The following is a 57,671-nucleotide window of genomic DNA, read 5'->3' as shown; positions in this document are numbered from 1 at the left end:
GCCACGCCGGGCATCGCCAGTACGCTGCGCACGTCGCCACGCGCCACCGCTCGGGCCGTGGTGATCATCCCGTCATCATCCACGGCGCAGACGAAGCAGACCTCGTTGCCACCCGCCAGCCGTATGGCCGTGCGCACCGCCGCCGAGGCAGCGCGTGACAACCGCGCCTCGCCCGCGGCGGCGGTGGAGATACTCACGTCTTGCGCGGCTTCTTCTTCGCGGCGGGGAACAGCACGTTGTTGAGGATCAGGCGATATCCCGGCGAGTTGGGGTGCAGCGACAAGTCGGTGGGCGCGCTGCCAATGGCATGCTGCGCATCCTCGGGATCGTGTCCGCCAAGGAAGGTCCACGATCCCTTGCCGTAATCACCGTGAATGTACTTGACCCACGGCGCACCATCTTCGGATGCCAGCACGGTCACCCCCGGCTTGAGCACCGCCTTGTTGAAACTGGTGGTGACGCCATAGAAGTCGGGCACGACGGATCGATGGTCCTGCACCAACATGGTGGCCACCGGATCCAACTTCGCGGAGAAGCCGAACAATGAGAACGCGCCCAGCGGCTGTCGACGTGCCGGGACATTGACCTGATGGCCGTCAATGTCGCTGAGCGCATTGATGTACGGCGACGGCTCGACGTGCGCGCCGGTGAAGGCGAGCGCGCGCGTCCACACCATCTTGGCATCGGCATCGGGGGCGGGCGGTGTCCCATCGGAAAACGGACCGGCGATATCCACCGTGAACGCCGCGATGGCCAGGTCCAGTGACTCGGTGGCACCGCACATCGCAAACAGGAATCCACCACGATCGACAAATCCCCGGATGCCATCCGCGACGGCCTTCTTGAGCGCCGGGACATTGTCATAGCCGAACTTCCGCGCGGTCAGCAAATCCCGCTCACGCTGCGCCACGAACCACGGCGCATCGCGATAGGCGAGATACAGCTTGTTGAACTGGCCCGTGAAGTCTTCGTGATGCAGATGCACCCAGTCGTACTTGGACAGGTCGCCCTTCACCACGTCGTCATCCCAGACCGACGTGAAGTCGATGCCCGCATACTGCAGGGCCAGCGTGACCGCGTCATCCCACGGCGGCTGATTGGCCGGCCGGTAGATCGCAATCTTGGGTGCGCGCTCAAGCACGACGGCGTCCATGTTGCCACCGGCAATCTCGGCGCGCGCGCTCGCCACGGCGCCGTCGGTGAGCAACTCCACGCTGACACCGTCCAGCGCGGCGCGACGACGCAGGTCGGGTGCGTCGGGCAGCAGGAATGCACCGCCACGATAGTTGAGCAGCCACTCCGCTTTCTGTCCCGTCTTCAGCGCGAGAAACGTCACCCCGTATGCCTTGAGATGATTGCGCTGGGCGTCATCCATGGGGATGAGCAGATTCTGCGCCCGTGCCACGGTTGGAATCTGCGCCAGTGCCAACGTCATCACGACGAGTGCGCGATGCCACCGTGAGAATCTGTACGTCTCTGCCGCCGCGCCGATCACAGTCCGCCTCCCTTCAGTTGACCCAACTCGCGTCGCCCCTGCGGCAACAGCGCGCTTTCAGGATAATCGATGAGCAGCGATTCGTAGCGGGTGATCGCGCCGGCCTTGTCGCCCGCGTCGCGCACGGCACGCGCCGACGCCAGGAGCGCCTCGGGCGCTTCGGGGCTTTTCGGATAGACGTTCACAATGCGATCCCACAGGACGAGCGAACGCCTGGTGGTCGGTCTCGCATACTCGAGCCGCGCGGCCAGCGACAAGAGGGCGGGAGCGGCGTCGCCCACCGAATCCGCCAGCGCCGCGAAGCGCTGTGCCGCCGCCAGTGTGTCTCGTTTTGCGAGCAGCAGGAACGCCTGCCCCAGTCCGATGGACCGCTCAATGCGCGTACGCGCCAACAGCCCCAGCGCGTCGACCAGCTCGGGGCGACGCGTTTCCGCACGCACCAACCGCTTGCGCGCGGTCACCAGGTCCCCCTCGTACATCGCCAGCCAGCCCATCGTTTCATCGTCATCCACCAGATCACTGCCCTTCACGGTTTCCCGCGCGCGCTCGACGTCGCCGCTGCGCAACCAGGCCCCCACCAACGACTGCGCGATGGCAGCGCGCGCGGTCGCGTCCAGGAAGCGGCCATTCTCGTCGAGGCGTTTCTGGGCCTCCTGTGGCCGACCCAGTTCACCAAGGGCTGCCAATTCAATCGGCAGGAGTGCGCGCACGCGGGTGGTCGCATCCGATGCCGCTGGTTTGGTCAATGACAGCGGCGTCGAGTTCGGCACCGCGATGGCGCGCGGTTCTCGCCGGGCAATCTCCAGCGCGCCGGCGGCATCGCTGGCCTTGAGGGCCGCCTGCGCCGCACGCGTTTGTGCTTCCAGATCGCCCCGTCGTTCCCACACCGCCAGCCACGCATCACGCGCCACTTGCCATGCCTGCGCCATCTCGGCGCGTTCGCCGAATTCACGCCACGCGGCGGCCGTGGAATCGTCGGCGCGCACCGACGACAACGCGACCCACGCCCGGCGCGGTTCGCCCCAGAAGAGTTCCAGCGAGGCGAGCAATCGGCGCGGCGGCAGCGCCGCCGGCAACGCGTGCAGCACCGCGCGAATGGAGTCGCGCGCTTCCACTGGTGCGCGCGTCAGGGCGAATTGTGCGGCGGTTTCGAGATAGGGTTGATCGACCAGTGCCTCGCGAAACGCGACGGCGGCACTGTTCCATCGACCCAGGGCCACGTGCAGCTGCGCCACCTCACCCGACAAGGCACCACCGGATCCAAGCAGTCGAGCCGCCTCGCCGAGGATCGAATCGGCCGCCTGTGCCCGTCCGGCGGTCAGCAACAGGCGTGCGTACTCGCGAAAGGGCGACCCGTCGTTGCCCACTGCGCGGCGCCACGCACCAAACGCCAGTTTCGCCTCGTCGTCCTTGCCGAGTCCCACCAGCGTGCGCAGTTGCATGCTCCGCGCAACCGGGTCAGTCGGTCGCACCTGCAACACGCGCTGCACGATGGGCAGGACGGAATCGCGCATGCCCGTTTCCGCCCACGTGCGCTCCAATCCCAACAGGGCGATCGCAATACGATCGCCGTCCGCATTCGCCACACTCAACGCGCGTTGCAGCGCCTCGCGATACGCGACGGCCGCGCGCTTCGAGTCGCCCTTGTCTTCGGCATCCATGGCGCGGGAGAGCGGGTCGGCGGTATCGGCAGCGGTGGCCGTTACTGTCGCCGGCGGTGTTCGAACCTGTGCGTGCAGCGGACCCGCCGCGGCACACCACAGCATCGCGGCGGCAGCGATGCACGCTGGCCCCCGGTTACGGAGTCGAACCATTGAGTCGGCGGAAGTACTCGATCACCAGCCGGCGCTCTTCAGGGCCGAGGCCACGGAGTTCGTTCCACGTCGGAGGTGTAAATCGGTTGGCCGCCTTGCCGGACTGCGCGCCATCCACCGCACCGCGCGCACCATTGGCCACGCCCGACTTGGCCTCGCGTGGCCCCTGATCATCGCGTTCATCCTGCTCCAGGAATCGACCGGCATCGAGCAACCGTCGATACAGCTGCTGCTGTCGCGCCGCGACGGTGGGATCGAGTCCGGCACGCTCCATCTGCTGCGCCAACGTCTGCGCTTCCTTGGCCAGCGCGTCGGTGCGGCCCGTCTGGTCGGCGTCGGACACGTCGGTGAGCGATTTGGCGACGTCGCGCTGCTGACGCGCCAGCACGCGCGCCTGCTGCTTGGCCGCATCGCCCTGGGCACCGCCCGGCAGCAGGTTGAGTCCCTGCATCTGTCCGTTGAGTGCCCCTTGCTGCTGTGCGAGCTGCTTGAGCTGCTCCATCATTTCGGAGAACCCGGAGGCTGACTGCGCGTTGTTCACCTTTTCCCGGTCACGCACGAGTGAGCTGAGCGCCTGGTTGAGCGCCTCACTGGCATCCTTCATCGCGTTCTGCGCCTGCTCGTTGCCGCCGGGCTGTCCAGCTTGTCCCATCTGCTGAGTCGCTTGCGACACCCGACGCTGCGCATCCGCCATCGCCTTCTGCGATCGCTGCGACAGCAACGAGGAACTGCGACCGGCCTTCTCGAGACGTTCCGCGGCTTGCTGGACGCCTTGCTGCAGCGCGCCCTGCTCGCCTTGCATCGACTGGGCATTCCCACTCTGACGCGCGCGCTGTTCCAGCTCGGACTGCTGCCGCGCCAGTTGCATGGTTTCATTGATGGACTGATCCAGCTGTTCGGACAGCTCGGTCTTCCACGCGTCCACCTGCGATTCGCGGGCTGACGACAGCTGCTTCGCGGCCTTGTCCATGGACTCGCCGGCCTGGCGGGCATTTTCGCTGGCGTTCTGTCCGGCCTGTTGCCCCTGCTGCCGCCCCTGCTGCCCTTGCTGCCCCTGCTGGCCCGGCTGCGGTTGTCCCTGTTGTCCCTGCTGCTGACCACCCGATTGCTGTCCACTTTGCGCGCCTTGCGGCTGCGCGCCCGGTTTGCGCTCACCACTGTTGCCCGATTGTTGCGCAGCACCGGCGGCCGTCTTCTCGTCGGCTTTCCCCTGTTGCGCGTTCTGAGCCGCCCGGTCCTTCTCGTCCTTGAGCGATTGCAGCGCCTTGTCGAGCGGGCTGGGATCGCCCTTTTCACCGGCTTTCTGCGCCTCGCTGGCCGCGCGCTCCATTGCCTCCGCTGCCTGATCCAGCATCGGCTGCGCCGCGCGCGTCTTGCTGGCACCGGGTTTCGCACCGGCCTGCTCGAGACGCTTCGCGAGCTTGTCGACTTCTTCCTGCAGCGCCCGCGACCGATCGGCCAGCGACTTGGTGTACGAGTCGCGATCGGGGCGGCCCTGCGTGTCGCCCTTCTTCAACGCGTCCGACAATTCCTTCTGGGCGTCGGCCAGTTCCTTGGCTTCGTCGCGCAGTGTGGACATCGACCCTTCCAAGGCCGCGCGCTTGAGCATCTCGGCACTCTTCTCCATCTGCTGACGCAGCTGCTGTTGCTGCGCTGCCAACTGCTCCAGGCTCTGCTGGGCTTCGGTGCCACTGAGGCGCTCGGTGCTCTTGTTCAACGCCTCAAGTTGCTTGGTCATCTCGGGCGTCATCGCATCACGCAACATCTTCTGGATGTCGCGCATCCGGTTGGACAGCGCTGTATCCAGCGCGTTGGCGCTCTTGAGTCGGTTCTCGAGTTCCTTCGCGCTTTGACGCAACGAATCGATCTTGGCGCCCATCTGCTGTTGCTGGCGCGCCAACTCCCGCGCCTTTTCGGCCGCCTGAAAACTCATGGAACTCTTGCTGCCGTCGGTCTTGCTGCCGCCCGGCTGTTCTTCACCCCGACCGCCGTTCTTGAGATCGCGACTGCGTGACGCGTCAGCCGTGTTCTGTTGCAGGCGCTTTTCCTGCTGCGCCATCTGCAAGGCGCGCGCGGCCAGCGAATCACCCAGCGAGCGCGCCATGGAGCGCTGCTCGCTGAGGGTCGGCACGCGCAAAATGACTTCGGCGCTCGACGTCTGTTGGCGCCACGGTGAGTCGTCGGTGGCCACCGCCACCAGATGCACGCGATCGCCGGGTTCGAGTCCGCGTCCGTCGAGCGCGACCGTGACACCGCCTTCAAAGAACGGTGACGCCGGATCACCAAGCTCGAGACGCTCCCGCACGGCGGGTTTGTCGACGGTGCCCTTCGTTCCGCGATTCTCGCCCGTTCCCTTGGCCGACTCACGCCACAGCGTCAGCGTCACGTTGCCGACACCGTGATCGTCGCCGGCACGCACGATCACCGGTACCACGCCCGCTGTGCCGATCGCCGTGTCGGTCATGGGCGCGGCAATGATCACTTCAGGCGCTTTGTCGGGCACCACCAGAAACGACATGGCATCCGGCAGTTCCGGTGGGAGTGTCTCGCCAGTGGCCCGCGGCGTAGCCGACGCCGCCCACGTCCACGTTCCGTCATGGTCCAACACGATCTCCGCGGCGGCGGACGTGCCGTCCGCAATGGTGCCACGGGCATCGGACGTGGCCACGACGTGCACGTCAACACTGGTGGTGCCGTCCGCAAGCGTCGCATCCCGCGCGCCGCCACGCAGCACCGCCGTGACCCGCAACCGCGTGCCACGCGGCACGCGAATCGGCGAGACCGGCTCAAGCGCCTCGTTGGTGCGGCCCAAGTAGGCCGGATACTGCGCAAACAGTGCCACTTCTCCAATCCAACCGCGCTCGTCGACGCCAATCGTGGCCTCGGCGGACGGCGCACGACCGTCCTGCACCCGCAGGGTCACCGGCGCCCGCACCGGGCCCAGTGCCAGTCGCGCCAGGCCGGTGGTGGCATCGATGACGAGAGTCGTATCACGCCACGCTTCTCCGGCGGCCCGTTGCGACACGGTCACCACCTGTCGTCCTTCGGCGCGCACTCGCACCGTCAACGGCATCCCGCGCGGCACGCTGCCGGGGAGCTGATCGAACGCCAAAGGCGAGAGCAGCGTCCCGCGCCAGGCGCGCACGGGGTGCACGACGGCGGCGAACCCATCGCGCGTGGTGCGTGCCGACGTGGCCAACAACGCCGCACCGATCACGGCCGCCGCACCGGCCATGCCCAAACCGCGCATGAGACGTTGCGTGAGATGTGGCGCGAGCGTGGTGGGAGCCAGCCGTTGCGCGATGGCACGCGCCGCGTGAGCACCGAGGACGCCCGTGTCGGCCACTTCCAGCGCGCCGCGCAGTGAGCCTGCGCGCAACGACTGTTCACGCTCGATGGCGCCCGCCAGCGACGTGATGGTGAGGACTGATGCATCGCGCGCGCGCAGCCAACGCGCCAGCAGCGTGGCCCCCACCCCGGCGCCCATCCACACCAGCACCGGCATCAGACGCGGCCACGACAGCCATCGACCATCGCTCAGCATCACCGCGCCGGCGGCGGCGACCAGTGCGACGACGGCAATGACCGCCAGGACCGCGGCGGCGGTGGAGCGCAGACGCAGCGACGATTGCTCGGCGCCAAGTCGGGCGGCCAGTGAACTCCCGTCGGACGACGCGGCGCCTCGCGGCAATGCAGGTGCGGTCATGGCGTTACCCGACTGGTGATGGCGTAGGTGAAGAGATTGATGCCCATCTGCAGCGCCTGCTCGTGCAACGCGGGAGGATCGGGATAGGTCCCGACATCTTCCCACCCGTTCCCGAGATCGGCCGAGTAGGTGTAATACACGGCCAATCGATTGCCGATGAATATCCCGAACCCCTGTGCGGGCTTGCCGTCGTGTTCGTGCACCTTGGGCGGCCCTTTCGGGAATTCATACACCAGTCGATAGATGGGGTGCGTGGATGGCACCTCGACCAATGGCCGATCGGGAAAGACGCGCTTGATCTCCCGCCGAAAGCTTTCGTCGAGTCCGTAGTTGTCATCGACATGCAGGAAGCCGCCGCGATTGAGATACACGGGCAGCTGGACCGCCTCGGCATAGCTGAACTTGATCTCGCCGTGCCCCGTGACATGCAGGAACGGAAAATCAAAGAGCGCCGAATCGGTGAGTTTGACATGGCCTTCCGTGCGCTCCACCGGCAGTGCGGTGCGCTCCGCGATGGCCGCGAGCAGGTTGGGGATGCTGGACGGGTTCGCGTACCAATCACCGCCGCCTTCGTACTGCAGGCGGGCGATGGCGAGGCGGCCTGGGCCCGCGACCTCGCGGTGGTGCACCAACGGCGCCGCCGCGAGCGCCGACACGGTGAGCGCAGCGCACATCAGGATGGACCGGGACCGCTGCGACAATGACCGCATCAGGTATCGTGGGCGAGTCGGTAGGCAAGGTTGCGGCTGGCACCGTGTTCTTCCACCAGCCGTTGCACGATCTCGCGCGGCCGGACGCCGTCGGCACGTAACGCCTCGGCGGTCGCACGGAGTCCGTCTTCGGAAGGAACCACAAGCGTCGCGCCCGCCAGCACGATCACGATTTCTCCCCGTGGCGGCGTCTCTTCATAATACGCGGCGACCTCAAGGAGCGTTCCGCGTCGGACTTCCTCGTAATGCTTGGTCAATTCGCGGGCGACCGCAACCTGTCGGGGACCAGCGGCGGCTTGGGCCAGGTCGTGCAGCGTCTCGACGAGACGATTGGCGCTCTCGAAGAGGACCACCGCGTGTGGCAGGCCGATGGCCATTTCGATTTGGGCTCGGCGTTCACTGCCCTTTCGCGCCAGAAATCCCAGAATGGTGCACGGGTGCGGGACGATGCCAGAGGCCACCAGTGCCGCCAGAGTGGCTGAGGCCCCGGGAACCGGAATGACGCGGATTCCCGCGTCCACTGCGGCGGCGACCAGGCGCGCGCCGGGATCCGAGACCAGAGGCGTCCCGGCGTCCGAAATGAGGGCCAGCGCCTCGCCGCTTCGCAAGCGATCGAGCAGCCGGGGCGTGGCCTGCGCCTCGTTGTGTTCGTGCAGGGCCAGCGTCGGTGTGCGAATCCCATAGCGCTGCAGCAGGATGTGGGCGTGCCGGGTGTCCTCACAGCAGATCGCCGCCACCCCCTTCAGCACGGCGAGGGCGCGAACGGTGATGTCGCCCAGATGACCAATGGGCGTGCTGACGACGTGCAGCGCCCCGGGGGCGGCCGCGTCAGGGAGGAGCGTCGCCGCCCGGTCCGCCAGTTCGACCGCGAGGTCGGACGGCGAACCGGGCGCGTCGCTCTCGTGGCTCAGACGTGCTCCTTGAACTTCGCTTCCAGCGCCGGGCGCGGAACCGCCCCGACCACCTGGTCCACCAGCTTGCCGTCCTTGAAGAACAGGATGGTGGGGATCGATCGCACATTGAACCGTGCGGCCGTCTTCTGGTTGTTGTCCACGTCGAGCTTGGCCACCTTCGCCTTGCCGGCGTAATCCACCGCCAGCTGTTCCACGATCGGTCCGATCATGCGGCAGGGCGCGCACCATGTCGCCCAAAAATCGACGACTGCGAGCCCCGTGGATCCTTCGATCTCGGTCGCAAAGTTGTCATCACCCACTTCCATCGCGTTTGCCATCGTGTGCTCCATCGGCGCCAAGGTCACGCAGACTCGTTCGCGCCAGTCGTCAGGATTAGTTTTCGGGTTCGTCTCACGCCCCCACGACATGACCGATCCCATCCGCAACAGCGGACTCCGCCGCGGCACGCGCATCGCCCACATCGGGATCGCGACGCATGCCCTCGACGAATTACTGCCGTTCTACCGTGATATCCTCGGAATGCCCGAGGTCCCGTTGGACGACGCCGATGGCGCCGCGATCGCAGGGGTGGCGGCCGGCGAATCGCTGGTCGAACTGCTCGAAGCCAAGTCGGAAGACTCGCCCATCGGGAAGTTCGTGGCCAAGCGCGGCCCCGGCATCCATCACGTGTGCTTCGCCGTGGACGACCTCGACTTGACGCTTGCGCGTTGCCGAGCGGCCGGACTGCGGCTTATCGACGACACGCCACGGTTGGGCGCCGAAGGCAAACGTATCGCCTTCCTGCATCCCAGTGCGACCGGTGGCGTGCTCGTCGAGCTGTCCGAATACTAGTCCGTCTGTCCAGCCCCGAGTTCCCCCCGGGGTGCGGCGGCTGTTAGCGGCAGAATTCCTTGACGCCGTCGAGTTTGATGTCTTCGATGAACCAGCGACCACCCTGTCCCACCACGGTGGTAAAGGACGTGCGGCCCTTCAGCTGCTTCTGCTGGAGATTGACGATGTACTCCTGGCGCCCCCCGGTGACCAAGCGGGCATTGTCTTCGGCGAATTGCCATTTGTCGTGCGAGAGCATGCATTGCATCACGATCAGCCGCTTCTCGAGCTCATCGCGCTTGACGTGGGCCGCGGTGGGTTCCTTGTCGTTCCCCCAGACCGCCGACATCCCGCGCAGGTCCTGCGCCCGGACCGCCGTCAGGAAGGCCTCCACGGCGCCGCGGGCTGAGGTTGCGCCGGCCGGACCATCCAGGGGGATGGCCAGCTGTGCGGAGGTAGCCGCGCCGGGCGCGGGCGAGATCGTGGTGTCCACGACCTTCTTGGTGCAGGCCACCGCCGACAGCAGGGTGGCGACCAGAATGCCCTTTCGGATTGAGAACCGTACCACGAGTGCCTCCATGCACGTTATCGTACCAACCATCGACTCTTGAGAAGTGTAGCGTTCGCCCACTCCGACTGCTCCCGTCGACCGCACTTGTCTGATCATTCGCCCATGCGTCCCTACCAGCGGCTGTACGTGAACATCGATCACGTCGCCACCGTGCGTCAGGCCCGACACAGTCTCGAACCGGATCCGGTGGCGGCTGCCCTGCTCTGCGAGCAGGCCGGCGCTGACGGCATCACCGCACATCTTCGCGAGGATCGTCGCCACATCCAAGACGACGACGTTCTGCGGCTGGCCGCAACTATCACAACGGTTCTCAATCTGGAGTGCGCGGCCACCGGGGAGATGCTGGCGCTGGCCGAACGCCTCCGCCCGTTTGCGGTGACCCTGGTACCCGAGCGGCGCGCGGAAGTGACCACCGAGGGCGGACTCGACGTGACGCATGGTGCGGCCGGACTCCGCGACGCGCTGGAACGGCTGAAACGTGCCGGGGTCAAGAGCAGTCTGTTCATTGACGCCGACCCCGAGGCCGTGCGTCGATCGGCCGATCTGGGGGCGGATGCGATCGAACTGCACACCGGCCCCTATGCGCACGCTCCGACCAGTCCGCGAACCCTTGCGGCGCTGGCCGACAGCGCGGCGCTGGGTGCGTCACTGGGGCTCAAGGTACACGCCGGGCACGGACTGTCGACGCAGAATGTGGCCTTGGTGGCGGCCATCCCCGAGATCGAAGAGCTGAACATCGGGCATGCGATTGTGGGGCGGGCGCTGTTCGTGGGAATCGGAGACGCGGTCCGGGAGATCCGGCGCGAAATGGACCGTGCGAGGACGGAGAGGCGATGAGCGCACCACAGGCCCTGATCGAGTTCTTTCAGAAGGAAGCGACCGAGTATCTCGATCGCCTCGACCAGTTGCTGTCCAGCGCCGAATCGGCGACGCCGGACGCGGCGACGTTTCTGACGCATGCGCGCGCCCTCCGTGGCAGTGCCACGATGACACGTCTCGAAGGCCTGCCCGACCTGGCATCGACCATCGAGCGGATCGCGACCGGCCTTCGTGACGGTGAGTTGCGTTGGGATCAGCGTCTGCACTTCGCCGTGCACGGCGCCCTCGTGGAATTGCGGGCGCTGGTGCAGCGCGCCCAGTCGTGGGGTGAAGCCGAACAGCGACGCAGTCGGACGCAGTCCGTGACACTGGCCGCTGTGGCGGCCGGCTATCTGGCCACGTCGGCGCCCCCCGCGTCGCCGGCCAGTCAGGTGATTCCGATTTCGCGGTTCTTTCCGGAAGATGGTTTGCCGGCCATTCTGCAGCGCAATCCGGAACCGCCCATTACGCTGGCCCAGCGATTCCGCAACGACATTGCCGCGGCCGCCGACGGGGTCGCCCGCGAAGGCCAGGCGCTGGCCACGAGTGCCGCCGGCCCATCGCAGCTGGCACTGTCTGACGGATTGCGACGCGGGTTGCTGGGACTCAGTGACGTGGCGGACAGCTATGGCGCCGCCAGCATCGCGTCGCTGGCCACCAAGATGGCCCGCGCACCGCTGTCGAACAGCAGCGAACGCGCCGCCATTCAGGGGTTCGCCCATCTGCTGATGGATCGCGAACTCACCGATACCGAGTTGGCGGCCAGGGTCAAGGACGCCAACATCATCTGGGCCGGCGCACCGCCGGTTGAAGCGCCGCAGATCGTACCCATCGAGTCGCTGCTCTTTCGCGGGCACTCGGCCATCACGCGCGCGCGCAAGGTTCGTGACGAACTCAAGGTGCTCTGGAATCGCGGTTCACTGGCCGAACCCTCGGCCCACGCGCTGTTCGAAGAGCTGAGCGACCTACTGGACCTGGCGGTCACCACGTGACGGTTTCGTGAAGCTGGATTGGAAGAGTGCCCTGGGCATCGCGCTGAGCGGCGCGATGCTGTGGTGGACGTTGCGCGGTCAGTCGGTGTCCGCGGTGTGGGATGTGCTGCGGCATTCCAATGTGCTGTTGCTGCTGTTCGCGGTGGCGGTGGGCACCAGCATCTTCCCGATTCGCGCGCGTCGCTGGCGCACCATTCTCGAACCGGTGGCGGGGTTCATTCCGTTTGGCCCGCTGTGGCGAAGCACCGCCATCGGCATGATGATGAACAACGTCTTTCCGTTTCGCGCCGGTGAGTTTGCGCGTGCCTATGCGCTCACGCGCGAAGTGCCGCGGGTGCGAATTACCACCGCACTGGGTTCGCTGGCCGTCGATCGAATATTTGACGCCATAGTGTTGCTGGCGCTGATGTTCGGTGCCATGCTCGATCCGGCGTTTCCGCCTGGTGTGAAGATCCTGGGCAGCACCGTGCCGCAATTGGCGGCCGGCGGGATCACGCTGGTGGTGGGGTTGCTGACGGTCTGCTATTTCATGGTGCTGCAGCATCAGCGCGTGATGCAGTTTGTGGGATGGGTCGCGCGCCGCGTGCTGCCCCGGCACGAAGCGGTGCTGGTGAAGTTCGTGGAGCACGGGGTGGGCGGATTGGCGGTGCTCAAGGATTCCCGTCGGTTTCTCGCCGTGTTCTTCTGGGCGGCGCTGCACTGGCTGGTGCATGCGCTCGGCCTCTATCTCGCATTCATCGCCGTTGGTATCGAGGCGCCATTCACCGCCGCGCTCTTCCTGCAGGGCGTGCTGGGGATCGGCGTGTCGATTCCCAGTTCACCGGGTTTCTTTGGCGTGTTTGAATTGCTCTCCACCGTCGGGCTGGCGGTGTACGGCGTGCCCAAGGAACTCGCCGTGAGTTGGGCCATCGGCTATCACATCCTGAGTTTCATTCCGATCACGGTGATGGGCGGCGTGTATTTTGCGCGACTGGGATTGAGTGTGGGGGCGGTTGCGGGGGCGAAAGAGGCCGCGCCAGCGTGAGTGCGTCGTCGAGAACGGAGAACGCGCACGCGAAGATCAATCTTGTGTTGCGCATCTTGGCACGCGAGGCCAACGGCTATCACAGTATCGAGACGCTGTTCCAGCGCATCGCGTTGCATGATGTCGTGACTGTGCGCGTGGGCGATCTCGCACGCGAACTGACCTGCACCGGTCCGGCCGTGCCGGCGCACGGACTCGGCCCGGCCGAGCAGAATCTGGCGTGGCGCGCGGCCGAGTTGTATGCGCGGGAAACGGCGTGGGAGACGGGATGGAGCATCTCCATTCTCAAGCGGATTCCGGTGGGCGGCGGGTTGGGTGGCGGCAGTGCCGACGCCGCGGCGGTGCTGCGCGCAATGGAGGCCATGAGCCCGGCGCCGATGGGCGGCGCGCGACTGTTGGAACTGGCCGGTACGCTTGGCGCGGACGTGCCGTTCCTGTTGACCCAGGCGTCCCGCGCGTGGGCGTGGGGGCGTGGCGACCGACTGCTGGTCCTGCCACCGCTACCGGTGGTCCCTGTGCTGTTGATGCCCTTTGACGAGGGCGTGAATACTGGGGCGGCGTATCAGGCGTTTGCGGGCATGCGCGAGGCATCCGGCGAGTTGGTGGCGGCCCGCGAATACGACGCGCGATTGTTCGAGAGTTGGGCTCAGATCGCAACGATCGCGGAGAATGATTTCGAACGGGTGGTTCCCGCCATGCATACCGGAGTGGCGGAGCTCCTGCCCTTCTTCAAGACGTTGGCGCATTCGCTGGGCGAACGATCAGGGACGGCCATTGGCATGCTCAGTGGGAGCGGTGCAACGTGTTTTCTACTGCTGTGCGACGTCGGAGGGAATTTTGGATTTGGTGGCGTCGAGCGTCATATCATGACCCAAACCCTGTAGCATCGGCTTCCTCCGCTCGCGAGGTTGTATGTCCGGCAGTCCGTCCAACCGTCGACGATTTCTGCGCGATGCACTCGCCATGTCCTCGGCATTTGCGTTGCCGCTGCAACGGCTTACCGCGCTGACGTCGACTGACGCCGCATGGCGCGGGTCGGGCAAGTCCATCCTCATTCTCGGTGGCACCGGTTTCATCGGTCCGCATATTGTGCGCGAGGCGGTCGCTCGCGGACACACGGTGACGATCTTCACGCGAGGACGCCGTGATGCGGATATTCCATCCAGCGTCGAGCGCCTGGTGGGCGATCGCAACGGCAAGCTGGATGCACTGGCGGGGCGAACCTGGGACGCGGTGATTGATGATTCCGCCACCAATCCCGAGTGGGTGCGACAGTCCGCTGCGCTGCTGGATGGCAAGGTCGGGCAGTATCTGTTTACGTCGTCCACCGGCGTGTACTACCCATATCTGCACAAGGGGCTCAAGGAATCCGACGCGGTGCACACCAACGCGCGCGATCCCAAGGACCCGTCGGAATCGTACGGCACCCAGAAAGCGCAAGGCGAAGCCATCGTGCAACGTGTATTCGGCGCGCGTGGCGTGGTGGTGCGTCCCACGTATATCGTGGGCCCCGGTGACACGTCCGATCGCTTCACCTACTGGCCGTTTCGCTTGGCGCGCGGCGGCGATGTGCTGGCGCCGGGCAAGCCCAATGATCCCGTGCAGTTCATCGATGTGCGCGATCTGGCCCGGTTTGTGGTACATCTGGTGGAGACCAACGCGTCGGGCATCTTCAATGCCGTGGGCCCGCGCCAGCCGATGACCGTGAAACCCTTTCTGGACATTGCGCAGAAGGCGGTTGGACGCAACGTACGGTACGTCTGGTTTGACGACGACGCGTGGTTCATCAAGAACGGCATCGACGGTATCGTGCCCTGGATTCTGGCCCGTGGCAACGATCTGGGGCATACGTCCATCGTGACGTCGCGTTCGTATGCGGCCGGCCTGACCCTCCGTCCGGTTGCGGACACGCTGCACGACACGCTCGCGTGGTTCACCGGTTTGCCGGCCGAGCGACAGGCCGCCGGGAAATGGGTCCTTAAGCCGGAACAAGAGCAGGCATTGCTGGCGCAAATCGCCGGGAAGTCGCCGCCAGGTTCTGACTGATGGGCCGGCGATGTTACGCGGCTTTACTTGGCTGCATGGTGGCGGCATTCCCGTGTGCCGGGAGCGCGCAGTCGGCACAGGCGGTTGCGCCCGTGGCCGGACCGCCGTTGGCCACCACAGGCACGTTTCGGCAGCACGCGAATTTTCCGTCACGCTACGTGGCCAGTCGCACCATCGACGTGTGGTTGCCACCGGACTATGGCTCGAAGAACAAGCGCTACCCGGTGCTGTATGTGCACGATGGGCAGAACGCGTTCAATCCGGCCACATCGTTGGGCGGTGTGGATTGGGGCATCGATGAAACAATGACACGACTGATCGGGGAGAAGCGCATCCGCCCGGCCATCGTGGTGGCCATCTGGAATACGCCCAAACGATTCCAGGAGTACATGCCGCGCAAGGCACTCACCAACGACAGCGTGTTCTCCACGGGCCGCACGGCCACGGAGACCGTGGCAGGACCCTCCCTGTCGGACGACTACCTTCGTTTTCTCACCACCGAAGTCAAGCCGTTCATCGATCGCGCGTATCGCACCCAACCGCATCGCGACGACACGTTCATCATGGGGTCGAGCATGGGCGGCCTGATTTCGTTGTACGCGATAAGCGAGCTCCCGGGAATCTTTGGTGGTGCGGCCTGTCTCTCCACCCACTGGCCGGCCGGCGACGGCGCCATGGTGACCTACCTTGCGCAGCATGTGCCAAAGGCCAGTGAACATCGCCTGTATTTCGACCACGGAACGGCGACGCTGGACACGGTGTACGCGCCGTATCAGGACCGCGTTGATGCCCTGCTGCGCGGCGCGAAATACCGGGATGGCGAGCACTTCATGACGCGTGTCTTCGAGGGTGCCGACCACTCGGAGCGCGCGTGGCGACAGCGGGTAGACGTGCCATTGCTGTTTCTGCTGAAACGGTAGCGGCGCATCGCCCGGTTCCTGGTTGCGGTCCGGCGGACCGCGACGATATTGGCGCAGACGCGTCGGTCGTTCGTCGTCTCCTCCCACCCGCCCCCGTGACCCTTCGCCTTCCTCACCCGCTGGTGCTGCTGTTGGGCGGCGTGGCCGTGGCCGCCCTGCTTACGTGGATTCTTCCCGCAGGCGCCTACCAACGGCGCGCCGATGCGTCCACGGGTCGTGAAGTGGTCATCGCCGGCACGTATGCGCCGGTTGCGGCAGCACCCGTGGGGCCGATGGCCGCCGTACTGTCCGTGCCACGCGGCTTCGTGGCCGGCGCCGATGTCATCCTTACCGTGTTGTTCGTGGGTGGCGCGTTTGCCTTGCTGGACGCCACCGGTGCGCTGTCACGACTGGTGGGCGCGCTGGTGAGCCGCACACGACGGCCCGCCATTATCGTCATTGTGGTCAGCGTGGCGTTCGCCGGGCTGGGCGCGCTGGAGAACATGCAGGAGGAGATCATCGCGCTCATTCCGGTCTTGCTGGTCTTGAGTCGAGGGCTGGGGTTCGGCGCGGTCACCGCGCTGGCGATGAGCGTTGGCGCGGCCGCCGTGGGCGCGGCATTCGGGCCGACGAATCCGTTCCAGACTGGTATCGCACTGCGATTCGCGGAACTGCCGCCGCTCTCGCAGCCGGGATTGCGATTCGGACTGATGGCAGCCGCGGTGACCGTCTGGATCGCCTGGACGCTGTTCATGAGTCGGCGCGACGATGTGCGTCCGGATGTCACCGCGCCTGCCACCACGCCGGCAACCGGTCGCGACGTCGTGTTGTTGGCGCTCGTGGTGCTGCCGTTCATCCCCTATGTCATCGGGGTGATGCGATACGACTGGGGATTCAACGAACTCTCAGCCATGTTCCTGATTGTCGGCTTCGCGGTGGGGCTGGTGTCCGGACGCGGCGTGTCAGAGACCGCGGTCGCGCTGCTGGAAGGCATGCAGGGACTGCTGGCGGCATCGCTGTTCATCGGCGTTGCACGTGCCATGAGCGTGGTGCTCACCGACGGCCATGTGATGGACACCATCGTGTATGGCCTGGCCACACCGTTGGCCAAGGCACCCGGTATCGCCGCCGGCCTGCTCATGATCCCCATGCAAGCCCTCATTCACGTTCCGGTGCCGTCGGTGAGCGGTCAGGCGGTCCTCACCATGCCACTCATGGCACCGTTGGCCGATCTGTCGGGTATCTCTCGTGATGCCGCCGTCATCGCGTATCAAACCGGCGCGGGATTGTGCGAGCTCGTCACCCCCACGAATGGAGCACTCCTGGCCTGCCTGCTGGGGGCGCGAGTCGACTTTTCGCGTTGGTTGCGCTTCTCCATACCGGGCGCGCTGTTGGTGGCCGTGGTCGGCGTGATCGGTGTGGTGCTGGCGGCCTGATGCCGTCATTCTTCAATCGCCTTGTCGCGCTGGTGACCGGAGCGTCCGCTATGCGTTCGACGGTAGAGTATTTCACCATTCGCGGTGTCCCGGTGTCGGTGAACAACACGCGACCCGACATCGCCACCGCCGATGTGGTCCATCGACTCACCGAGGCGCTCGATCTCATTCACACGCATCAACCCTGGCGCCTGCGTCATTTGCAACGCGACATCCAGGGTATCCGCGTGGAGCGGTTTGCCTGCCGCGGCGCCTATCTCCCCGGCGAGCGGGTGATCATCACCGAACTCACGTTCCTGGCGCGACGCGACATCTCGGCCGCTCCGGTGGCCTCGTCGATTGTGCATGAAGGCATTCATGCGCGGGTGAACGCCATGGGCGCACACCACGATGGTGACGACATGTCGCGCGAGGAGCGATTGTGTCGCCGGGCCGAGTTGGCGTTCGGCCTCGCCCTGCCGGAGGCGCTTGGCGCGCCGGTGGTGGAGCGCGCGATGGCCAGTCTGGCGCTCGACGACCGTGACGTGGCGCCCACGGTGGACTGGCAGGAGGCGCAGCGTCGCCAGGACGCGGCCGACCGCGCGGCCGGCGCGTAGGCGCGGAGTTCATCCGGCCGCGTTCCCATCGATGGTCGATGGGAGTTGACAGGGTGTTGGCGGCAGCGCATGCTCCCCTCGACCCTCGATGGGAGAACCGCCCGTGCCACCTCGTGAATCCCCGGCCCTGCTACCGGGCACCCTCGACCTGCTGGTGCTCAAGTCCCTCACCTCGGGGCGCAAGCACGGCTACGGCATCGCCGAGTATCTGAGCCAGCGCTCGGAGCAGGTGTTGCACGTGGGGGAAAGCTCGTTGTATCCCGCGCTGCAGCGACTGTTGCTGGAAGGGTGGGTGAAGGCCGAGTGGGGGATCTCGGACAACAACCGTCGTGCGCGGTACTACACGCTCACGGCCACCGGGAAGAAGCAGCTGGCGGTTGAACGCGACGAGTTCACGCGCATGATGCGGGCCATTCAGCGGGTGCTCGCGCATGGTTGACGATGCGGGGCGCCTGTGGCGTCGATTGCGGGTGTGGCTGCGGTGGCGGCGACACAGCGCGGAGCTCAAGGAGGAGCTCGCGCATCACCTCGAGCTGAAGCGGCGCGCACTCGAGGCGCAAGGGCTGTCGCCGTCCGATGCCGACGCGGCGGCGCATCGGGCCATGGGCAACGTGACCGTAATGCGGGAAGTGTCGCGCAATGTGTGGCTGACGGGGTGGATGGAGAGCGTCTGGCAGGATCTTCGCTATGGCGCGCGGTCGCTGCGACGGCAGCCGGTGTTTGCCGCGGTGGCGATTCTTGGGCTCACCGGTGGACTCGGCTTTTCGGCGGCGGCCTTCAGCGGTTTCAACGCCTTCGCGCTGCGCGGTTGGAGCGTCCGTGAGCCTGAGCGTCTTGTGGCGCTGTACGCGATCTCGCCAGGCACCAAGTACGATCGATTCAGCGCCGGCTTTTCGCTGGATCAGATTGCGATGTTCGAGTCCCGGGCGCGGTCACTTGATGGTCTCATCGCCTATGATCGCACTCGCCCCGACGGCACTGGCAGCGTGACCGCAGCACCGGTGCGTGCCGGCTACTTCACGGTGCTGGGAATTCCGATGGCCCGCGGTCGCGAGTTCACGCCGGATGAGGATCGAGTGGGCTCGCCGCAGTCGGTGATCGTACTCAGTCATCACTATTGGCGCACCACCCTGTCGTCGTCGCCCGATGTCCTGGGTAGCACCGTTCGAGTGAAAGGCGTGCCATTCACCGTGATTGGCGTGGCCGCTGCCGGTTTCGACGGCACCGACTTGGTCGGCGTCGATGGATGGATACCGTTGACCGCGATGACGATCGTGCGGCCTCGCGATCGGCGCTCGAAGACCGCGTTGACTCACACAGATCAATGCTGCGTGAGCGTTGGCGCGCGACTCGCCCCTGGTGTCTCTCGGGAAGCGGCGCGGTCGGAATTGACGGCGTTGCTGGCACAGACCAGGCGTCCGGGCATCGATACGGTGGACCGCACCGCCCTCGTACAGTCGTTTACGGCGGTGGGTTCCTCAGGGCCCAATGTGTCGCGCGAGGTACTGCCCGTCTTCCTGTTGATTGGAGGCGGCGTGGGCGTAGTCATGCTGTTGGCTTGCGCCAACGTGGCCAACCTGCTCTTGGCGCGCGCCGCCTCGCGCGAGCGGGAAATTCGCATCCGGCTGGCGCTGGGGGCGTCGCGCGGCCGATTGATTCGACAGCTCATGACCGAGAGCTTGCTGTTGGCACTGTTGGCCGGCCTGCCCGCCTTGGCCATCGCGCGCGTGGTGCCACCGTGGGTGATGCGAACCCTTACGACGGAGTCGGCGATACTGGGTTTCTCGACCGACGCCAACACCCTGATGTTCACGCTTGGGCTCGCCGTGCTGAGTTGCTTGCTCTTCGGATTGGCCCCGGCGCTTCACGCGACGCGCCCGGCCACCGTCCAGCGACAGCAATTGCCGTTGCGATCGGTATTCCTGTCCGCGCAAGTCGTGTTCTGTCTCGTGCTGCTGGTGTCGGCGGGATTGTTCCTGCGACAGATTCGCGCCCAGCAAACCACCAACCTCGGATTCGCCGTTGCGGACGTGACGGAAGTGACCGTCAGCGTTCCGGGCAACGAGGATGAAGCGGGTCGCAGCGAGCGCCTGTCGACCGAACTGCCGGAGTTGGTCACCGGCCTGCGGCTCACACAGGTCGCGTTCAGCGAGTACTCCCCGTTGCAGAACGCTGTTCGACGCGTCTGGGTGCCCGGTCGTACCGATCGGCAGACGATGCCCGTCGTCAATGCGACGCCCGAGTACTTCCGTGTTCTCGGCATTCCTCTGTTGGCAGGTCGACCCTTCGCGGCGGGTGCGTCCGGCCGGACCGAGGTGGTCATCAACCGGCTACTCGCCGAACAACTGGGAGGCCCCAATCAGGCGCTCGGCGTCACGTTGTTGGTGGACAGCGTCCCTCGGACCGTCGTTGGCATAGTCCCCACAATACGTGACGTCGGGCTGGGTGACCCGCAAACCGCGATCTACCAGTCATTTCAGTGGCAGACGTCTCCGCGCGTGATCGTGCGCGGCGATGTGACCGGCGCACAACGGCTCGTCAAAGCGATCATGGCACGAGATCCGTCGCTGGGCGCATCGCTTCGTTCGTATACATGGTACGTGGATCAAGCGCTCAGTACGTCGGTATTCGCTGCCACGGTAGCTGGCGCCATTGGTGTGCTGGCGCTCTTGCTGGCGTCGGTCGGGATGTTTGGTGTGTTCTCGTACTGGGTGCGTCAACGACAGCACGACATTGGCGTGCGCATGGCGCTTGGTGCCACGCCGGCACGCGTCGTGCGCATGGTGCTACGAGCCAGTGCAAGAGCCGTAGGATTTGGACTGGTCATCGGCGTTGTGGCTGCGGCCGGGGCCGCGCAGCTGTTGCGCAGCTCGCTATACGGTTTGAGTCCTCTGGACCCCGTGACCTTCGCGACCGCGATTGGCATTCTTGCGGGGACGGCCCTTGTGGCCACGCTGCTCCCGGCGTGGCGGGCGGTACACGTCGACCCGTTGGAGTCACTCCGGGCCGATTGAGGCGATGCATGCACTCTCGGCACACCACAACACGCATGACGGAAAACTGATCCCGACGGACTGGCTCTGCGGGATGAGTGCCGCGATCCCCCGAATGGGCGATTGCGATACGCACAGTGCGACCCAATTTGCAGGTGTCCGATCAATGTTCCCACACTTCGCGCTCCGTGACCCAATGAAACGTGCCGACACGCCCGCCGTTTTCACCGTCGCCAGTGTCCTTGAATATCTGATGAGTCAGAATGCGCTGTCCGACGACGCCGAGTCGTTCGCGCCACCGATGCGAATCCGGCCTCCCCTTCAGGGATTTCCGGAGAACTGGCATGGCGACGCCAGCGCCGGCGCGCCCCGATCGGCGCGGGACGTGGAGCCGATGCGGTAGTCGCTAGCGCCGCGCGAAGTGTCGAGCGTCGTGCTGCGCGCTCTCGCGCACAAAGCCGTGCTGTATCAGCAGCGCGTGGGTGATCTCGTGTTCCCACACGTCACGCTCAAGCCACGCGGACGAGGCAAAGATCATCACGATCGCGACGGTCGAATTCGTGTCACCGCGCTCTCGGACGGCCTCGGTGCGACCTCGGCAACGGTCGGCACCTGACTCCGCCCCGCCTCGACAGCGAAACCCGGCCCCGCCGTCGGAGACCAGCAGCAGGATTGGCTCCGGTCCCCACCAGCCCAGATTCAACCGTCGCTCGACGGCCCGCACCGACGCCCGCCATCCGGGCGGTACGGTCTTCACGCGGGCGGCAGGCAGAGCCTGCTCGAGTTCGACGGCGATCGAGTCACGGGCGCGTTGCACCAGTGCGATCTCGACGGCAAGGTCGCGGCGCGCCCGGAGTTCCTGCGCCGAGAGCGGCGAACCCACCATCAGCAGCATGGCCGCGACACCCATTCTCCCAATCATGGCTGTTGGTCTCGGCCGACCATCCACGCTGCTGCACCAATTGTTACAATGGCGGCCCCGTTACATGGCGTTGACGGTTCTTTACCGGACTGACGGACTTACCTAGGGACGTTCGTGACAGGGTACGCTGAATGTTGGCTCGCGATCGGAAGTGTGCCTCTCCGCGCCTATCCCTCATTCGGAGCTTCAAGAACTCATGCGTCAGCGCATCCTCACCGCCGCCGGGCTCGCGCTCTGCGCAGCTCAACTCGGCGCGCAGCAGCCGGCAGCGAAGGTCCCGCAGAAGAAGGATTCCACGCAACAGCTGGGCACTGTGCAGATCACCGCCTCAGCATCGGGCCAGGGCGAGGCCCGCACGGCCAATGCACTCACCAAGCGTGAATTGCAGGAGCGTCCCGCGGGCACCAGCGCGCTCAAGGTGTTGGAGCGGCTGCCCGGCGTGAACTTCAACAGCTCCGATCCCTGGGGACAGTACGAATGGTCCAATCGCGTGACGATGCGCGGATTTCAGACACAACAGGTGGGCCAGACGTTTGACGGTCTGCCCCTTGGCGATATGAGCTATGGCAACTTCAACGGACTCGGCATCGGCCGCGCGGTTGATGCGGAGAATCTCGCCGGCGCCAGCGTCGCGCAGGGGAGCGGCGCGTTGGGTACGTCATCGGCCAACAACCTGGGTGGCGTGGTGCAGTACGCATCCGATGCGCCCAATGCCCAGCGCAGCTTCCTGTTGAAGCAGACGGTGGGCGGCGCCAACACCTATCGCACCACGGGCCGCTATGACACCGGATTCTGGACGCGCGGAGAAAAAGGTCTGAGCGGCTATCTCAGCTTCACGCGTCAGGACAACGACAAGTGGAAAGGCGCCGGTGAGACGGCCTCACCGATCAACAAGGGGCTGCTGAACCAGAATGGCCTCTTCCATGATGGGCAGACGTGGCTTGAACAAGTGAACGGCAAGGCCGTGGCGTTCCTGGGTTCGACCAAGGTCACGGGTTTCTACTCGTTCTCCAATCGCAACGAAGCGGACTACGTGGACCTGACGCTGGCACGCTACAAGCAGAGTGGTCGCGACTGGGATCAGTTCAGCGACTGGAACCTGGCGAAACAGTACGCGAACACGTCAGGGCAGGAAGACGAAGCCTACTGGCAGTCATCGCTTGGCGCGCGTCGTGACCACTTGGCCTACCTGCTCGCCGATTTCACACTGGGTGCAAGCGCCCGACTGACGGTGCAGCCGTACTTCCATACCAACAAGGGCAATGGCGACTGGCACGCCCCCACGTACGGACCCAGCACGTGGAGCGCCGATCCGATCTTCTTCCGTCAGACGCAGTACGATGGGCAGCGCACCGGCGCCAATGCCAAGCTGACGGCGAATCTCGGCGGCAATGCGTTGGAGACTGGCATCTGGTATGAAAGCAACACCACCAACATCCGACGGATGGGCTGGGGTCTGGTGAATTACCAGACGGGCCCCGCCGTGGACTTCAACAACAACATCCGGCTCTTCTTCGATCGCACGGGCGACATCACCACGACGATGTTGTACGCGCAGAACACCAACGTGTTTGCCGCCGATCGGCTCAAACTCACGTACGGTGCCAAGTACGTGAACGTCAACGCCGATTTTAACAGCAACGGCAACACCGCCAACGCCAAGACGTTCGGCGACCCGGGTCGCCCGAACCTGAGTGTGTCGGCCAAGGGCGCGTTCCTCCCGCAGGTTGGCGCCGTGTGGATGTTGAATGCCACGGAGCAACTGTTCTCGAACTACTCCGAAAACATCAATCAGTACCCGTTGAGCCCGCAGTCAGGCATCTACAACCTGTCGGCCGGCGGTTTCGATGCCTTCAAGGCGAACACCAAGCCGGAGCGCGCGACGTCGGTGGATCTGGGGCTCCGCACTCGGCGGGAGAAGATGGAAGGGTCGATCTCGGCGTATGTGATCGACTACCGCAACCGACTGGTTGCCACCGCCAACTGCCAGTTGACGGCCACCTGCGCCTCCGTCATCTCCAACGTCGGCACGGTGTCGTCACGCGGTGTTGAGGGGCTGCTCAATCTGAAGCTCACCCCGGCGCTGAGCTGGGCCAACACGGCGTCCTACAACAGCTCGAAGATCAACGACGACTACAAGACCGGCACCACCACCGTGCTGTCCGGTGGCAAGTCGGTGGTGGATGCCCCGCAGCTGATGGCCAACACGACCATTCGGTTTGCCCAGAAGGGCTGGAATGGCACCCTTGGCGCGCGGTTCGTCGACAAGCGCTTCATCACCATTCAGAACGACCTGTCCGTGCCCTCGTATACCACGATGGACGCGGGCGTCGGCTATCGTTTTGAGCGGTTGGGCGTGGCCAAGAACGTCACGGTCCAGCTCAATGTGGTCAATCTGCTGGATACCGACTATATCGGATCGGTCGGTACGGGCGGGTTTGCCGTCAAGGGCGATATCCAGACGCTGCAGACGGGCGCACGCCGATTGGTGTTCCTGTCGGTGGGATCGACTTTCTAGGTGTGTCGGCGGAGGGTCGGCCGAGCGCGCTCGGTCGGCCCTCCGCGTAGACCATCGCGCCGGGATCGCCGAGGGCGTAGAATTTCGGCATGATGCAACGTCGCGATTTCCTTCGCTCGAGCGCGCAGGCCGCGCTCGCCACGGCGGGCGCTTCCCGCCTCGCCGCCCTGCCGACCGATTGGTCGACCATCGCTCCCACGGCTCCGCATGGAGCACCAGCCGCCGACCGCATGGCCTGGTGGCGCGAGGCCCGGTTCGGGATGTTCGTACACTGGGGGCTGTATGCCATCCTCGCCGGCGAGTGGGGAGGCAAGACCAATTACGGCGAGTGGATTCGCAACAACGCCAAGATCCCGATTGACGAGTACGACAAGCTGCTCATGCGTTGGCAGCCCACCGGATTTGATCCGGATGGTCTTGCCCGGATGGCCGCGCGGGCCGGCATGCGCTACCTGGTGATCACCACCAAGCATCACGACGGGTTCGCGCTGTGGCCCTCGAAGCACGGGAACTTCAATGTGTCCCGCACCGGTGATCAGCGCGACATGATGCGTTTGGTGTCCGACGCCTGTCGTCGACATGGGGTAGTGCCCTGCTGGTACCACTCCATCATGGATTGGCACCATCCCGACTACCTGCCGCGCCGCGACTGGGAAGCACCGCAGCGGCCGGCCGATGGCGCGTCGCTCACGAAGTATGTGGAGTTCCTGCACGCGCAGGTGGAAGAGCTGCTCACGCAATACGGCGACATCGGCGTGATGTGGTTTGACGGCGAATGGGAAAGCACGTGGACGCGCGAACTGGGTGCGGCATTGGCCGACAAGTGCCGCGCACTGCAACCCAATGTGCTGGTGAACAACCGGGTCGCGCCCAATCGCGCCGGCATGGAGGACGCACGCATTGGGGCCATCGGCGATTTCGGCACGCCGGAGCAGAACATCCCCGACAAGGGTCTGCCCGGTGTCGACTGGGAATCGTGCATTACCATGAACCAGAACTGGGGCTACAACCGCGCCGACAAAGACTTCAAATCGACGCCGCAGTTGGTGTCGATGTTGTCGGAAACCGCGTCGAAGGGTGGCAACCTGTTGCTGAATGTCGGACCGCTGGCTTCCGGGGCGATTCCACCGGAGAGCATCGACCGCTTGCAGGGACTGGCCCGCTGGATGGATCGCCATGGTGACGCCATTCACGGCACGACCGCCTCACCGTTTGCCGGCACGGCCTTTCGCGCCACCAAGTCCCCGTTGGGCGATCGCGTGAATGTGTTCCTGCCCACCTGGCCGGCGGCGCGCGAACTGCTGCTGCCGGGCCTGCAGACGCTGCCGTCGCGCGTCACCATGATGGGCGCGTCCCCCCTTGATACGCTGCCGGCGCGACGCGTGGACAACGGTGTGGTAGTGACACTGCCGGCGCAGGCCAGCGATCCGGTGTGCAGTGTGCTGCGACTGGAAGGTCGCGAAACGCTTCTGGTCGGTGGCTGACGTTGCCAGGGCGCCCGCCAATGCGTTCGCCGCTCACTCGACGCGACCTGTTGGGGCAGGCCACTCTTGTGGCGGCAGCGAGCACGCTTTCGCCGACAGTGCTGCGTGCGCTGAACGGGTTGATGCCATCGGCGGACAGCCGACCGTATCTGGACGCGGCGCTTCGCGCTGAGCGATGGATTGCGCGATCGGCCATAAAAGATGGCGGGCGCATCACCTGGCCCGCCAATCCCGGCGACCCGAAATCGGTCCAGCAGAATCTCTACAGCGGCAGTGCGGGTGTGCTGCTGTTCTATCTCGAGCTGCATCGCGCCACGGGTGACGCGCGCTATCTGCAGGTGGCGCGCGGCGCTGCCGACCATCTCATCGCCACGCTGCCCACGTACGGGGCGGCCCTCGGCGACGAAGGCGCCGGCCTGTATACCGGCGTTGCCGGCATCGCGTATGCCCTGCGGCTCACGTTTGAAGCCACGCACACGGTCGCGTATTCTGATGCGGTCGATCGCATTGGACGACTGCTCGCCGATGCCATGCGGGCAAACCGACCCAGCGCGTCGTGGAACGAGTCCACCGATATCATCTCGGGTACCAGCGGCATTTTGCTCACGCTGTTGTGGCTGGAGGAACGCGATCCGTCGTGGCGTGAATGGCGCGAGGATGAGCGCCGCGTGGTGGCCGCACTCATCGACGCCGGCGTGGCCGAGCACGGTGGGCTCAAGTGGAGCATCAACGGGGCCATGCCGCGTCGTTATCCCAACTTCTCGCACGGAACGGCGGGCGTTGGGTACACGCTGGCCACGTTTGCGCAGCATGATCGCGAGCACGCCGCCCCGGCGCTCGACGCGGCGCGTTCCGGCGCGACGTATCTCGACGCGATCACCACGCACATGCCCGCGGGCGGGCGGAAGATCTTCCACTCCGAACCCGGTGGCGAGCAGCTGTACTACCTGAGCTGGTGTCATGGACCGGCCGGAACCGCGCGGTTCTACCGACAGCTGGCGATGGCCACGCGTGACGCGCGCTGGAACGCCTACATCCCCCAGCTCGTGCAGGGCATCACGGAAAGCGGTGCGCCGGAACAGCACCCCGATCGTTCGGGGTACTGGAACAACATTTCGCAGTGCTGCGGGAACTGCGGCATTGCGGAGTTCTTCACGGCCCTGTACGTGGCGGGGCGCGATCCGTCGCATCTCGCGCTCGCTACCCGGGTGATGGACAACACGCTGTCGCGAGCCACCACTGACGGCGACGGCCTCAAGTGGGTGCAGGCGGAGAATCGTGTGAGCCCATTGGACGTGGTGGCGCAGACGGGGTTGATGCAGGGCGCGGCTGGAGTGGGTCTCGCGCTGTTGCATCTCGACGGCGCTCTGCAGCGTCGCAAACCCTTCGTCGTGCTGCCGGACATGCCATCATGGGGCTGACGCGGGGAGTGTGGCCGCAGTTGCCCATCACGCATCGATGATCCCGCTCGTCCTTTTGGTCGGGTTTCTGGGCGCCGGCAAGACCCGATTTCTGACCGAGGTCATTCCCGAGTTGCACGCGCGCGGCTTGCGCCCCCGCGTCATTCTCAATGACTTCGTGAACGCCACCATCGATGCGGCCCGACTGGCCCAGTTGGATGCGCTGGTGACGCCGCTGAATGGTGAGTGCGTGTGCTGCACGTCGTTGCGCGAGCTGATGGACACGCTGCATGCCGTCACGGGCAATGCGGGTGATGTGATGCTGATTGAAGCCAACGGCGCGACCGAGGCGGACGAGCTGCTGGGATACCTGTCGATGGACCAGCGCTTGTCGCAGTTCACGCTGCCGCTGCAGATCACGGTGATCGATGCATCGCGGTGGCAGCGACGGTGGTGGCACAATGCGCTGGAGGCGGCGCAGGCCCGCACCGCGACGCATCTGGTATTCAACTGGACGCACCGTCTCAAGGCGCCCCGGCTGGCGGCGGTGGAAGCGAGCATCCGTGCGGTCAACGCGCGCGCTGAGGTCACCTCGCCGGCGTTGTTTGCCGACACGGTCGCGCGACTGTCCGCGAATGCGCGGGACATCGCCACGCGGACCGCGCGCCCGGACGCGAATGTCCGCTCGCCTGACGCGCCTCGCGCGGCGCACGCGCATCCGTTTGCGACCGCTACCATGCCCTTGCCCGCACAGGTGGATCGCGACGCGTTCCTGCGCTTCGCGAGCGCGTTGCCCGCGTCGGTTGTTCGCGCCAAAGGGATGGTGCGGTTCAGCGATAGCCCTGATGAGATGTTCGTCTGGAACCGGATCGGCGGGAGGAAGAAGGTGCTGCTGGATCGCTCATGGCCGCACGCCGATGCACGGCCGGTGGCGCTCTTCATCGGGGTCGAGCTTCCACTCGCGGAGCTCGCGTCGCAACTCACGGCGCTCGATGCAGCGCGCCGCTAGCGACTTCCAGACGTCGCCACCGCCTGCGCCGCCGCCAGATCGGCCAGTGCCGTCCCCACGGACTTGAACAGCGTGACCTGCTGCGCGCTCGTGCGACCCACCACGTCACCACGCACCAACTCCGCCAACTCGGCAACCACCTGGTCGCGCACAACCACACCAGTTTCCAACGGCACGACCAAGTCGCCGGCCTCTGCCAGCGCCCCGCGGTAACTGTCCACCGCAATACGGCTTCGCGACACCGCCGCGTCGTCCACCTCACGCATGTCGCGCGTGAAGCCGCCAACCAGGTCAACATGCGTACCGGGCGAAATCCACTCGCCCAACACCACCGGTGAACGCGCCGTGGTGGCACAGCTGACGATGTCAGCCGTGCGCACCGCCGCTTCAAGATCGGTGGCCACGGCCACCGGCAACCCCTCAGTGCGCAGGCGTTCCACCAACGCCGTCGACCGCTGCCTGTCACGTCCCCAGACGGCCACGCGATCAATGCCCGGGCGCAACGCACAGTGGGCCCGCACCATCCACGCCGACAGATGCCCGGTGCCCACCATGAGCAGTGTGCGCGCATCGGCGCGCGCCATGAACCGCGCCGCGATGGCGGACACGGCCGCCGTGCGGCGTACCGTGATGGCGTCGCCGTCCATCACCGCTTGCGCCTGTCCGGTGGCACGATCGAACAGCAGGTAAGTGGCACCCACGGTGGGCGCGCCAAGCGCCGGCGCACCCGGCATGAACGTGACGACTTTCAGTCCGATGTGCGCCTTGGTCCAGGCCGGCATCAACAACAGCGCGTCGACGTCGTTGAGCGCATGCGAATGCCGTAACGGCACATCGGCGCCCACCGCGAATGCCGCGGTGAGCGCCGAGTCCAGCGTCTCCCAGTCGAGAGCCGCGTGTACCTGCTGCGCCGTGTAGACGGTCAGCAAGCGAACGCCAGGCTACTTGTTCTTCGTCATCGTCAAACCCGAGACGAGGCCATCGGTGTTGTGTGCAAAGCGGAAACCATACACGCCATCCGTCGACTTGAGCTTGCCTTCGCCCACGACCGCCGTCTTGTCGTAGCTGGCCACGACCTTGCCGTTGATGATGCAATCGACCTTGTCGGCCGTCACCGTCATCGCGATCTCCTGCTGCACGGGCGCGCCTTTCTCGGCCGCCTTGTTCACGGCCGGATCAGCGCCGCCACGCCCACCGTTCATCTGAAACGCCGCCGGACCGAAGCCACGCACGATGAAATTGCCGTTGCCGTAGGCCGCGCAGTACAGATAGCTCTGCGTGTCCGTTCCCATATCGTTCCCGGCAATCATGATGCCATACGGATGCGGATGGGTGTTGACGTTCATGTACGCCGGTTCCTTGAACGTCGCCTTCACGGTGTAGTTGCCAGTCGCCTTGTTGGCCGGATTCCAGTAGGCCACCGCCGGTCCCGTCGTCACCATCATGTCGTTGCCCATCTTCATGAGCTTCGCATCATTCAGCGTCAGTCCGGCGGCGGTTTCCTTCGCGTCGATCTTGCCCTGCCAGCCGGCGATTGAAATGCCGCCGCCGGCGACGGTGCGCGACTTTTCCGTGTCGCCCTGCGCCGCGGCGATTGACGGAACCAGCACCAGTGCTGCCACTGCCATCTTGAAGCCAAACGTTCTTGCCATAGAGAGGTGTCTCGGTAAGGGGGGTGGTAGATGCCGTAACGTTAGCGCGCGGGGGCGGTCACGCGCTATTGTTGGTGACAGCGCTGTGACCTGGCCGGGGCTCCCCTGGCCATACCCGACGTCCACTACCCCACCCGCCCCGCCATGCTCCGTGCCCGCCTCCGGCTGTTCGCGTTGACCCTTTCGCTGGCGACGCTGCCGGTTGCCACGTTGGGGGCGCAGAACGCCCCATCGTCCGGATCACTGACCACGTTTCTCGACTACCAGACGGCGGTTCCGTCCACATGGAGCTCCCGCGCCCCGTCCTCGAGTATGCGGCTGGCCGAGTACTCGACGGCATCGGTTGGCAGCGGCAGTGCCGAGGTCGTCGTGTATTTCTTCGGCCCGGGACAGGGCGGATCGGTCGATGCCAATCTCGAGCGGTGGAAGAGTCAGTTTTCCAATCCAACAGGCCAGCCGGTTGAGGAAAAGCGGACCCAGCTGACGAAGCCGTTTCCCATCACGATGGCCGAGTACCGTGGCACATATGCGCGGGGTATTGGCACCGGTTCGACGGCCGAGGCGGCACGGCCGAATCACGTGCTCATTGCGATGGTGGTCGAGACGCCGCGCGGCACATTGTTCTTCCAGTGCTTCGGTCCCGTCGAGGCCGTCGAGGCGCAGCGTGAGGCGTATCTGCAGTTTGTGACGGGACTCAAATAGCGAGGGACGCCGGACGTTTCATCGTTCGGCGCGCACGCGCGTCACCCACCACATCACCAGCGCGCCCGATGCCGAGATCACGGAGAGCGCGACGAAGGCATTCGCGGACGATCCGGTGGCCTCGCGAATACGTCCAATCAGGTCAGGCCCGAAATGGCCACCGAGATTGCCGACAGAGTTGATCCACGCAATACCGGCAGCGGCCGCTGTGTGGCGCAGGAATGCCGTTGGCACGGCCCAGAATGTGGCCACGGCCGAGAGCGTGCCACACGTGACCAACGACAGCGCAAGGATTGACCAGGCCGGCGCGTGTCCGACCACGGCGAGCAAGGCCATACCCAGCGCCGTGACAAGGAGAGCCCCGGTTGCGTGCCATCGACGTTCCCCGGTCCGGTCGGAATGTGCGCCAACCAGCACCATCGCCATGCCGCCCAATCCCCACGGGATCATCGTGACCAGACCGATGCGCAGGTAGTCCGTGCGCCGAATCCCAATCTCCTGCACCAGGGTTGGCATCCAGAAGTTGATGGCGTACAGCGCGAATGTCAGCGTCAGGTAGACAAACGCCAGCATCCAGACTCGCCCGTCGGAGAAGGCCGCGCGCACGCCGTGGCCGGACGCAGTGGCCAGCGTGTCGCCGGACGCGCGATCCGCATCGATGCGCCGCACGATGGCATCGCGTTCATCGACATTGAGCCAGCGCGCGTTGGCGGGACGATCGGGCAACCAGGTCAGCACGGCGACGCCGACGATCAACGACGGAATCGCTTCCACGACAAAGAGCCACCGCCAGCCGGCCCATCCGGCCCACCCATCCAGATACTGCATGATAGCGCCCGACAGTGGCGCCCCGACCACGTTGGCCACGCTCACCGCCGTCATGAACAACGCCACCGTACGCGCCCGTCGCGCCGCCGGGAACCAGTAGGTGAGATAGAGAATGATCCCAGGGAAGAATCCGGCCTCGGCAATGCCGAGCAGGAATCGCAACGCGTAGAAACTGAACTCCACGCGTCGGAGTCCAAACAGGGCGGGCAGCGGCCCCCAGGGGATAGCCGCCACGAACGCAAACGCGCCCGACACCATCGCCCACGTGATCATGATGCGGGCAATCCACGCCCGGGCACCCACACGCTCGAGGATCAGGTTGCTGGGCACCTCAAACAGGAAATACCCGATGAAGAAGATGCCGGCGCCGAATCCGTACACTGCATCGGAGAACTCCAACGACGCGACCATTTGCAGCTTCGCAAATCCGATATTCACGCGGTCGAGATAGGCGACGATGTAGCAGACGAAGAGCATTGGCAGCAGTCGCGTGGCCGCCTTGGAAAAGGCCGCCTGCTCCGAGGGCGACTCGGCAATCGTCCGCGCATCGGTCGTCGCGTCGCGAACGTGTTGCCGATTCCGGGACGGGGCAGAATATTCGGGCATCGGGCAAACGTAGTATCTTGCGCGATGGCTCGCTGCACCCCCGCTCCCCATGCGCCGGAGCTCACGTGACCGATCCGATCGCCGATTTTCTGGTTGCCGCGACCGTCCCGCAGGATGCCGATCATGCGTCGGGCACTCTCGACCGTGCCAACGAACTGCTGGCCATGCATCCGCAGGTAGCCGGCGCGAACATTTACACCGCGGCTGTGCTGGGCGACGAGGCACTGGTGCTGGGCACGCTGGCCAATGACCCGCGCGCTGCCACCACCAAGGGCGGTCCCCACGGATGGGATGCCCTCACCTATCTGTGCTTCTCCCGTTTCCTGCAGCACGATGCCGCGCGCACGGAGGGATTTGTCGGGGCGGCGACCGCGTTGCTGCGAGGCGGAGCCAGCGCCAATACCGGATTCATGACGGCCGGCGGTCGGCAGAAGGCGGAATGGGAGAGCGTCCTGTATGGCGCCAGCGGGATTGCGCATGTCGGAGCACTGACGCGATTGCTGTTGGAGCATGGCGCCGACGCCAACGATGACGAGGTGACCTACCACACACCGGAGACGTACGACAATGCGGCGCTGCGCGCCCTGATCGAGCATGACACGCTGACCGCCGACAGCCTGGCCACCATGCTGCTGCGCAAGTGCGACTGGCACGATGAACACGGGATTGCCCTGCTGCTGGTTAACGGCGCGGATCCCAATCGGTTGACGCGTTGGGGGTACACCGCACTGCAACAGGCCATCCGACGAGACAACGACCTCGCGATCATTGCGCGACTGCTTGACGCCGGCGGTGATCCCGTCATTGCGGGACACGGAGGGTCATCGATTGCGCTGGCCGCGCGTAAGGGTCGGGGCGATGTGCTGTCCCTGCTCGAACAGCGTGGGATCAACACCGCGCTCAGTGGCGCGAACGCCGTGCTCGCCGCGTGCGCCAAGGGCGATTCCACCGAGGTGCAGGCGTTGCTCACAACGTTCCCGCCGCTCCACGCCGACGTCCTGGCCCGCGGTGGCGCCCTGCTGGCCGAGTTTGCCGGCATCGGCAACACCAACGGTGTGCGCGCACTGCTCGACCTTGGCGTGCCCGTCGACGCACTGGATGTGGACGGGAACGGTTATTGGGACATTGCGCCACGCAGCACCGCGCTCCATGTAGCCGCTTGGCGCGGTTGGCCCGAAACCGTGCGCCTGCTCGTCGCACGCGGTGCGGATGTCAACGCGCGCGATGGCGCGGGGCGCTCGCCACTGATGCGGGCCGTCTCGGCCTGCGTCGACTCCTACTGGATGCATCGCCGCAGCACGGCGTCGGTGATGGCATTGCTGGTGTCGGGCGCGACAACGGACGGCGTGCGCCTGCCCTGCGGCGATGCCGAGCTCGATGCGCTGTTACTTGCCTGACGGTGTCGTGGTTTTTCCGGCCACCCGCACCAGGGTGCGGTAGATCATGTCGGTACCCTGCTGCAGGGCGGCGACGCTTACGCGCTCATCGTTGCCGTGCATGCGCCGCAGTTCGTCGTTGCTGATCGGATACGGGTAGATGCCGTAGACCGGCACGCCGCGCGAGCGCCACGCCGCCGCGTCCGTCCCCGCCTGAAAGAGATACGGCGTCACTTCGGCCGTCGGCCACTGGGCCTTCGATTCCAGTGCCAACGCCTTGTACAACTCGGTCTCCACCGAGGAAACCGGAATGGCCGTCGCACGGCCAGTGGTGGCGGTGGGCACCGTCGGTGCTGCTGGCGAGCTTCACCGTAATGCGCGGGTCCTTCACCAACTTTTCGATCAGCTTCACCATGTCGCGTTCGGATCGGTGCCCGGAATCAGTCGGAGATTCAGTGTGGCCTCGGCCGTGCCGGGAATCACGTTGCAACGAAAACCACCACTGATCAGCACCGGCGCAATGGTGTTGCGCATGATGGCGTGCAGCAGTGGATCCTTGGAGATCACGCGGTCTGCCGCGCGTACCTGCGCGGGAGTGCCGTTGACCAGTTGCTGGAATGCGCGGCTGGTCGCGCCAGTGCTCGTCTTGCCCAGCGTCAGAAAGAACTGTTTCGACTCGGCCGTGAGTTGCACAGGGGTTTCGTAGGCGGCAATCTTGGCCGAGGGCCGCGCCCAGCGACGCGATGGCGTTGTCGGGGAACGGCATCGAGGAGTGCGTCGACGTGCCTTTGGCCGAGAGCGTGATGCCGACCACCGACTTGTCGGCGGTCGAGATGCTCACGTAGCGCACTTTGCCCGCGTCGTCCTTGATGATCCAGCCGCCTTCGTTGAGCGCGAACTCCGCATCCATCGAGGCCCAGTGATCGCGCGCCAGCCAACTGGTGTTCATCGGCGCGCCCTCCTCGTCGGCTTCGGCCATGAAGATCACGTCGCGGGCCAGCGGTACCTTGGTTTCCGCCAGGCGCAGTGCGGCCATCGCGAACACGGCCATGCCACCCTTGAAGTCAATCGCGCCGCGACCGTACACGTGACCATCCTTGATCACGCCGGCGAACGGGTCCATCGACCATTTTTCGCGTTCGACGCCCACCACATCGGCGTGCGCGGCCAGCAACACGGGTCGCTTGCTCCCATCGCCCTTGAGCCGGGCGATGAAGTGGGACTTGCCGGCGTCCGGGGTGGGAAAGATTTCCACGGAGAAGCCCGCGGCCTTGAATCGTGCCGCCAGCAGATCGACTAGCGGTTGGGTGGTCCCCGGTGGGTTGCTGGTGTTGACCCGTATCAATTCGCTCAGCAGCGAGGCGGTGGGATCGGTCGCGGTGCCCTGCTGCGCCCACAGCAGCTGCGTCGGGAGCGCGCCAGCGGACAGTGATGCCACGAGCGTCATCGATTTCCAGTAAGGAGTCTTCATGGGCGCAAAGGTACTGTTCGGCTCGGGACCTGCAACCCGCCACTATGGCCCTTTGGCGATGCACACTTCACTTTCTTCCCGGGCCAACCCCCTCGCCCCGTCGCCGTCCCCCACGGGCCTCCTTCGCACAGGGATTTCACATGCTCGCGTCGCACCACTCTCCACTCGTCCCCCGGCACCGTCGGCGCATCGGCGCGGCGATTCTCGCGCTGGTGAGCCTGCCGATCACGGCGACCGCGCAACGCGGCGGCGCCACGCCACCGACCAGAGATCCGATGCAGGAAGGGCTTCCGCTCAAACCCACGCGCACGCTCGCGTTCACGACCAAGAGCGGCAACTGGATGTCGTCCGACGTCAGCAAAGACGGACGACCCTCGTCTTCGACTTGCTCGGCGATATCTACACCATGCCGATTGCCGGCGGGAAGGCCACGCCGCTCACGCGCGGCATGGCGTTCGACGCGCAGCCGCGCATCTCGCCGGACGGCAAACGCATCGTGTTCGTCAGTGATCGAACCGGCGGCTACAACCTGTTCACCATCTCCATCGACAAGAAGGACACGGTCCAACTCACCAGCGGCAACACCAACACGTACGAGTCGCCCATTTGGACGCCCGATGGCAAGTACATCATTGCCACGCGGGGACAGAAGCTCTGGATGTTCCCCGCGACCGGTGGCACCGGCATTCAGCTCATTCGCGGTGAAGGCGGCGCAGCGGCCGCGGGACGCGCAGGCGGTGGTGCGCAGCCCGACGTGAACCGCGAGGAAGGGCCCGCGTTCGGCAAGGATCCGCGCTACGTCTACTACGCGCAGCGTCGTGGCTCGTGGGTCTACAACACGCCACTCGGCGATTACGACCTCATGCAGTACGACCGCGAGACCGGTCAGACCACGGTGAAGGAGAATCGCTGGGGCTCCGCGTTCCGCCCCACGCTCTCGCCCGATGGCAAGTGGCTCGTGTACGGCACGCGTTACGTCGATCACACGCGGCTGCGTATTCGCAATCTCGCGAGCAACGAAGACGAATGGCTCACCGGTCCCGTGCAGCGCGATGATCAGGAATCGCGCGCCTCATTGGATGTGTATCCGGGCATGTCGTTCACCCCCGACTCCAGGTTCCTGATCACGACGTGGGACGGCAAGTTCTGGAAGGTGGCCATGGACACGAAAAAGGCGACCGAGATTCCGTTTGAAGTGGACGTGGTGCAGGCGCTCGGCCCCAAGGTTGCCTTTGACTATCCGATTTCCGACTCGTCGACGTTCACCATCAAGCAGATCCGCGACGCGGTGCCGAGCCCCGATGGCAAGCGACTCGCGTTCGTCGCGCTCGATCGCGTGTACGTCATGGATTATCCCGCCGGCACGCCCAAGCGGCTCACGTCGCAGGACTTCGGCGAGTTCGAACCCACGTGGAGTCCTGACGGCCAATACATCGCCTACACCACATGGGCCGACAGCATCGGATATCTGAATCGCGTGCGCAGCGACGGCAGTGGCCAACCGCAGCGGCTGACGCCGCAGCAGGCACTGTGGTCGAGCCCCGAATACACACCCAACGGTTCGCGCATTGTGGCCACCCGTGCGCCGTCCCGCGCGTTTCGTACGGCCAGCGGCGGCGGTGGTCGGGCGCGGCGGCGCTGGGAACTGGTGTGGATTCCGCCAACGGCGGTGAAGCGACCTTCATCGCCAACAACGCGGGCGACGCGCATTTCTCGGCGCGCGATACGTCCCGCATCTTCGCATACAGCGGACAGCGCGGCCTGTACTCGATGCGTTGGGACGGCACCGACATCAAGGGCATTCTGCGCATCTCCGGCGGCGCCGCAGGTGGCGGCGGCGGCGGTGGTGGCGGCGGCGGGCTTGGGCGCGCTTGTCGCCCGATGGCACGCACGTGTTGGCGCAGGTGAATCTCGATCTCTACTACATCCCCGACATTCCGTGGCCCGGCGGGCCCGAGCCGACGATCACGGTTGGCGAAGGCCGCGGCGGTGGTGCGGCGGGTGGTGTGCCGAGTCAGGATTTCCCCAGCAAGAAGCTGACGGACATCGGTGCGCAGTTTCCCAGTTGGGGCGCGGATGGCAAGACCATTCACTGGTCCATCGGCAATGCGCACGCGGTGTACGATATCGAGCGCGGGATGGCGTTCGATGATTCCGTGCGCAAAGCGAATCCACGTCCCGCGCCCGGTGCCGGTGGCGGTGACTCCGCCGCTGCGCCGGCTGGACGCGGTGCTGCCCGTACGCTGGCCACGTACAAGCCCGTGGAAACGCGTATCAGGGTTGCGGCGCCGCGCGATATCCCCAAGGCGAGCGTGCTGCTGAAGGGCGCGCGACTCAGCACGATGAAGGGGAGCGAGATCTTCGCGAGCGGTGATATCGCCATCGTGAACAATCGCATCGTCGGCATCGGCAAGAGCGGCTCGGTGAAGGCGCCGGCCGGTGCGCGCACGATCGACGTGAGCGGCAAGACCATCATTCCCGGATTCGTGGATACGCACGCACACTTGCGCGTCGCGAACAACATCCATCGCGATCCGGTGTGGAGTTACGCGGCGAACCTCGCCTACGGCGTCACCACGGCGCGCGATCCGCAGACTGGTAGCACCGATGTGCTGAGCTACGAAGATCAGGAGAAGGCCGGTCGCGTGTTGGCACCGCGCATCTACTCCACCGGTCCCGGCGTGTTCGCGGCGGAGAACATCCGTAACATCGACGACGCGCGTCGCGTGCTGCGGCGGTACGCCGAGTACTACGACACGAAGACGATCAAGGAATACCAGACCGGCAACCGAGAAGTGCGGCAGTGGGTCATTCAGGCGGCCAATGAGCTCAAGCTCATGCCGACGACCGAAGGCGGCCTGGATGTGAAGATGAACATCACCGAGGCGATCGACGGCTACAGCGGGCACGAGCACACGATCCCGACGTATCCGCTGCAGAGCGATGTCATCAAGCTGCTCGCCGAATCGGGGATGACGTACACCCCCACGCTCATCGTCTCGTACGGCGCGCCATGGGCCGAGAACTACTGGTACGAGAAGATGGACTTGCTGCACGACGCCAAGCTGCAGCTGTTCACGCCATGGAGCGATCTCGAAGGCAAGATCTTGCGTCGTGGTGGTTCAGCGGGCGCGGTGACCACGATGGGTCAGGCCGGCTGGTTCCACGACTCGCAGTACAACATGAAGCAGGCCGGTGGTGACATCAAAAAGCTCATCGACGCCGGCGGCTCGGCGGGCGTGGGCTCACACGGTCAGCAGCAAGGCATCGGCTTCCACTGGGAGATGTGGAACATCGGGATGGGCGAAGGGATGACGCCGCACGATGCACTGAAGGTGGCCACCATTCACGGCGCGAAAGCGCTGGGCCTGGGCAAGGATGTCGGCTCACTCGAAGTCGGCAAGATGGCCGATCTCATCGTGTTCGACCGCAATCCGCTGGAGAATCTGCAGAACACGCAGGCGATCAAGTACGTCATGAAGAACGGACGCATGTACGACGCGACGAACTTGAACGAGGTGTACCCGAGGCAAGTGAAGGGGGCGCCGTTTGCGTGGAATGAGGATGACAGTCCGACGAGGGACGGGTTGAAGAAGCCGTAAACTGAAGACGGGAGACGGGAGATTGGAGACGGGAGACGTCCAGCCAGCACGCGCAGTGTGACAACCTGCGGACGGTTGGCTCGAAGCACCAGTCGGGGGACCCGCCGACAGGACTGGCCGGGCTTGGATCCTGGGCGTCGGACGCCCGCCGACTCCAGGTGGCGGCTCCGAGCGCTGCGGCGCGGCTCGGCCGGCGACGCGCCTGGCGGCGGGCGCCGCGCGCGGCGGCCGCGCCGCGGCGCCCCGCCCGCGCGCGCCGCGGGCCCCGGCCGGCCGGCCCGGGCGCGCCGCCGCCGCCCGGCGCGGCGCCGCCCCGGCGACGCCGCGCGGCGCGCGCGCCGCGGCCGCCCCCCCCCCCCCGCCCCCCCCCCCCCCCCCCCCCCCCCCCCCGCCGCCCCCCCCCCCCCCCCCCCCCCCCCCCCCCCCCCCCCCCCCCCCCACCCCCCCCCCCCCCCCCCCCCTCTCCACCGCCCCCACCGTTGCGCCCTGCAGATGCACGCCATCCTTCCACTGTTCCATCTCCCCGCTTGCCGCGCTCCCGCGCCCCCCGCCCCCGCCCCCCCGTCCACGGCGACTGCCCACGCCCGGCTCGGCCGCGATCTCGCGGGCGTGGGCAAGCCCTTCCTTGCTCTCGATGATCACCGTCACCAGCAGTTCGCCGTTCGTGTTGATCGGCCAGACATCGGCCTTCTTCTTGTATTGCTCCACCGAGAGCCCCCAATACGCCGCCGCGTTCGCCAATCCCGATCGGGCGAGGCCCCGGCCGAGCGAACGCACCTGCCCGCGACCGCGCCGACCCGCCCCGACCGCGACCCGCCGCGGACGGCCGAGGACGCCGCCCCGCCCGGCCGGGGCCCGCCCACGAGATACGCGCGGGACACCGTCTCGCGACCCGCACCCCCGCGCCGCCGCCGCGCCCGCCCCGCAGAGCGACGCCGGCGCAGCCCGCCGCGCGCGGGGCGCCGACGCCGGGCCCGGCTCCCCCCCCCGGACGCCGACCCACCGGCACACCGCGCCCCGCCGCCACGCCGCCCGCCCACCAAGCCACGCCCGGAGGCGACTTCACGTCGGCCACCTGCTTCATGAGTGATGCACTGGGTGTTTCCCACGCGCCCATGATCGCCCCCTTCACCGTCGCCACCCGCGCCACCACGTTGGTGTTGGCGGCGGCCGCTGCGGCTGCACCGCCGGCACCACCACCGCCGCCGGGTGCGAACGTCACCGCCGGCACGCCAACGCCGAACTTCGGCCGCAACGCGTCAAACTCCTTCCGGAACGCGGCGAACTGCGTCTTCACCGCCGGCGTGGCGCTGCTGGAATCCACCTTCGGCACCACCTTCTGCATCTCGGCGTACAACGCCGTGAGCTGTGCCGTGACATCGGCCCCGCGCCGGTGCATGCCGTGCAGGTCCATCAACAGCGCGTTGTACTGCGCGCGGGCCAGCGTGGTCATTTGCACCTGCGGGTCCATAGCGATGGTGAGTGGTTTGGTGTCGACCACCTTGCCATCACTCACCAGCGCAACCGAGTACGTGCCAGGCAGCACTTGCGGTCCCTGCGTGCCACCACCGCCTCCGCGTCCGCCAAAGCCACCACCACCGCCGCCGCCGGCTCCACCTGCCGGGGCACATGGATCTTCTGCGAGGTACCCCACCGGCGGCAACGGCACCGGCGCATCCGGAATCGGCCCGCGCGCGGCACCGAGCGCCGCCACCGCCACCACCGCGACCGCCGGCCGGCGCGACCGGTCCGACGGCGCGCACGGGCTCCACACGCTGATCCCAGCACACCGTTTGAATACCCGCCACGTTGCGCGCATCCGGCACGGCGAGTTCACGCACCACGCCACCGGTGGCTGAACTGATCCGGATCATCGGCTTGGTGGCCGGCTTCGTCAGATTGAACTGAATCACCGTTTCCACCGGCGGATTCTCGCCGGTGAAGAACTGGTGGCCCCAGAACTCGTCGTTGCGGTCGTCCTTGTACTTCCACTGCAGCGTGAAGCCCGGGGTGATGAGCGTCGCGTCGGCCTCCTTGACCGCCGTGTACTCCTGGATGGGCTCGAGATGATCGAGGATCCAGAGCGCGCGCCCGTGCGTTGCCGCCAGCAGGGCGTTGTCACGCGGATGGATCGTGAGTTCGTCGACGCGCACCGTGGGGAGGTTGCCGCGCAGGCGACGCCACGACGCGCCGCGATCGAGCGACAGGAAGATTCCCGTCTCGGTGCCCACGTACAACACGTTCGCGTTGCGCGTGTCTTCGGTGAGCGTCTTGATCACTTCGCCCGTCAACCCCGAAGTCATCGGCCGGAATGTCGCGCCGAAATCGGTGCTCATCCACACATACGGCTCGTAGTCGTTCAACCGGTGGTTGTCGACGGTGACGTAGACGGTCGCGGCGTCGAAGCGCGACGGCGCCACCTTCGACACGAAGGCGTGCCCCGCCGGGAAACCAGGCAGATTCTTCGTGATATTGGTCCACGTCTTCCCGCCATCCTTCGTCATCTGCACGGTGCCATCATCCGTGCCCGCATAGTACACGCCGGCCAGTTTTGGCGATTCAGCCAGCGCCACGATCGTCGGCCACTGCGAGATGCCGTCGTTCTTCGAGACGGTGATGTCACTGCCCTTGAGCCCCATGGTCACGATGTCGTCGCGCTTCTCGTTCTTCGTGAGATCCGGGCTGATCGCTTCCCACGAATCACCGCGATCGGTGCTGCGGAACACGCGGTTGGCCGCGGCCAGCAGAATGCCCGGATTGTTGGGCGACAACAGCAGCGGCGTATCCCAATGGAAGCGATACGCTTCGCCCGTCGTCGCGTTGGTCACATTCTGCGTGGTGGGCCGAATGGACTTGGACTCACCGGTCACCTTGTTGCGCCGAGTCATGTTGCCGTCCTGCGACTCGGTGTAGATGATCTTCGGGTCGCGAATGTCCGGGATGGCCACGAAGCCGTCGCCGCCGAGGATCTGGAACCAATCGTAGTTCATGATGCCGCGATTCATGCGCGCGGCGCTGGGGCCGCACCAGTTGTAGTTGTCCTGCATCCCGCCGCAGATGTTGTACGGGATCTCCATGTCGTAGCCGACATGATAGAAGAGCCCGACCGGGAGGTTGGGGATGAAGGTCCACGTGCGGCTCATGTCGTACGACACGGCGAGCCCGCCGTCGTTACCGGTGAGGATGTGGTTGGGGTTGGCCGGGTTGATCCAGATCGCGTGCACGTCGTCGTGCGTGACCAGCGCGGCATCGGTCTCGAAGGTGCGCGCGCCGTCGACGGACATGTGCAGGCCGACACCGCCCAGGTAGACCCGCTCCGGCGACGTCGGGTCGATGCGAAGTTGCGAGAAGTACATCGGGCGCGGGTTGGTCGCGCTCATCTTGGTCCACGTCGTGCCGCCGTCGTCGGACCGATAGACCCCGGTGCCGGCCTGCGCCGCCGCCGCCCCGACCGCCGGCCGCCGCGCCTTCGGGCGCTCTCGCCACTGCAGGGCGCACCCCGGCCGCCAGGCGCCCGGCCCTTCGACGGCCGCGTACAAGACGTGGCGCTGCCGCGGAAGACGTCGACCGCGATGCGGCCCAGGGAACCGCCGGGCAAGCCGCCGCCCGAGAGCGCGTCCACGTGTCACCACCGTCGATGGACTTCCACAGGCCACTGCCCGGTCCGCCCCCATTCATGCAGCACGCCGTGCGACGCCGCTGGTAGGTAGACGCGAAGAGCGTATTGGGATCGGTCACGCTTTGCGCGAGATCGTTGGCGCCGGTGTCGTCGTCGACCTTGAGCACCTGCTTCCACGTCTTGCCGCCGTCGGTGGTCTTGTACACACCCCGTTCACCGCCGGGGCCAAACAGCGGCCCGGTCGCCGCGACCAGCACCACGTCGTTGTTGCGCGGATCGATGATGATGCGATTGATGTGCTTGGAATTGGCCAGACCCATCAGCGCAAAGGTCTTGCCCCCGTCGGTGGACTTGTAGATGCCACCGCCCCACGAGGTGCTTTGTCGATTGTTCGACTCGCCCGCGCCAACCCATACGAGATCGGGATTGATTTGCGAGACGGCCACATCACCAATGGCAATCAGTCCTTGATCCTGGAACAGCGGTGTAAACATCGCGCCGTTACTGGTGGTCTTCCACACGCCGCCGTGCGCGGTGCCAACGTAGTAGATGGCCGGATTGGCTTCGTATACCGCAAAGTCGGCGACGCGCCCAGACATTGTTGCCGGCCCAATGGAGCGGAAATGCAGCTTCTCGAATTCCTGCGCGACGTTATTGAGCGGTTGTGCCAACAGGGGCCGTGCAGCGACGGTGGCGCTGAGCGCCGATCCGACGAGTAGCACGCGAGGAAGGAACCGGCGGTGTGCAGGCGACATCGGGACTCCAGCGGGTGGAGGAGGCGACAGGCCCATGACGGGACGTCGAGGGGAACTCCCATAGTCTGCAGGTCACGACACACCGGCGCAAACGCCCGTGTTCCCCAACCGACTCACTGGCCAAAGAGCTGTTGCCGAGACGCAACACCGTGCGTCTATCCATCAGCAATTGTTTGCAGCCAGAAGTGCCTTGGAATTCGTAACGTATTTGCTTACAAATAGTTACGAGTTCTTATGGTCCGGCCCGCCATATGCCTAATAGATGAGCTAGCCACTATCGTGCTCCAATCACCCCTTTTGAGGCTGATCGACCCGTGAAGCGATTCCACCTTGCCGTATCCGCGTTGATCCTGGGGTCGGCGCCCTTAGCGGCGTCCGCGCAGGTGGTGGGGAGCGGATCAGGGTCCAACTGCTTTCCGTTTGGCTGCTCCCTGGGTAGCGCCACGGTTTTCCAGCAAGTGTACTCGGCGTCGAATTTCGGTGGCGTTGTCTCCATCAGCGGCCTGCGGTTCTTCCGCGAACGCGAAGGGGCGCTGCGCAACGGCACGTACGATTTCTACCTGTCCACAACGTCGGCCGCCGTGGACGGGCTGAGCGGCACGTTTGACGCCAATCGCGGCGCGGACAACATGTTCTGGGGACAATTCGTGCTGGGGGGAGATGCGCCAAGCGAACTCAGTTTCGTGGGTCGACCGTTTGTGTACGATCCCACCGGCGGGAATCTGTTGCTCGACATTCGCATCTCTGGTGGATGGGGTGGCAGCTCGGTGTTCCGGTCCAACAACGGCGATGCGAACGGCACCTATTCTCGCATGCACGACTATGGCGGCGGGACCAGCGGCTACGGCTTGCAGACTGAATTCACCCAGCCGGAGATTCCCACCCTGGCCTATTCAACCGCCACGGTGCCTGAACCGGGTACGGTCGCGTTGCTTGGTCTGGGACTGGCCGGATTGCTGGCTGCGGGCCGCCGTCGCAAGCACTGAGGGCGCAGCCGACGCGACGCGCCGACCGGTGCGCACGGCCCGGCATCGGGCGGACTCACGTTTCCATCGTGCACGCGCTTGATTCCTGTTTCGCCGTGCGTTGCGCCTTCGGCCAACGTCACACGTTCGAATCGCGCCCGCGACCGCATGCCCGTGCCAGAGTCCGACCCATCATCACCCGACGTTGAACTGAGTCGCGCCCTGGGGACGCGGTACTCGCTCGTGCGAGAGGTAGGCCGAGGTGGCGCATCGCTGGTGTTCCTGGCGCAGGACCACAAGCACGACCGGCAGGTGGCAGTCAAGGTCCTTCGGCCCGAACTGGCCGCCAGCCTCGGCGCCGAGCGCTTTCTGCGGGAGATCGGCACGGCGGCGCGCTTGCAGCATCCACATATCGTCCCCATCTACGATTCGGGCGACGCGGACTCGCTGCTCTATCTGGTCATGCCTTTCGTGGAAGGCGAGTCGCTGCGCGAGCGCCTGGAGCGCGAACATCAACTCACACTCGCCGATGCCTTGCGCCTGACACTTGAGGTGGCGGAAGCGCTCAGCTTCGCGCACAGCCGGAACATCGTGCATCGCGACGTGAAGCCGGAGAACATCCTGCTGTTCCGCGGGCACGCGCTGGTGGCGGACTTCGGCATTGCGAAGCGGCTGGGGCGCGCCGAGGATATCGGCGAATCAGCCCTGACCGATGGCATGTTTACCGGCACGCCGCTGTACATGGCGCCGGAACAGATGTTCCCGGACACACCGGTTGACGAGCGCGCGGACCTGTACAGTCTGGCGTCGGTGTTGTACGAGTTGCTGGAGGGCCGTCCGCCGTACGACGGACCGACTTCGATTGCCATTCTTTCGCGCAAGACGGTGCGCGCGGCGCCACCGCCGCGGCACACGCTGGAGCCCCTGCCGGTGCACGTCCAGTCCGCGCTGCTCAAGGCGCTGGAACGCGAGCGGGAGCAGCGCTTCGCGTCCGTGGCCGAGTTCGCCGAAGCCCTCACGGCCACTCCCGCGGCGCCGTTCACGGCACGCCGCAGTGGCGCGACCACCGTGACGTCCATTGCCGTGCTGCCGTTTGCGAATCGCAGCGGCATCGACAGCGATGACTACCTGAGCGATGGCATCAGCGAGGACCTCATCCACGCGCTCTCCACACTTCCGGGCCTGCGCGTCATTGGCCGCACGTCGGCCTTCGGCTTCAAGGGACGCTCGGACGATGCACGGGCGATCGGCGCCGAGCTTGGAGTCCATGCGGTCCTCGGTGGCGGTGTGCGTCGCGCCGGTGAACGGCTCCGCATCACGGCCGAACTCACGGAAGTCGCCGGAGGATTTGCGCTGTGGTCGGAGCGCTTCGATCGCGACGTCAGCGATTTGTTCGCGGTGCAGGACGAGATCTCGCGGGCGATTGCTGACGCGTTACGCGTGAAGTTGCGCCCGGAGACCGTACGTCTCGTTGAAACACCCACCGCGAATTTTGAGGCGTACGAGTCATACCTCAAGGGGCGATTCGAGTGGAGCCAGCGCACGGCGTACTCGATGCAGCGCTCGCTGGAGCACATGCAGGAAGCGGTTGAGACCGATCCAACCTTCACGCTCGCCTGGACCGGGCTGGCGGATTGCTACCTCACGCTCGCCGTGTACGATGTGCTGGCGCCGGCGCAGGCCATGCCGAAGGCGCTCGCCGCCGCGACGCAGGCGCTGCAGTATCATTCGCGCTCGCCGGAAGGGCTCACCGCACGGGCATCGGCGCGCGCCCTGTACGAATTCGATTGGCCTGGCGCCGAAACCGACTACGTCGCGGCACTCGGTGAGCGCGAGCAAAGCCCGGTCACGCACCAATGGTACGCGATGCATCTGCTGGCACCGCGGCGCCGTTTCCTCGAGGCGCGCGCGCACACGGCCCGGGCGCGCGAGCTTGATCCACTGTCGCCCGCCATCGCGGCCAGCGGCGGAATTCTTCGCTTGTACGAGGGTGATCCCGAGCAGGCCATTCGGGAGCTGGAACTGGTGATCACCCAGCACCCGTCCTTCGGCCTCGCGCATCTCTTCGAGGGGCTGGCGCATTCCGCGTTGGAGCGACACGCCGACGCGGTCCGCACCCTCGAACGGGCCGTATTACTGACGGGACGCAGCATCGAGTCGCAGTCGGCGCTCGCCTACGCGCTGGCACGTGACGGTCGGGTCGAGGCCGCACGCGCCATCCTCGACTCGCTCCACCACACGGCGGCCACGCAATACGTCTCGGCCATTTCGTTGGCGCAGGTCCATGTGGCCCTCGACGAGCCGGAACTCGCCCTGAACCATCTGGAGCGCGCGCAGGCAGATCGCGCGGCAGGCCTCACCTTTCTGTCGGTGCGTCCCAGTTTTGCGCCACTCCGCAATACGCCGCGGTTTGCGAGAATTCTCGAAAGCCTGGAGCGCTGACGCGGGGGTTGCCTGCGTCAACAGGACGCATCACAATGGTCGGCCGACCACCACGCTTCGCAAGAGGTCGAACAGTGAACCGGCCGCGCGCTCGAGTGCCGCAGCCGAAGCATCGTCCGTTCGGGTCGATCCCTCAACCGACGAGCGCGTATCCGCCGGCGACGGCTCCACCGATCGAGGCTTGCGGGTGAGCTTCCCGCTTTCCGATCGATAGTGGTGTGCGGCGTGCCGCGCGGTTCGAGCCAGTTCGTTGAAGAACGTGCCGTACGCCTTGGTGATGCCCTCCACCACGGTGGGCGATTCAGACTCCATTGGTGTGCTCAGCGATCGGAGCCCTTCAACTGTTCACCGAACTTCTCCAGCTCCTCGCCAAGCGCCTTCAGCCCCTTGCCAAAGCCCTTCGCACTGCCGCGGACGAGCGCTCGCACGAGGTCGGTCGCCGAATCCAACATCTCCTTCGACTCACCCTTCGTGACCTTTGACTCTCCGCTATCGGCTGCTGTCTCGTTGACCATGGGTTCCTCCGTTGCAGAGCGAATACCCCTGGAAAGAGTCCAAGGGTCGACTTCATGACCACCGTCAGTCCTCGAACTCCTCCTGCACCTGGCTGAGCATCCAGATTGCCACGAGTCCGACACCCAGTGTCCACCACGCGTATGGCCGCACGGCTTCGATTCCAGGCGTCAGGAGCCCCGGCAACCAGTCAACCGGCAGCCGTGGTGCGACGAACAATACGAGGGTGGTCGCGGTCACCGCTAGCTTCACCTGCCCGATCAACCGCCGTACCGCCCGCTCCGACCGGCTGATGGATCGCGTTCGCGCGTTCGCCGACGACGCCGGTTCCTGCATGCGTTTCACCGCGTCGACGAGGAGGCCCGGCCCCTCCACCGCCAGTTCGATCGCCGCGCGGGCGTTGACCAGACTCGGTCCACGTTCGCAAAGATCGACGGTCTGTCGGAGTCGTTCGTCCGCTACGAAATCGCGAATGAGACTCTGCCAGTTCACGCTCGGGTCCAGCTGCAATACGACCATGTCCCCGATGATGATGGTGCGATAAAGCCGTACCAGCGGCGCGGGCAGTCGCAGTCCGGCACGACGCACCGCGCCGAGGGTTTGCGAGAACAGGTGAAAATTGCTGCGCCGCGCAACGCCAGCGCGTCCCGGCTCCTCACTGGGCTGCTCCACCTCCGCCAGCCAGTCACGCAGGATGCGCTTGAATTCCGCCTCGAACTGCGAGAGATCGCCGGCGGGCAGCGGCTCGACGGTGGCCAGCAGGTGACGATAAGCGGCATCCAGCCGGCCCTCGGCGATCGCCTCGCGCAACCGGAATTCATGCCCCCACAGGCGCTCGTCGAGCCACCCGATCATGCCCAGATCGATCCACGCCAACGTACCGCCCTTCATGACGATCATATTCGCCGCGTGCGGATCGGCGTGAAACAGCCGATGTCGCATGGCTTGTTCGAGAAACGAGCGCACCAGCAACCGCGCGGTGCGTTCCGGGGTGATGCCGAGTGCTGCCCATTGGGCGAGTTGCGCGATGGCCGCCAATCGTTCAGGACGGTCCGCCGACCTACGGTCCTCCGGCGTGCCCCGCGCCGCCGACGACGCCTGCATCAGGGTCTTCACCGACACGCCCACGATCTCTTCCATCGTGATGACCGTCGGCGCACTGAGCTCGGGATAGACGACGGGACAGTAGTGATCGATGTCGTCGTCCAGCATTCGTTGCCGGAGCTGCCGGAAGTTGCGCACCTCTCGGGTAAAGTCGAGTTCCTCGCACGTCAGCTGATGAAGCTCGTTGGCCAGCGCGCGAATACCCATGCGACGAAATGCCTGATGCCAGGCCAGCAGGCGCGCGCACGTGCCGGCGATTGCCAGGTCGACACGGAATCGTTTCTCGATGCCCGGCCGCATCACTTTGACCACCACCCGCGTGCCGTCCAGCAATCTGGCCCGATGGACTTGCGCAATGGACGCGGCGCTGAGCGGCATCACTTCGAATTCGGCGAAGCGCTGTTCGAGCGATTCCAGATGCAGGGCGCGCACCATCCGCTTCGTGATCAACGGCGTGGGTACCGACAGAAGGTCGTCGAGAATGCTCGCGAACTCCATGCAGTAGCGGTCGGGCAGCACATCGTGACGGTGCGCCAGCAGCTGCCCGATCTTGGCGAAGCCTGCGCCGGCACTCTCCAGCTGCCACCGGAGCAATCGCGGCCCGAACACCGGATATCGGCGACGCAGCAGTCCCTCGGTCACTCGCACGACGATGACGCCGGCGAGGAGGAACAGTGCCCGGATCGACCGCGTGATCAGCACGACGGGCAACGGAAGACCCGCGACGATCGTCGCCAGCAACACGTCGTCTTCAGGCCTTCGTCGCTGTCGAGCCAACTGCCCCCCGGTTTGTGTCAGTGCCACTGGAAGGCCGCCCAGTATACTTTCTGCCAGCCCGGAAAGTACGAGCGCGAACCAACCCCGACTAGACGCAATGACCACTCGCCCGAAGCCGAAGAAGATGCGCGTTGCCATTCTGGGCGGTGGCGTCGGCGCGATTTCGGCGGCCTTTGCGCTCACCTCGCCGGACAATCCGGCACATCAGGACCACGAGGTCACCATCTACCAGATGGGATGGCGGCTTGGCGGCAAAGGCGCGAGCGGTCGGAACGCGCGGTTTCATCAGCGTATCGAGGAACACGGACTCCACATTTGGATGGGATGGTACCACAACGCTTTTCGCCTCATCAGAGAGTGTTACCGCGAGCTTGGCCGCGACGCTGGGCAGCCACTGGCCAGCTGGCAGGAGGCGTTCAAGCCGCAAAGCCTCGCCACCTTGATGGACAGGCACAAGACGTTGTGGAAACGATGGGACATCTGCTTTCCCCGCACCCCCGACGTGCCGGGCGGGCGCTACGCCTCGATGTACGGACAACTGCGCATGCTGCACGGCTGGACACGAGCCGCGCGGGCGATGCTGCGCGCGGATCCAGAGAGGGGCAGAACGTTTCTCGCCACGGTGTTTGGCGTACGGTCACTGCCCGGCGTGCTCCGAACGGGGCTGCCCGACGTGCTGCTGTTTCTTCGCGCAATCAGCGCGGATCAACGTCAGAGCGCGGCGCGATGCCGCCGCGTCCGGCGCCTCGCCGACGCACTGCGGGGACGGGTACACGCGGTGATGCGCGCCGGCGAGTTCGACGACCATGACACGCTGCGGCGTTTGACCGCGATGCTCGGCATGCTGTTGACCGTGACGGTCGGACTGATCGACGAAGGCGTCGGCACCGGCGAACGCACCTTCAACGCGCTGGACGAACTGGAGTTGCGCGAGTTCCTGCGCACCCACGGCTGCGAACCGGCCACACTGGATTGTGCGTTTCTGCGCGCCTATTACAACCTCGCGCTCGCGTATCGACACGGCGACTGGACCGATCCCGCCAATGAAAACGCGGCCGCCGGGGTCGCCATCAACATCATGCTGCGCGGGTGCTTCCAGTATCGGGGCGCCTTCATGTGGGAGATGCAGTCGGGAATGGGCGACACGATCTTTGCCCCATACTACGACGTGCTGGTACAGCGTGGTGTGCAGTTCAAGTTCTTCCATCAAGTACGCGAGCTGGAGCTCTCCCACCGGATGCGTCGCGCATCCAGACCATTCATATCGAGCGCCAGGCGGAACCGCGCGACGGACGATACGATCCGTTGATCGACATCAACGGACTGCGCTGCTGGCCATCGGAGCCGCGCTATGATCAACTCGTTGATGGCGAGCGCCTGCGCGCGCGGGTGGCCGCCGGTGACAGCCATCTGGAAGCGAATGCCGGTGGTGGCACAACGGCGGGCGCCGTGACGCTGCAGGCGGGACGCGACTTCGACCGCGTCATTCTGGGCATCCCGGCCATGGCCCTGTCAATCACCGAACCGCTGGCCCGGCAGAGTGTGAAGTGGAAGCACATGCTGAGCGGCGTGGAGACGGTGGCGACACAGGCGGTGCAACTCTGGCTTCAACCGTCCGTCGAGCAGATGGGCTGGCGCCCCAGTCCCTCCGCCGATCAGGTCAGCCGGCGAGCGGTGCTTGGTGCGTACGCCCAACCGTTTCACACGTGGGCCGACTTCAGCCATCTCGCCGCCAGCGAGGATTGGCCGGACCATCTTCGGCCGCACGCCGTGGCCTACTTTCTCGGCACGATACCACATGACGCGGAAGACGCGGCGCAGGCGACCACCGTCAAGGGCAACAGTCAGTACGAGCTACGCGAGTCGGTGCAATGGCTTTCGACATACGCCACGGCGCTCTGGCCGGGCTTGGTCCGCGAGCACGGCGAGCTTGCCTGGGATCTCCTGGTCGATCCCGAGGCGGCCCTCGGTGCGGCGCGCATGGACGCGCAATATCATCGTGCCAACACGCACGGCACCGAGCGCTATGTGCAACACACGGCGGGCACGACGAAGTATCGCCTCAAGGCCCACGAATCCGGTTTTGAAAATCTGGTGCTTGCCGGGGACTGGACCGATACCGGCATCTGCGGCGGCTGCGTGGAGACCGCCACCATGTCAGGACTGCAGGCCTCGCGCGCTATCTCGGGCTATCCGCGTACGGTGATTGGCGAGTCACGCTAGCGGCGCCGGCACGACCGCCGTTATCAGAATGTGCCGGTCACGCCGGCGAGGACGCGTCGGCGATCGATCGATCCACCGTAGATGTGGTATGTCCGCTGGTCGAACAGGTTGGTGGCAATCGTGTGCAATCGGACGCGTGGACGCACCAGATAGCCCGCCCCAGCGTCAATCCGCTGGCTGGATGGAATACGACCCTGAAAGAACCCCGATGACCATTCGTGGGCGGAGGTGACATTCACACCACCCCATGCATCGAAACGTCCGGCCGTGTACGACGCCCGCAGGTTTCCTTTGTGTTTGGGCGTGTTGGGCGCAATCAGATCACCGGGCACCAACGGCACCCCTTCGTCGATGGTGTACCCGAAATACGAGTAGTTCCCATCCACGCGGATGCGCTTGCTGAGTTCGACAGCGACACCGACTTCCACTCCCCGTTCCGTCGCCCGACCGGCGTTTCCGTAGGAGTAGACAATGGCCGTGGTGCCTGCGGCGTCCTGCAGGCGCGTAAGGCCCGAGGCCGGCCCCAGCGCCGCCACCACGGCGGATTCCACGGCCCCGCGCGCCGATGCGTCGACCGATGCGGGCGCCGTCCACCGACCGAACGTCGGATTCGCATACGGCAGCAGCGCACTGACGAAATCCCGCACCACCGAGTAGTACCCGTCGAGCGTGAGGTTGACACGACGCGCAATCTCCCGCCGGAATCCGACTTCGTAACTCGTCACGTGCTCCACGTCGAGCGCGGGATTGCCCAAGGCCAGCGCGGGAACGGCACCGGACTGCGTGAACAGCGTGCCGGACGGCACATTCACCAACGCCGATCCAGCGCGGTGCGCAGCCCTCCTCCAGCGCGCGCAAGTCCGCCGGCAGTCCCAGCGGCACGTGGAGAAAGAAATTCGTCATCCGCGGCGTCTGAAATCCCTTGCCGACCGACGCGCGCAGCGACTGCACCGGCGTGGTGCATACACCATCGCCAGCTTCGGTGAGAACTGTGCGTCGTTCAGATCGGACCCATCCGCGCGACCGGCCGCGACGATGCTCAGACCCGGCCTGGAGTTCGAATTTCACCTGACCAAACGCGCCGCCCGACCAGTCGTTACGCGCATCGTCTGCGGCGACCAACGTGCCGCGGGAATCCACCAGGCTCCGTCGATAGGATCCACCCAGCACGAATTTCACCCGGTCATTCCGCGCCGCTCCGTTCCATTGCGTTTCCACATGCAACAGGCTGGACTGCTCTTCGATCGGTGCACCACTGGCCATCGAATGCTGGTCGGAACTGCGTCCGGAATACCAGCCCATGACGTAGTACCGCCGATCAGTCCACGCGGCCCGCGCCCACGGTCGCCAGGCGTGATCCACCTGAAAACGCCCCACATTGGTCATGAACAGTTGATTGGCCGTGCGTGCCGCACCGCCTTCCAGCGTGCCGATGGCACCGCTGGGGCGATAGTAATCGAGCCGCGCGGTCCCATACACGTTTTCGACCGGATCAGGGGTGCCGGTGGCGGCGCCTGGCAGGCCAGTCAGACGCTGCCCGTTCAACGGCAGCAGCACCTCGAAACCCGGTGCGGTGTGTGCACGGGATAGTCCGCGGTATCCACGCGGCGCCCATACTCCCGCCCAGATCTCCGAGGTTCGTGCGTGAAAGATGCCAATCGTCGCTGCGCGAAAGACCCACGCTGGCGCGCACGCTCGAACTGTTGCGCGCGGCCGAAGACCTTCGCATGCCGCAGGTCAACGCGCACGGTGCCGAGTTCACCACCGGACACCGCCACGCGGCTGCCAATGACGTCGCGCGGAGCGGGGCTGATGAGGTTGATCACGCCGTTGTACGCATTGGCGCCGCAGCGCCGCCGACGGCCCTCTCGCGACTTCAATGCCTCGAGTCATCGATGGGCAGGGACAGCGCACCCATTCCTGAGCCGCGAGGAACGGGATCGCCAGGTCGCGTCCGTCCATCAGCACCAGCATGCGCTGGGCCAGATCGGAGTTGAAGCCGCGCGTGTTCACGTTGAAATCGTGAATGCCATTCGGCGAGACATCCATGCCTGGCAGGCCTTTGATGACCTGCGGCAGCTGCCCGGTGGCGGCGTAGTTGCGAGCCTCCACGCGGTCCACGACGGCGATGGCGATGGGGGCCTCGACCACCCACTGTGGCACTCGGGACCCCGCCGTCACCCGGATTTCCGACAACGCAAACGGATGGCTGCGATACTCGATGCGCAATTCGATCGTGCCGCGTTTCGCCACCTGTATCGGCATCCGCTGCGAGCCCGACGACATCCAGGACACAATCAACGTCCGTGCGCCGGCGGGAACGTCGGCCAGACGGAATCGTCCATCGCGATCTGTCACCGCACGCACGCGGGTTCCTCGACCTCCAGTCGCGCCGACTCGATGGCCAGCTGGGACGTGGCGTGCACGACAACGCCCACCACCGTCCCGCCGTCTTGCGCTGACACGCGCGCGAGCGGCGCACCGACAGCCAGCATGAAGAGAGCAGCCCGATGCAGCCGGCGAACACAGCATCCGCGCGAGAATCCGGAATCCTGACGCATATCGGTGCTTCTCCTGAGTCCGAGGAAACGACCGCGAGCGTCCAGTGGTGTGGCTGCCCGTTTACCGCGTCGTGCCAAGATCGGCTGGCCTTTGAGGATCTAATGCCACCGGCGTGGGCAACACCACCGATCTCTCTCTATTCTGTTCCATAGCCGGCGCATTGGCCTGACCGGGAACACGATTGCCCCATTGTCGGTGGCGCCCGCGTACTCGGACGCGCGGGCGGTTGGCAGGTGGGCGCGCTCAGCATGCGCACCGAGAAGCACCGACGGCGTCTGCACCACCGACCACGTTTCCGCACTGCGGCTGAATCGGGAAATCGGTCGGCGTAGTCGTATCGGCCTGTTGGCCACCAGCCGTGATCCCATGGCGGACACCACAACGTGGTGGCGGTGTCGATGCGCAGATCAATCTCCGGGACGACATCGATCACGGGCTTTGCGGCACGCAGCAAGACGGCGCCAGCTAACCCCGGCGATGAATCGCTATCGCGGCAAGTTCGACTTGAACGCCGATCGCTACGGTGTCTTGCTGCTGGAACATCTGTTTGTGGGCAACGGCTTGACCCCGGCGTCTCCTGCGTCGATCGGCGTTCCGCCATCGCTGGCGCTGGCACGCCTGAGCCCGCGTCCCGCCCACATCGCGTCGGTGCGTCGGTTCACGCACACGCCAGCGCCGACTACATCACAGATTCCATCGGGCGCAATCCGAGGAATCAGGGGCGCCTTCATCACGAGCTGTCGAACGGTGATGTATTAACGCCGAAGTATCACAGGCCTTCGAACGCCGACCGCCCGTTCGCTGTCGCGCGCGGGGTGACGTCCCGGTTGGCGGCTATCGCTACAACGTGGCGCGTGCGACGTACACGCTGGGCACCAGCGGCCGGTGAGCGGCGCCTTGGTGCTTGCGCGCGGCAGCTTCACGATGGGACGCTGTCGGAGATGACCTGGCGCGGGCGCGTGGACGTCTCACCTACGGCTGGTCGCCGAGCCCACGGTGTCGTACAACCGATCAGTGGACCATTCGGCCAGGGCGAATCTCGGATCGGTTCACGACTCACCTACACCATGAGTCCGCGCATGTTCGCCGCGGCGCTCGTGCAGTATCAGTCGCGCACGCAATCGATGACCACCAACGGGCAGATTGCGCGGGGAGTATTCACCGGGCGGCGAGCTGTTCATCGTCTACAGCGACGGTCCGGCTGACCGACGGTCCGGGCTTTCCGGCGCTCGAAAACCGATCGATTATCGTGAAGGCCACGCGACTGTTTCGCTGGTAGGCGGCAGGCGCTCCGCCGCCTAGTTTTCCCGGCATCGAAACTCGGCGCGCTGCCCGCCGTAGGGCAGCGGACGGCCCGACAAACGCCCTTCCCTTCACCATCGAATCCGATGCATTCCCTCTCCTTGCGAACTGTGGCGGCCATCGCCGCCGGCGGCACTCGCCGCTGCCCCCTAAGGCCGCTTTCCAACACCGCCCCGACGCCAGCCAGCGACCCCCTGAAACAACCTCCCAAGGCGGGACTGTTCGACGCCGGCGAATACACGTCGAATCTCAAAGTGGTCGCCAAGGCCGTTTCCGCCAAAAGGTTTCTTGGCGAAACCAACTCCTGACCTGGCCTTCACCGGCAACTACGTCATTCAGGGCAAGATTACAACGGACCGGTGGTGTGGGACATCAGCAATCCCCGCGCCAAAGCTCGTGGTGGCCTACGAGTGCCCCGCGTCGCAGAACGATGTGTCTCGGTGTACAGAACCTGATGTTCATGTCGGCCGAAGCCATGAACGGGCGAGTGGATTGCAAACCGGGCGGTGTGAAAGACGTGGTAAGCAAGGACCGTGCGCGGTGTGCGCATCTTCGACATCACCAACATCCGCGAGCCCAAGCTCGTGGCCAACGCAGATGTGCTGCGGTTCCGCAGCACGCATACCGTGCTGAAGATCCGAAGGACCGCGACAACGTGTACATCTACGTGCCAGGGTCGTCGGGTATCCGGCCGGCCGGGGGAACCCGGCCGAGTGCGTCGCGCCCCCAGCAGCGAAGCCAACTCATCACGCCTGCGCATCGAGATCATCAAGGTGCCACTGGCCAATCCGTCCAACGGCCGCCGTGGTGGGACGCGCGAACATCTTTGCCGGTTTGGGCGCGCCCACCGCCATGGCGCGTCGCCGGCCGACAAGGCCGAAGCTTGACGCGGCCAAGGCCAGGGGGCGTTCACGATCATGATCCCGGCGATGAACGAAGAAGCCGTATCTCCTAATCAGTTCGTGAAGCCGGTGATTGACAGCATCATGAAGGCCCGCAACGCCACGACACCGAACGCGGCCGACACGGCGGCGGCAAAGGCCGATCGTCAACGCCACCGTACAACGCATGATTACGCGCAGGGCATGGCGCCTGGCGGCAAGAGCACCACCATCAGCGAAGGTCGCAGTGCCGACATCAGCGGTATCAGTCCTCGGGTTGGCCGGCGGTGCCTGCGAAGGCCACGGCATCCCTGCTCGATATCAGCAACCCGGTAAACCCGGTGCGTCTCGATGCCGTGGCCGATTCCAACTTTCGCCTACTGGCACTCGGCCACGTTCAACAACGATGGTACCAAGCCGCTGTTCTCCTGCTGCGAAGAGTGGGGCGGCAGGTGGTGCGCCAAATGTCGGCCGCTGGACAAACCCGAGTGGGGTTCGGCCGCCATCTTCGAGATTGTGAACAAGAAGCTGGTGTTCAAGACTACAAGATTCCACGTACCAGACGTCGAACGAAAACTGCGTGGCGCACAACGGCTGGCTGTTCCGATTCGGGTCGCGACGTGATGGTGCAGGCGTGGTATCAGGGCGGCATTTCGGTATTCGACTCAATCGAGCCGCGCACCCGAAGGAAATCGCCGCTTCGATCGCGGGCCGGTGGACGGCTACGCGCATGAAATGGGCGGATCGTGGTCGGTGTACTGGTACAACGGCAACATCGTGAGCTCGGGGAAATCGCCCGTGGCATGGCGCGCAGTTGGTGCCCAGCGAGTTCATCTCGCAAAACCGAGATCGATGCGGCGAAACACCCGTGAAGTGGGACTTCAACGCGCAGGGTCAGCCGAAAATCGTGTGGCCGCCCAGCTTCTCGCTGGCCAAGGCGTATACCGATCAGTTGGAGCGCAAACAGAAAGTGAGTGCGTCGAAGATCAGCGACATTCGCGCGCAGATTGCCGGTGCGGAAAAAGGGCAACAGCGGCGCGCGCAATGCCGCGTTGGGCAAACTGGTGACCGATCCCCGGAGCGGCAGCCGTAGTTGCAGTCCCGGCAGGGTCGACTTGCTGAAAAAGGTGCTGCAGGACTGCGATCGCCGGCCTGGTAGGATGCGACGGGGCGCCGGCGTCTGCGCGCCGAAGCGCCCCGTCAGCGCAGTGCCGCGATGGCGATGCGTCTATCGGTCGATACGGTGGTGTGCCACCACGCCATCCGGTGTGGTCGCCCGCCGGCACAGCCCACCACGGCTTGAGTTTTCATGTCGATGATGGCACTCGGGCCTCGCGTGCTGAGCGACAGGAACACGTACCGGGCGCATCGCGTGTGATCGTGATCCCCTGTGGACGGCTCCGCGCAAGGCAAGCCGTGAGATCTCGCGCCGAGTTACGCGCTCGATGAACCGCACCTCGTGGTTGCGAAGATCCGGAATCACGACGGTTTCACGTCAGGCGTGAACAGACGCGATAGGGCCAGCTGACGCCCTCCGCGGCAGCCGTGAGCGATACCGCTGGCGTTCGATATTTCGCTGACGCCCGGTGGCGTTGGCGCTGCTAACCCACCTCTGCACCAACCGGGGGTCACGTTGATGGCCTCAGGCTGCGCGCTGGCACCCTCGAACTCCGCACAAACGTCCAGGACTTGAGATCGAATTCGGACACCGAGTTGCCGCCAATGTTGCCGGTATATCCGCGCGACCCGTCGGCCGTGATACCGATCATGTGCGATCCGGCGAAGTTGGTGGGGATGGCGCGTCGAACCGCACCGGCGGCGACGCTGGACGATCACCACATTCCGACTCGCCTCGGAGCGTCACGGCAACCAGGCTATCGCCGGGCAGGAACCTGATCCCGTGCGGCGGGCGGTAGTCTCCCGGATCGATGGTGCGCACAACCCGCCGTCCCGGCACATCGATCACGCTCAGCGTTTTGCGAGTTCCTCGGGGCCGGAGTGGTCAGCAACGCCCGTCGCCCGTCAGTGCTGGGCGCGATTTCAGCGGACCAGGTCCGTGGGGATCGTGGCCAACGTGCGACCCGAGGCCGCGTT

Annotated in this window: 50 protein-coding genes and 2 pseudogenes (1 of these 52 running past the window's edge); 30 read left to right on the top strand and 22 right to left on the bottom strand. The window is 65.6% G+C overall.

Annotated elements, in window-relative coordinates:
* The 7 genes from IPP90_16110 to trxA form a co-directional block, all read right to left on the bottom strand.
* Positions 1–197, bottom strand: the 5' portion of a protein-coding gene (locus IPP90_16110; protein MBL0172214.1) for a helicase. It extends 2,344 nt beyond the left edge of the window; the window shows 197 of its 2,541 coding nt (coding positions 1–197); the start codon lies at positions 195–197; its stop codon lies beyond the left edge, outside the window.
* Positions 194–1,435: an asparagine synthetase B gene (locus IPP90_16105; protein ID MBL0172213.1), complete on the bottom strand. Its 1,242-nt coding sequence runs from the start codon at positions 1,433–1,435 to the stop codon at positions 194–196. Before IPP90_16105 ends, IPP90_16110 begins: the two co-directional genes overlap by 4 nt.
* Before the next feature lie 56 nt (positions 1,436–1,491).
* Positions 1,492–3,309 carry a hypothetical protein gene (locus IPP90_16100; GenBank protein MBL0172212.1) on the bottom strand — a complete coding sequence of 606 codons (1,818 nt, stop codon included), beginning with the start codon at positions 3,307–3,309 and terminating at the stop codon, positions 1,492–1,494.
* Complete coding sequence (locus tag IPP90_16095) at positions 3,293–7,015, bottom strand: hypothetical protein (GenBank protein ID MBL0172211.1); 3,723 nt, start codon at positions 7,013–7,015, stop codon at positions 3,293–3,295. Before IPP90_16095 ends, IPP90_16100 begins: the two co-directional genes overlap by 17 nt.
* Positions 7,012–7,725, bottom strand: a complete 714-nt coding sequence (locus IPP90_16090; protein ID MBL0172210.1) for a DUF4159 domain-containing protein — start codon at positions 7,723–7,725, stop codon at positions 7,012–7,014. The genes IPP90_16095 and IPP90_16090 overlap by 4 nt, the downstream gene beginning before the upstream one ends.
* The gene (gene rsmI, locus IPP90_16085) at positions 7,725–8,474 is read right to left on the bottom strand and encodes a 16S rRNA (cytidine(1402)-2'-O)-methyltransferase (protein MBL0172209.1); all 750 of its coding nucleotides are present in this window, start codon (positions 8,472–8,474) and stop codon (positions 7,725–7,727) included. Before rsmI ends, IPP90_16090 begins: the two co-directional genes overlap by 1 nt.
* A gap of 158 nt (positions 8,475–8,632) precedes the next feature.
* Positions 8,633–8,956 (bottom strand): thioredoxin, encoded by a 324-nt coding sequence (trxA, locus tag IPP90_16080; GenBank protein MBL0172208.1) that lies wholly within the window; start codon positions 8,954–8,956, stop codon positions 8,633–8,635.
* Positions 8,957–9,044: 88 nt separating this feature from the next.
* Between trxA and mce the strand changes: the two genes are divergently transcribed.
* Positions 9,045–9,470, top strand: coding sequence for a methylmalonyl-CoA epimerase (gene mce / locus IPP90_16075; protein ID MBL0172207.1), 426 nt, complete (start codon positions 9,045–9,047; stop codon positions 9,468–9,470).
* 43 nt (positions 9,471–9,513) lie between these two features.
* Here the strand turns inward: mce and IPP90_16070 are convergent, their stop codons facing one another.
* Complete coding sequence (locus IPP90_16070; GenBank protein ID MBL0172206.1) at positions 9,514–10,029, bottom strand: hypothetical protein; 516 nt, start codon at positions 10,027–10,029, stop codon at positions 9,514–9,516.
* A 93-nt stretch (positions 10,030–10,122) separates the two neighbouring features.
* Here IPP90_16070 and IPP90_16065 point away from each other — a divergent pair, with 93 nt between their 5' ends.
* The 11 genes from IPP90_16065 to IPP90_16015 all read left to right on the top strand — a co-directional run bounded on the left by IPP90_16065 (position 10,123) and on the right by IPP90_16015 (position 21,267).
* A complete protein-coding gene (locus IPP90_16065) occupies positions 10,123–10,857 on the top strand; it encodes a pyridoxine 5'-phosphate synthase (GenBank protein ID MBL0172205.1) in 735 nt (244 codons plus the stop codon).
* On the top strand, positions 10,854–11,870 hold the full coding sequence (locus tag IPP90_16060) for an Hpt domain-containing protein (GenBank protein MBL0172204.1): 1,017 nt from the start codon (positions 10,854–10,856) through the stop codon (positions 11,868–11,870). The genes IPP90_16065 and IPP90_16060 overlap by 4 nt, the downstream gene beginning before the upstream one ends.
* Positions 11,871–11,877: 7 nt before the next feature.
* Positions 11,878–12,894, top strand: coding sequence for a flippase-like domain-containing protein (locus IPP90_16055; protein MBL0172203.1), 1,017 nt, complete (start codon positions 11,878–11,880; stop codon positions 12,892–12,894).
* Entirely contained in the window at positions 12,891–13,778 is an 888-nt protein-coding gene (ispE, locus tag IPP90_16050) for a 4-(cytidine 5'-diphospho)-2-C-methyl-D-erythritol kinase (GenBank protein MBL0172202.1), read from the top strand. The genes IPP90_16055 and ispE overlap by 4 nt, the downstream gene beginning before the upstream one ends.
* Before the next feature lie 28 nt (positions 13,779–13,806).
* The gene (locus tag IPP90_16045; protein MBL0172201.1) at positions 13,807–14,940 is read left to right on the top strand and encodes an NAD-dependent epimerase/dehydratase family protein; all 1,134 of its coding nucleotides are present in this window, start codon (positions 13,807–13,809) and stop codon (positions 14,938–14,940) included.
* A 35-nt stretch (positions 14,941–14,975) separates the two neighbouring features.
* Complete coding sequence (locus IPP90_16040; GenBank protein MBL0172200.1) at positions 14,976–15,860, top strand: esterase family protein; 885 nt, start codon at positions 14,976–14,978, stop codon at positions 15,858–15,860.
* Positions 15,861–15,955: 95 nt separating this feature from the next.
* Positions 15,956–17,275, top strand: coding sequence for a YfcC family protein (locus tag IPP90_16035; protein ID MBL0172199.1), 1,320 nt, complete (start codon positions 15,956–15,958; stop codon positions 17,273–17,275).
* Complete coding sequence (locus IPP90_16030) at positions 17,275–17,871, top strand: hypothetical protein (GenBank protein MBL0172198.1); 597 nt, start codon at positions 17,275–17,277, stop codon at positions 17,869–17,871. The genes IPP90_16035 and IPP90_16030 overlap by 1 nt, the downstream gene beginning before the upstream one ends.
* Positions 17,872–17,959: 88 nt before the next feature.
* On the top strand, positions 17,960–18,310 hold the full coding sequence (locus tag IPP90_16025; protein MBL0172197.1) for a PadR family transcriptional regulator: 351 nt from the start codon (positions 17,960–17,962) through the stop codon (positions 18,308–18,310).
* Complete coding sequence (locus IPP90_16020) at positions 18,303–20,885, top strand: ABC transporter permease (protein ID MBL0172196.1); 2,583 nt, start codon at positions 18,303–18,305, stop codon at positions 20,883–20,885. The genes IPP90_16025 and IPP90_16020 overlap by 8 nt, the downstream gene beginning before the upstream one ends.
* Before the next feature lie 175 nt (positions 20,886–21,060).
* On the top strand, positions 21,061–21,267 hold the full coding sequence (locus tag IPP90_16015; GenBank protein MBL0172195.1) for a hypothetical protein: 207 nt from the start codon (positions 21,061–21,063) through the stop codon (positions 21,265–21,267).
* Between the two features lie 3 nt (positions 21,268–21,270).
* Here the strand turns inward: IPP90_16015 and IPP90_16010 are convergent, their stop codons facing one another.
* Positions 21,271–21,786: a hypothetical protein gene (locus IPP90_16010; GenBank protein ID MBL0172194.1), complete on the bottom strand. Its 516-nt coding sequence runs from the start codon at positions 21,784–21,786 to the stop codon at positions 21,271–21,273.
* Between the two features lie 196 nt (positions 21,787–21,982).
* Between IPP90_16010 and IPP90_16005 the strand changes: the two genes are divergently transcribed.
* The 4 genes from IPP90_16005 (at position 21,983) to IPP90_15990 (ending at position 28,197) form a co-directional block, all read left to right on the top strand.
* Complete coding sequence (locus tag IPP90_16005) at positions 21,983–24,304, top strand: TonB-dependent receptor (GenBank protein MBL0172193.1); 2,322 nt, start codon at positions 21,983–21,985, stop codon at positions 24,302–24,304.
* An 89-nt stretch (positions 24,305–24,393) separates the two neighbouring features.
* Positions 24,394–25,788 (top strand): alpha-L-fucosidase, encoded by a 1,395-nt coding sequence (locus IPP90_16000; protein MBL0172192.1) that lies wholly within the window; start codon positions 24,394–24,396, stop codon positions 25,786–25,788.
* 20 nt (positions 25,789–25,808) lie between these two features.
* Positions 25,809–27,209 (top strand): hypothetical protein, encoded by a 1,401-nt coding sequence (locus IPP90_15995; GenBank protein MBL0172191.1) that lies wholly within the window; start codon positions 25,809–25,811, stop codon positions 27,207–27,209.
* 37 nt (positions 27,210–27,246) lie between these two features.
* On the top strand, positions 27,247–28,197 hold the full coding sequence (locus IPP90_15990) for a GTP-binding protein (GenBank protein ID MBL0172190.1): 951 nt from the start codon (positions 27,247–27,249) through the stop codon (positions 28,195–28,197).
* Here IPP90_15990 and IPP90_15985 read toward each other — a convergent pair.
* Positions 28,194–29,126: an ornithine cyclodeaminase family protein gene (locus tag IPP90_15985; GenBank protein ID MBL0172189.1), complete on the bottom strand. Its 933-nt coding sequence runs from the start codon at positions 29,124–29,126 to the stop codon at positions 28,194–28,196. The genes IPP90_15990 and IPP90_15985 overlap by 4 nt on opposite strands.
* Before the next feature lie 12 nt (positions 29,127–29,138).
* A complete protein-coding gene (locus IPP90_15980; protein MBL0172188.1) occupies positions 29,139–29,849 on the bottom strand; it encodes a hypothetical protein in 711 nt (236 codons plus the stop codon).
* Positions 29,850–29,993: 144 nt separating this feature from the next.
* Here IPP90_15980 and IPP90_15975 point away from each other — a divergent pair, with 144 nt between their 5' ends.
* Positions 29,994–30,551 (top strand): hypothetical protein, encoded by a 558-nt coding sequence (locus IPP90_15975; protein MBL0172187.1) that lies wholly within the window; start codon positions 29,994–29,996, stop codon positions 30,549–30,551.
* A gap of 18 nt (positions 30,552–30,569) precedes the next feature.
* Here the strand turns inward: IPP90_15975 and IPP90_15970 are convergent, their stop codons facing one another.
* Complete coding sequence (locus IPP90_15970; GenBank protein ID MBL0172186.1) at positions 30,570–31,985, bottom strand: MFS transporter; 1,416 nt, start codon at positions 31,983–31,985, stop codon at positions 30,570–30,572.
* Positions 31,986–32,050: 65 nt separating this feature from the next.
* Between IPP90_15970 and IPP90_15965 the strand changes: the two genes are divergently transcribed.
* Positions 32,051–33,382: an ankyrin repeat domain-containing protein gene (locus IPP90_15965; GenBank protein MBL0172185.1), complete on the top strand. Its 1,332-nt coding sequence runs from the start codon at positions 32,051–32,053 to the stop codon at positions 33,380–33,382.
* 85 nt (positions 33,383–33,467) lie between these two features.
* Here IPP90_15965 and IPP90_15960 read toward each other — a convergent pair whose 3' ends face one another.
* Complete coding sequence (locus tag IPP90_15960) at positions 33,468–34,538, bottom strand: M20/M25/M40 family metallo-hydrolase (protein ID MBL0172184.1); 1,071 nt, start codon at positions 34,536–34,538, stop codon at positions 33,468–33,470.
* A gap of 292 nt (positions 34,539–34,830) precedes the next feature.
* Between IPP90_15960 and IPP90_15955 the strand changes: the two are divergent.
* Together IPP90_15955 and IPP90_15950 are read left to right on the top strand one after the other, a co-directional pair.
* Positions 34,831–35,367: pseudogene (locus tag IPP90_15955) on the top strand (PD40 domain-containing protein).
* A 1,471-nt stretch (positions 35,368–36,838) separates the two neighbouring features.
* Complete coding sequence (locus IPP90_15950; protein ID MBL0172183.1) at positions 36,839–38,434, top strand: amidohydrolase family protein; 1,596 nt, start codon at positions 36,839–36,841, stop codon at positions 38,432–38,434.
* Between the two features lie 3,171 nt (positions 38,435–41,605).
* On the opposite strand, the gene IPP90_15945 is transcribed toward IPP90_15950, so the two are convergent.
* Positions 41,606–42,775, bottom strand: coding sequence for a hypothetical protein (locus tag IPP90_15945; protein MBL0172182.1), 1,170 nt, complete (start codon positions 42,773–42,775; stop codon positions 41,606–41,608).
* 938 nt (positions 42,776–43,713) lie between these two features.
* On the opposite strand from IPP90_15945, the pseudogene IPP90_15940 reads away from it, so the two are divergent.
* Both IPP90_15940 and IPP90_15935 read left to right on the top strand, forming a co-directional pair.
* Positions 43,714–43,794: pseudogene (locus IPP90_15940) on the top strand (PEP-CTERM sorting domain-containing protein).
* Positions 43,795–43,941: 147 nt separating this feature from the next.
* Positions 43,942–46,215, top strand: coding sequence for a protein kinase (locus IPP90_15935; GenBank protein MBL0172181.1), 2,274 nt, complete (start codon positions 43,942–43,944; stop codon positions 46,213–46,215).
* 30 nt (positions 46,216–46,245) lie between these two features.
* Here the strand turns inward: IPP90_15935 and IPP90_15930 are convergent, their stop codons facing one another.
* The 3 genes from IPP90_15930 to IPP90_15920 form a co-directional block, all read right to left on the bottom strand.
* Positions 46,246–46,527, bottom strand: a complete 282-nt coding sequence (locus tag IPP90_15930) for a hypothetical protein (protein MBL0172180.1) — start codon at positions 46,525–46,527, stop codon at positions 46,246–46,248.
* An 8-nt stretch (positions 46,528–46,535) separates the two neighbouring features.
* A complete protein-coding gene (locus tag IPP90_15925; protein MBL0172179.1) occupies positions 46,536–46,730 on the bottom strand; it encodes a hypothetical protein in 195 nt (64 codons plus the stop codon).
* 64 nt (positions 46,731–46,794) lie between these two features.
* Entirely contained in the window at positions 46,795–48,636 is a 1,842-nt protein-coding gene (locus IPP90_15920; GenBank protein MBL0172178.1) for an AarF/ABC1/UbiB kinase family protein, read from the bottom strand.
* Between the two features lie 70 nt (positions 48,637–48,706).
* Between IPP90_15920 and IPP90_15915 the strand changes: the two genes are divergently transcribed.
* Positions 48,707–49,918 carry an NAD(P)-binding protein gene (locus IPP90_15915; protein MBL0172177.1) on the top strand — a complete coding sequence of 404 codons (1,212 nt, stop codon included), beginning with the start codon at positions 48,707–48,709 and terminating at the stop codon, positions 49,916–49,918.
* Positions 49,915–50,832: an FAD-dependent oxidoreductase gene (locus IPP90_15910; protein ID MBL0172176.1), complete on the top strand. Its 918-nt coding sequence runs from the start codon at positions 49,915–49,917 to the stop codon at positions 50,830–50,832. The genes IPP90_15915 and IPP90_15910 overlap by 4 nt, the downstream gene beginning before the upstream one ends.
* A gap of 23 nt (positions 50,833–50,855) precedes the next feature.
* On the opposite strand, the gene IPP90_15905 is transcribed toward IPP90_15910, so the two are convergent.
* From IPP90_15905 to IPP90_15895, 3 genes are all read right to left on the bottom strand, one after another.
* Positions 50,856–51,644: a TonB-dependent receptor gene (locus IPP90_15905; GenBank protein MBL0172175.1), complete on the bottom strand. Its 789-nt coding sequence runs from the start codon at positions 51,642–51,644 to the stop codon at positions 50,856–50,858.
* Between the two features lie 946 nt (positions 51,645–52,590).
* Positions 52,591–53,199: a TonB-dependent receptor plug domain-containing protein gene (locus tag IPP90_15900; protein ID MBL0172174.1), complete on the bottom strand. Its 609-nt coding sequence runs from the start codon at positions 53,197–53,199 to the stop codon at positions 52,591–52,593.
* Positions 53,187–53,393, bottom strand: a complete 207-nt coding sequence (locus IPP90_15895) for a hypothetical protein (GenBank protein ID MBL0172173.1) — start codon at positions 53,391–53,393, stop codon at positions 53,187–53,189. The genes IPP90_15900 and IPP90_15895 overlap by 13 nt, the downstream gene beginning before the upstream one ends.
* A gap of 478 nt (positions 53,394–53,871) precedes the next feature.
* Here IPP90_15895 and IPP90_15890 point away from each other — a divergent pair, with 478 nt between their 5' ends.
* The 3 genes from IPP90_15890 (at position 53,872) to IPP90_15880 (ending at position 55,004) form a co-directional block, all read left to right on the top strand.
* Complete coding sequence (locus IPP90_15890; GenBank protein ID MBL0172172.1) at positions 53,872–54,153, top strand: hypothetical protein; 282 nt, start codon at positions 53,872–53,874, stop codon at positions 54,151–54,153.
* A 95-nt stretch (positions 54,154–54,248) separates the two neighbouring features.
* Positions 54,249–54,599, top strand: a complete 351-nt coding sequence (locus IPP90_15885) for a hypothetical protein (protein MBL0172171.1) — start codon at positions 54,249–54,251, stop codon at positions 54,597–54,599.
* A gap of 183 nt (positions 54,600–54,782) precedes the next feature.
* Complete coding sequence (locus IPP90_15880) at positions 54,783–55,004, top strand: hypothetical protein (protein MBL0172170.1); 222 nt, start codon at positions 54,783–54,785, stop codon at positions 55,002–55,004.
* A gap of 438 nt (positions 55,005–55,442) precedes the next feature.
* Here the strand turns inward: IPP90_15880 and IPP90_15875 are convergent, their stop codons facing one another.
* The gene (locus tag IPP90_15875; GenBank protein MBL0172169.1) at positions 55,443–55,592 is read right to left on the bottom strand and encodes a hypothetical protein; all 150 of its coding nucleotides are present in this window, start codon (positions 55,590–55,592) and stop codon (positions 55,443–55,445) included.
* A 33-nt stretch (positions 55,593–55,625) separates the two neighbouring features.
* Between IPP90_15875 and IPP90_15870 the strand changes: the two genes are divergently transcribed.
* From IPP90_15870 to IPP90_15860, 3 genes are all read left to right on the top strand, one after another.
* The gene (locus tag IPP90_15870; protein MBL0172168.1) at positions 55,626–55,913 is read left to right on the top strand and encodes a hypothetical protein; all 288 of its coding nucleotides are present in this window, start codon (positions 55,626–55,628) and stop codon (positions 55,911–55,913) included.
* A gap of 15 nt (positions 55,914–55,928) precedes the next feature.
* On the top strand, positions 55,929–56,201 hold the full coding sequence (locus IPP90_15865; GenBank protein ID MBL0172167.1) for a hypothetical protein: 273 nt from the start codon (positions 55,929–55,931) through the stop codon (positions 56,199–56,201).
* Between the two features lie 244 nt (positions 56,202–56,445).
* On the top strand, positions 56,446–56,670 hold the full coding sequence (locus tag IPP90_15860; GenBank protein MBL0172166.1) for a hypothetical protein: 225 nt from the start codon (positions 56,446–56,448) through the stop codon (positions 56,668–56,670).
* 535 nt (positions 56,671–57,205) lie between these two features.
* On the opposite strand, the gene IPP90_15855 is transcribed toward IPP90_15860, so the two are convergent.
* The gene (locus tag IPP90_15855; protein MBL0172165.1) at positions 57,206–57,346 is read right to left on the bottom strand and encodes a hypothetical protein; all 141 of its coding nucleotides are present in this window, start codon (positions 57,344–57,346) and stop codon (positions 57,206–57,208) included.
* Positions 57,347–57,671: the final 325 nt, after the last annotated feature.

Source organism: Gemmatimonadaceae bacterium (genome assembly GCA_016720905.1).
Classification (GTDB): domain Bacteria; phylum Gemmatimonadota; class Gemmatimonadetes; order Gemmatimonadales; family Gemmatimonadaceae; genus Gemmatimonas.
This window is presented reverse-complemented; position numbering and strand designations above follow the sequence as displayed.

Bases quoted from the DNA above. Each gene is read 5' to 3' on its own strand.
- IPP90_16105 (MBL0172213.1), bottom strand. From the start codon at position 1,435: ATGACGTTGGCACTGGCGCAGATTCCAACCGTGGCACGGGCGCAGAAT.
- IPP90_16100 (MBL0172212.1), bottom strand. From the start codon at position 3,309: ATGGTTCGACTCCGTAACCGGGGGCCAGCGTGCATCGCTGCCGCCGCG.
- IPP90_16095 (MBL0172211.1), bottom strand. From the start codon at position 7,015: ATGACCGCACCTGCATTGCCGCGAGGCGCCGCGTCGTCCGACGGGAGT.
- IPP90_16090 (MBL0172210.1), bottom strand. From the start codon at position 7,725: ATGCGGTCATTGTCGCAGCGGTCCCGGTCCATCCTGATGTGCGCTGCG.
- trxA (MBL0172208.1), bottom strand. From the start codon at position 8,956: ATGGCAAACGCGATGGAAGTGGGTGATGACAACTTTGCGACCGAGATC.
- mce (MBL0172207.1), top strand. From the start codon at position 9,045: ATGACCGATCCCATCCGCAACAGCGGACTCCGCCGCGGCACGCGCATC.
- IPP90_16070 (MBL0172206.1), bottom strand. From the start codon at position 10,029: ATGGAGGCACTCGTGGTACGGTTCTCAATCCGAAAGGGCATTCTGGTC.
- IPP90_16065 (MBL0172205.1), top strand. From the start codon at position 10,123: ATGCGTCCCTACCAGCGGCTGTACGTGAACATCGATCACGTCGCCACC.
- IPP90_16060 (MBL0172204.1), top strand. From the start codon at position 10,854: ATGAGCGCACCACAGGCCCTGATCGAGTTCTTTCAGAAGGAAGCGACC.
- IPP90_16045 (MBL0172201.1), top strand. From the start codon at position 13,807: ATGTCCGGCAGTCCGTCCAACCGTCGACGATTTCTGCGCGATGCACTC.
- IPP90_16040 (MBL0172200.1), top strand. From the start codon at position 14,976: ATGGTGGCGGCATTCCCGTGTGCCGGGAGCGCGCAGTCGGCACAGGCG.
- IPP90_16030 (MBL0172198.1), top strand. From the start codon at position 17,275: ATGCCGTCATTCTTCAATCGCCTTGTCGCGCTGGTGACCGGAGCGTCC.
- IPP90_16025 (MBL0172197.1), top strand. From the start codon at position 17,960: ATGGGAGAACCGCCCGTGCCACCTCGTGAATCCCCGGCCCTGCTACCG.
- IPP90_16020 (MBL0172196.1), top strand. From the start codon at position 18,303: ATGGTTGACGATGCGGGGCGCCTGTGGCGTCGATTGCGGGTGTGGCTG.
- IPP90_16015 (MBL0172195.1), top strand. From the start codon at position 21,061: ATGAAACGTGCCGACACGCCCGCCGTTTTCACCGTCGCCAGTGTCCTT.
- IPP90_16010 (MBL0172194.1), bottom strand. From the start codon at position 21,786: ATGATTGGGAGAATGGGTGTCGCGGCCATGCTGCTGATGGTGGGTTCG.
- IPP90_16005 (MBL0172193.1), top strand. From the start codon at position 21,983: ATGCGTCAGCGCATCCTCACCGCCGCCGGGCTCGCGCTCTGCGCAGCT.
- IPP90_16000 (MBL0172192.1), top strand. From the start codon at position 24,394: ATGATGCAACGTCGCGATTTCCTTCGCTCGAGCGCGCAGGCCGCGCTC.
- IPP90_15995 (MBL0172191.1), top strand. From the start codon at position 25,809: ATGCGTTCGCCGCTCACTCGACGCGACCTGTTGGGGCAGGCCACTCTT.
- IPP90_15990 (MBL0172190.1), top strand. From the start codon at position 27,247: ATGATCCCGCTCGTCCTTTTGGTCGGGTTTCTGGGCGCCGGCAAGACC.
- IPP90_15980 (MBL0172188.1), bottom strand. From the start codon at position 29,849: ATGGCAAGAACGTTTGGCTTCAAGATGGCAGTGGCAGCACTGGTGCTG.
- IPP90_15975 (MBL0172187.1), top strand. From the start codon at position 29,994: ATGCTCCGTGCCCGCCTCCGGCTGTTCGCGTTGACCCTTTCGCTGGCG.
- IPP90_15970 (MBL0172186.1), bottom strand. From the start codon at position 31,985: ATGCCCGAATATTCTGCCCCGTCCCGGAATCGGCAACACGTTCGCGAC.
- IPP90_15935 (MBL0172181.1), top strand. From the start codon at position 43,942: ATGCCCGTGCCAGAGTCCGACCCATCATCACCCGACGTTGAACTGAGT.
- IPP90_15930 (MBL0172180.1), bottom strand. From the start codon at position 46,527: ATGGAGTCTGAATCGCCCACCGTGGTGGAGGGCATCACCAAGGCGTAC.
- IPP90_15925 (MBL0172179.1), bottom strand. From the start codon at position 46,730: ATGGTCAACGAGACAGCAGCCGATAGCGGAGAGTCAAAGGTCACGAAG.
- IPP90_15915 (MBL0172177.1), top strand. From the start codon at position 48,707: ATGACCACTCGCCCGAAGCCGAAGAAGATGCGCGTTGCCATTCTGGGC.
- IPP90_15895 (MBL0172173.1), bottom strand. From the start codon at position 53,393: ATGCGTCAGGATTCCGGATTCTCGCGCGGATGCTGTGTTCGCCGGCTG.
- IPP90_15890 (MBL0172172.1), top strand. From the start codon at position 53,872: ATGAATCGCTATCGCGGCAAGTTCGACTTGAACGCCGATCGCTACGGT.
- IPP90_15880 (MBL0172170.1), top strand. From the start codon at position 54,783: ATGCATTCCCTCTCCTTGCGAACTGTGGCGGCCATCGCCGCCGGCGGC.
- IPP90_15870 (MBL0172168.1), top strand. From the start codon at position 55,626: ATGAACGAAGAAGCCGTATCTCCTAATCAGTTCGTGAAGCCGGTGATT.
- IPP90_15865 (MBL0172167.1), top strand. From the start codon at position 55,929: ATGCCGTGGCCGATTCCAACTTTCGCCTACTGGCACTCGGCCACGTTC.
- IPP90_15855 (MBL0172165.1), bottom strand. From the start codon at position 57,346: ATGATCGGTATCACGGCCGACGGGTCGCGCGGATATACCGGCAACATT.